Annotated in this window: 45 protein-coding genes and 3 tRNA genes (2 of these 48 cut by a window edge); 31 read left to right on the top strand and 17 right to left on the bottom strand. The window is 57.2% G+C overall.

Annotation, left to right across the window (positions count from 1 at the left end):
- A protein-coding gene (locus tag ABIE60_RS06260; RefSeq protein WP_354468582.1) for a penicillin-binding protein 1A crosses the window boundary here: on the bottom strand, positions 1-2,418 show its 5' portion. Its footprint begins 27 nt before the window's first position; only the first 2,418 of its 2,445 coding nucleotides appear in the window; the start codon lies at positions 2,416-2,418; the stop codon falls past the left edge of the window.
- A 199-nt stretch (positions 2,419-2,617) separates the two neighbouring features.
- On the opposite strand from ABIE60_RS06260, the gene pilM reads away from it, so the two are divergent.
- From pilM to ABIE60_RS06310, 10 genes are all read left to right on the top strand, one after another.
- Positions 2,618-3,634 carry a type IV pilus assembly protein PilM gene (gene pilM, locus ABIE60_RS06265; protein WP_354468646.1) on the top strand — a complete coding sequence of 339 codons (1,017 nt, stop codon included), beginning with the start codon at positions 2,618-2,620 and terminating at the stop codon, positions 3,632-3,634.
- Between the two features lie 18 nt (positions 3,635-3,652).
- Complete coding sequence (locus tag ABIE60_RS06270; RefSeq protein ID WP_354468583.1) at positions 3,653-4,201, top strand: PilN domain-containing protein; 549 nt, start codon at positions 3,653-3,655, stop codon at positions 4,199-4,201.
- Complete coding sequence (locus tag ABIE60_RS06275; protein WP_354468584.1) at positions 4,201-4,806, top strand: type IV pilus inner membrane component PilO; 606 nt, start codon at positions 4,201-4,203, stop codon at positions 4,804-4,806. Before ABIE60_RS06270 ends, ABIE60_RS06275 begins: the two co-directional genes overlap by 1 nt.
- Positions 4,807-4,819: 13 nt before the next feature.
- Positions 4,820-5,350, top strand: a complete 531-nt coding sequence (locus tag ABIE60_RS06280) for a pilus assembly protein PilP (RefSeq protein WP_354468585.1) — start codon at positions 4,820-4,822, stop codon at positions 5,348-5,350.
- 5 nt (positions 5,351-5,355) lie between these two features.
- Entirely contained in the window at positions 5,356-7,524 is a 2,169-nt protein-coding gene (locus ABIE60_RS06285; protein WP_502914943.1) for a type IV pilus secretin PilQ, read from the top strand.
- A gap of 18 nt (positions 7,525-7,542) precedes the next feature.
- On the top strand, positions 7,543-8,067 hold the full coding sequence (aroK, locus tag ABIE60_RS06290; protein ID WP_354468587.1) for a shikimate kinase AroK: 525 nt from the start codon (positions 7,543-7,545) through the stop codon (positions 8,065-8,067).
- Between the two features lie 27 nt (positions 8,068-8,094).
- A complete protein-coding gene (gene aroB / locus ABIE60_RS06295; protein ID WP_354468588.1) occupies positions 8,095-9,186 on the top strand; it encodes a 3-dehydroquinate synthase in 1,092 nt (363 codons plus the stop codon).
- Positions 9,187-9,200: 14 nt separating this feature from the next.
- Positions 9,201-10,685 carry an SPOR domain-containing protein gene (locus ABIE60_RS06300; protein ID WP_354468589.1) on the top strand — a complete coding sequence of 495 codons (1,485 nt, stop codon included), beginning with the start codon at positions 9,201-9,203 and terminating at the stop codon, positions 10,683-10,685.
- 234 nt (positions 10,686-10,919) lie between these two features.
- Positions 10,920-15,374 carry a glutamate synthase large subunit gene (gene gltB, locus ABIE60_RS06305; RefSeq protein ID WP_354468590.1) on the top strand — a complete coding sequence of 1,485 codons (4,455 nt, stop codon included), beginning with the start codon at positions 10,920-10,922 and terminating at the stop codon, positions 15,372-15,374.
- 61 nt (positions 15,375-15,435) lie between these two features.
- Complete coding sequence (locus ABIE60_RS06310) at positions 15,436-16,869, top strand: glutamate synthase small subunit GltD family protein (protein ID WP_354468591.1); 1,434 nt, start codon at positions 15,436-15,438, stop codon at positions 16,867-16,869.
- Between the two features lie 115 nt (positions 16,870-16,984).
- On the opposite strand, the gene putP is transcribed toward ABIE60_RS06310, so the two are convergent.
- From putP to ABIE60_RS06330, 4 genes are all read right to left on the bottom strand, one after another.
- Positions 16,985-18,475, bottom strand: coding sequence for a sodium/proline symporter PutP (gene putP / locus ABIE60_RS06315; protein ID WP_354468592.1), 1,491 nt, complete (start codon positions 18,473-18,475; stop codon positions 16,985-16,987).
- A 133-nt stretch (positions 18,476-18,608) separates the two neighbouring features.
- Positions 18,609-19,310 carry an aldehyde dehydrogenase family protein gene (locus ABIE60_RS06320; protein ID WP_354468593.1) on the bottom strand — a complete coding sequence of 234 codons (702 nt, stop codon included), beginning with the start codon at positions 19,308-19,310 and terminating at the stop codon, positions 18,609-18,611.
- Positions 19,310-22,444 carry a bifunctional proline dehydrogenase/L-glutamate gamma-semialdehyde dehydrogenase PutA gene (gene putA / locus ABIE60_RS06325; RefSeq protein ID WP_354468594.1) on the bottom strand — a complete coding sequence of 1,045 codons (3,135 nt, stop codon included), beginning with the start codon at positions 22,442-22,444 and terminating at the stop codon, positions 19,310-19,312. The genes ABIE60_RS06320 and putA overlap by 1 nt, the downstream gene beginning before the upstream one ends.
- Positions 22,445-22,584: 140 nt before the next feature.
- Positions 22,585-23,385, bottom strand: a complete 801-nt coding sequence (locus ABIE60_RS06330; protein WP_354468595.1) for an AraC family transcriptional regulator — start codon at positions 23,383-23,385, stop codon at positions 22,585-22,587.
- A gap of 160 nt (positions 23,386-23,545) precedes the next feature.
- Between ABIE60_RS06330 and hemE the strand changes: the two genes are divergently transcribed.
- The gene (gene hemE / locus ABIE60_RS06335) at positions 23,546-24,610 is read left to right on the top strand and encodes a uroporphyrinogen decarboxylase (protein WP_354468596.1); all 1,065 of its coding nucleotides are present in this window, start codon (positions 23,546-23,548) and stop codon (positions 24,608-24,610) included.
- 96 nt (positions 24,611-24,706) lie between these two features.
- Positions 24,707-25,369 (top strand): carbonate dehydratase, encoded by a 663-nt coding sequence (gene can / locus ABIE60_RS06340; protein ID WP_354468597.1) that lies wholly within the window; start codon positions 24,707-24,709, stop codon positions 25,367-25,369.
- Here can and ABIE60_RS06345 read toward each other — a convergent pair.
- Positions 25,362-26,390 (bottom strand): YeiH family protein, encoded by a 1,029-nt coding sequence (locus ABIE60_RS06345; RefSeq protein ID WP_354468598.1) that lies wholly within the window; start codon positions 26,388-26,390, stop codon positions 25,362-25,364. The two genes, can and ABIE60_RS06345, sit on opposite strands and share 8 nt — an antisense overlap.
- A 102-nt stretch (positions 26,391-26,492) precedes the next feature.
- Here ABIE60_RS06345 and ABIE60_RS06350 point away from each other — a divergent pair, with 102 nt between their 5' ends.
- A complete protein-coding gene (locus tag ABIE60_RS06350; protein ID WP_354468599.1) occupies positions 26,493-27,341 on the top strand; it encodes a LysR substrate-binding domain-containing protein in 849 nt (282 codons plus the stop codon).
- Between the two features lie 46 nt (positions 27,342-27,387).
- On the opposite strand, the gene ABIE60_RS06355 is transcribed toward ABIE60_RS06350, so the two are convergent.
- Positions 27,388-27,463, bottom strand: a tRNA-Phe gene (locus ABIE60_RS06355).
- 333 nt (positions 27,464-27,796) lie between these two features.
- Here ABIE60_RS06355 and carA point away from each other — a divergent pair.
- The 3 genes from carA to greA are packed head-to-tail and all read left to right on the top strand — an operon-like array spanning position 27,797 to position 32,684.
- Positions 27,797-28,936 carry a glutamine-hydrolyzing carbamoyl-phosphate synthase small subunit gene (carA, locus tag ABIE60_RS06360; RefSeq protein WP_354468600.1) on the top strand — a complete coding sequence of 380 codons (1,140 nt, stop codon included), beginning with the start codon at positions 27,797-27,799 and terminating at the stop codon, positions 28,934-28,936.
- Positions 28,937-28,986: 50 nt separating this feature from the next.
- A complete protein-coding gene (carB, locus tag ABIE60_RS06365) occupies positions 28,987-32,211 on the top strand; it encodes a carbamoyl-phosphate synthase large subunit (protein WP_354468601.1) in 3,225 nt (1,074 codons plus the stop codon).
- On the top strand, positions 32,208-32,684 hold the full coding sequence (greA, locus tag ABIE60_RS06370) for a transcription elongation factor GreA (protein WP_354468602.1): 477 nt from the start codon (positions 32,208-32,210) through the stop codon (positions 32,682-32,684). Before carB ends, greA begins: the two co-directional genes overlap by 4 nt.
- 53 nt (positions 32,685-32,737) lie before the next feature.
- Here the strand turns inward: greA and ABIE60_RS06375 are convergent, their stop codons facing one another.
- Positions 32,738-33,040: a YhbY family RNA-binding protein gene (locus tag ABIE60_RS06375; protein ID WP_091827663.1), complete on the bottom strand. Its 303-nt coding sequence runs from the start codon at positions 33,038-33,040 to the stop codon at positions 32,738-32,740.
- A gap of 316 nt (positions 33,041-33,356) precedes the next feature.
- Between ABIE60_RS06375 and ftsH the strand changes: the two genes are divergently transcribed.
- The 14 genes from ftsH to pnp all read left to right on the top strand — a co-directional run bounded on the left by ftsH (position 33,357) and on the right by pnp (position 47,754).
- Positions 33,357-35,369 (top strand): ATP-dependent zinc metalloprotease FtsH, encoded by a 2,013-nt coding sequence (gene ftsH, locus ABIE60_RS06380; protein WP_354468647.1) that lies wholly within the window; start codon positions 33,357-33,359, stop codon positions 35,367-35,369.
- 76 nt (positions 35,370-35,445) lie between these two features.
- Positions 35,446-36,306 carry a dihydropteroate synthase gene (gene folP / locus ABIE60_RS06385; RefSeq protein WP_354468603.1) on the top strand — a complete coding sequence of 287 codons (861 nt, stop codon included), beginning with the start codon at positions 35,446-35,448 and terminating at the stop codon, positions 36,304-36,306.
- A 3-nt stretch (positions 36,307-36,309) separates the two neighbouring features.
- Positions 36,310-37,662: a phosphoglucosamine mutase gene (gene glmM, locus ABIE60_RS06390; protein WP_354468604.1), complete on the top strand. Its 1,353-nt coding sequence runs from the start codon at positions 36,310-36,312 to the stop codon at positions 37,660-37,662.
- 42 nt (positions 37,663-37,704) lie between these two features.
- Positions 37,705-38,472 (top strand): triose-phosphate isomerase, encoded by a 768-nt coding sequence (gene tpiA, locus ABIE60_RS06395; RefSeq protein ID WP_354468605.1) that lies wholly within the window; start codon positions 37,705-37,707, stop codon positions 38,470-38,472.
- Between the two features lie 13 nt (positions 38,473-38,485).
- A complete protein-coding gene (secG, locus tag ABIE60_RS06400) occupies positions 38,486-38,851 on the top strand; it encodes a preprotein translocase subunit SecG (protein ID WP_354468606.1) in 366 nt (121 codons plus the stop codon).
- A 15-nt stretch (positions 38,852-38,866) separates the two neighbouring features.
- Positions 38,867-38,952, top strand: a tRNA-Leu gene (locus ABIE60_RS06405).
- Positions 38,953-38,998: 46 nt separating this feature from the next.
- A tRNA-Met gene (locus tag ABIE60_RS06410) sits at positions 38,999-39,075 on the top strand.
- A gap of 133 nt (positions 39,076-39,208) precedes the next feature.
- Positions 39,209-39,664, top strand: coding sequence for a ribosome maturation factor RimP (gene rimP / locus ABIE60_RS06415; RefSeq protein ID WP_091827658.1), 456 nt, complete (start codon positions 39,209-39,211; stop codon positions 39,662-39,664).
- A gap of 31 nt (positions 39,665-39,695) precedes the next feature.
- Positions 39,696-41,186 (top strand): transcription termination factor NusA, encoded by a 1,491-nt coding sequence (gene nusA / locus ABIE60_RS06420; RefSeq protein WP_354468607.1) that lies wholly within the window; start codon positions 39,696-39,698, stop codon positions 41,184-41,186.
- A 27-nt stretch (positions 41,187-41,213) separates the two neighbouring features.
- A complete protein-coding gene (infB, locus tag ABIE60_RS06425; RefSeq protein WP_354468608.1) occupies positions 41,214-43,718 on the top strand; it encodes a translation initiation factor IF-2 in 2,505 nt (834 codons plus the stop codon).
- A 10-nt stretch (positions 43,719-43,728) separates the two neighbouring features.
- A complete protein-coding gene (gene rbfA / locus ABIE60_RS06430) occupies positions 43,729-44,133 on the top strand; it encodes a 30S ribosome-binding factor RbfA (protein WP_091827655.1) in 405 nt (134 codons plus the stop codon).
- A gap of 3 nt (positions 44,134-44,136) precedes the next feature.
- Positions 44,137-45,087 (top strand): tRNA pseudouridine(55) synthase TruB, encoded by a 951-nt coding sequence (truB, locus tag ABIE60_RS06435; protein ID WP_354468609.1) that lies wholly within the window; start codon positions 44,137-44,139, stop codon positions 45,085-45,087.
- A gap of 110 nt (positions 45,088-45,197) precedes the next feature.
- Positions 45,198-45,467, top strand: a complete 270-nt coding sequence (rpsO, locus tag ABIE60_RS06440; RefSeq protein ID WP_354409653.1) for a 30S ribosomal protein S15 — start codon at positions 45,198-45,200, stop codon at positions 45,465-45,467.
- Between the two features lie 181 nt (positions 45,468-45,648).
- Positions 45,649-47,754: a polyribonucleotide nucleotidyltransferase gene (gene pnp / locus ABIE60_RS06445; RefSeq protein ID WP_354468610.1), complete on the top strand. Its 2,106-nt coding sequence runs from the start codon at positions 45,649-45,651 to the stop codon at positions 47,752-47,754.
- A 62-nt stretch (positions 47,755-47,816) separates the two neighbouring features.
- On the opposite strand, the gene ABIE60_RS06450 is transcribed toward pnp, so the two are convergent.
- Genes ABIE60_RS06450 through rsuA form a run of 3 tightly spaced genes read right to left on the bottom strand, consistent with a single transcriptional unit; the run spans position 47,817 to position 50,234 of the window.
- Positions 47,817-48,488 (bottom strand): YciC family protein, encoded by a 672-nt coding sequence (locus ABIE60_RS06450; RefSeq protein ID WP_354468611.1) that lies wholly within the window; start codon positions 48,486-48,488, stop codon positions 47,817-47,819.
- Positions 48,485-49,543, bottom strand: a complete 1,059-nt coding sequence (locus ABIE60_RS06455; protein WP_354468612.1) for a methyltransferase — start codon at positions 49,541-49,543, stop codon at positions 48,485-48,487. The genes ABIE60_RS06450 and ABIE60_RS06455 overlap by 4 nt, the downstream gene beginning before the upstream one ends.
- Before the next feature lies 1 nt (position 49,544).
- Positions 49,545-50,234, bottom strand: coding sequence for a 16S rRNA pseudouridine(516) synthase RsuA (rsuA, locus tag ABIE60_RS06460; RefSeq protein ID WP_354468613.1), 690 nt, complete (start codon positions 50,232-50,234; stop codon positions 49,545-49,547).
- A 125-nt stretch (positions 50,235-50,359) separates the two neighbouring features.
- Here rsuA and ABIE60_RS06465 point away from each other — a divergent pair, with 125 nt between their 5' ends.
- On the top strand, positions 50,360-51,196 hold the full coding sequence (locus ABIE60_RS06465) for a 6-carboxytetrahydropterin synthase (protein ID WP_354468614.1): 837 nt from the start codon (positions 50,360-50,362) through the stop codon (positions 51,194-51,196).
- Between the two features lie 83 nt (positions 51,197-51,279).
- Here ABIE60_RS06465 and ABIE60_RS06470 read toward each other — a convergent pair whose 3' ends face one another.
- From ABIE60_RS06470 to ABIE60_RS06495, 6 genes are all read right to left on the bottom strand, one after another.
- Positions 51,280-52,461 (bottom strand): acetyl-CoA C-acetyltransferase, encoded by a 1,182-nt coding sequence (locus ABIE60_RS06470; RefSeq protein ID WP_354468615.1) that lies wholly within the window; start codon positions 52,459-52,461, stop codon positions 51,280-51,282.
- Positions 52,462-52,683: 222 nt separating this feature from the next.
- Positions 52,684-53,529, bottom strand: coding sequence for a pantoate--beta-alanine ligase (panC, locus tag ABIE60_RS06475; protein WP_354468616.1), 846 nt, complete (start codon positions 53,527-53,529; stop codon positions 52,684-52,686).
- A 1-nt stretch (position 53,530) separates the two neighbouring features.
- Positions 53,531-54,325 carry a 3-methyl-2-oxobutanoate hydroxymethyltransferase gene (gene panB / locus ABIE60_RS06480; protein WP_354468617.1) on the bottom strand — a complete coding sequence of 265 codons (795 nt, stop codon included), beginning with the start codon at positions 54,323-54,325 and terminating at the stop codon, positions 53,531-53,533.
- A gap of 36 nt (positions 54,326-54,361) precedes the next feature.
- A complete protein-coding gene (folK, locus tag ABIE60_RS06485) occupies positions 54,362-54,856 on the bottom strand; it encodes a 2-amino-4-hydroxy-6-hydroxymethyldihydropteridine diphosphokinase (protein WP_354468618.1) in 495 nt (164 codons plus the stop codon).
- A complete protein-coding gene (gene pcnB / locus ABIE60_RS06490) occupies positions 54,849-56,321 on the bottom strand; it encodes a polynucleotide adenylyltransferase PcnB (RefSeq protein WP_354468619.1) in 1,473 nt (490 codons plus the stop codon). The genes folK and pcnB overlap by 8 nt, the downstream gene beginning before the upstream one ends.
- A gap of 504 nt (positions 56,322-56,825) precedes the next feature.
- On the bottom strand, positions 56,826-57,671 hold the 3' portion of the coding sequence (locus ABIE60_RS06495) for a sigma-54-dependent transcriptional regulator (RefSeq protein WP_354468620.1). Its footprint extends 552 nt past the window's final position; only the last 846 of its 1,398 coding nucleotides appear in the window; its start codon lies beyond the right edge, outside the window; its stop codon occupies positions 56,826-56,828.

Raw genomic sequence — 57,671 nt, forward strand, 5'->3', positions numbered from 1 at the left:
TGGTGCCTGCATCTGCTGCTCAGGGCTGCGGGCGGTTTCTGAGGGGACATCTTCGGTGCGGAAGTATTCGCTGATGGCATTGTTCTGACCGGGCCAGGCGCGCAGGCCGCTGGCCGGGTCTATGGCGATACGTACCACACCTTCAGGCGCCGCAGGAGGGCGATCGGGCAATCCGGCCAGTGCCTCTTCCATGTAGTCGATCCAGATCGGAAGGGCGGTGCTGCTGCCGTACTCGCCTCGTCCAAGAGGAGAGGGCTGGTCAAAGCCAACCCATACCGTTGTCACCAGATCGGGGCTGAAACCGCTGAACCATGTGTCTTTCTGTTCATTGGTGGTGCCGGTTTTGCCTGCCAGATCCGAGCGTTCCAGGACGCGAGCTCGCGTGCCGGTGCCCCGTGTAATAACGTCGCGCATCACATCGTAGATCAGGAAGGCGTTGCGCTCGCTGATGATGCGAGGAGCGGCCTGTGGCTGTATATCGGTTTCAAGCAGCTGGGCGGTGTCCATCGTGTTGGCGGATGCAGTGCTGATATTCTCTGTCTGTTCATTGGTTTCAGTCATCAGGCAGTCGCGGCATACCTGCAGCGGATTGGCCTGCTCCAGCGTTTCACCCTCCGCATTCTCAATCCGACTGATCAGGTAGGGCTCGACCAGGTAGCCGCCATTGGCAAAGGCTGCATAGCCGCGCGCAATCTGCAGTGGGGTGGCGCTGGCGCTGCCGAGCGAGAGCGACAGGTTGGCCGGCAGTTTGTCGGGCTCGAAGCCGAACCTGAGCATGTATTCGCGTGCCTGCTCGATACCCAGTGATCGCATGATGCGAATGGATACCAGGTTGCGAGACCGATACAGGGCTTCTCGCAGGCGCATGGGGCCATTGAACTGGCCGTTGTCATTTTCGGGGCGCCAGTTACCCTCAAGGCTGACATCGTGGAACACGATGGGGGCGTCATTGATGATGGAAGCCGGCGTGAAGCCGTTCTCGAGCGCGGCTGTATACAGGAAGGGCTTGATGCTGGAACCCGGCTGACGGTAGGCCTGAATCGCGCGATTGAACTTGTTGTGATAGAAGCTGAAGCCGCCAACCAGTGAACGTATGGCGCCATCCTGAGGGTTCAGGGCAACCAGAGCACCCTGCACCTGCGGCATTTGGGTCAGGCGCAACTTGCCGTCGGCATCGGGCATCACGCGGATGATATCTCCCGCCGAAAGCACCTCTGTTGCATTTTTTGGGGCAGGGCCTGTCCAGTGTACGCTGCGGAAAGGACGTGCCCATTTGATGCCGTCCCACTCCAGCTCGGCCGGCTCACCGCTGCGCAACAGCAATTGAGCGGAGTTGTCCGTTACAGATTTGACCAGTGCTGGCTGCAAGCCGGCAAAGGCGGGGTACTGGCGCAGCTGGTTAATCTGGTCGGCTTCGCTGGTCAAGCTTTCCATATCAAGACTGGCTTCAGCGCCATGGTAGCCGTGGCGGTCCGTGTAGGCGAGCAGGCCGCGGCGCAGAGCGTCAATGGCTTCCTGCTGCTGATGGCTGTATACGGTTGTCCAGACACGATATCCATCGGTATAGAGCGCCTCGCCATAACGCTCGAACAGTTGCTGGCGCACCATCTCGGCAATGTAGGGGGCATCCAACTCGATATCGCTGCGGTGGTAGCGCGCATTGTCTACAAAGGCGATGGCTTCGGCATGGCGTATGCTGTCGATATACCCCAGCTCAAGCATTCGTCCAAGAATCCAGTCGCGCCGTGTGGTTGCACGGGAGGGGTTTGTGATCGGGTTGAAGGCTGAGGGCGCCTTGGGCAGGCCGGCAATCATGGCAAGTTGGGCCAGGTTGAGCTGATCAATACTTGAGCCATAGTAAGTGTTGGCGGCCGCTTCGATGCCGTAGGCGCGGTGCCCCAGATAAATCTGGTTTACATAGAGCGCCATGATCTCCTGCTTGCTGAGCTTGGTTTCGATCTGCAGAGCCAGTAGAATCTCGATAAACTTGCGTTTGAATGTCTGTTCGCGAGTGAGGAAGAAGTTTTTCGCCACCTGCATGGTGATGGTCGAACCGCCGCTCTGGATGGAACCGGTTGAGGCCAACTGAAAGGCGGCCCGGCTCAGGCCCTTGATGTCGATGCCGAAGTGCTCAAAAAAGCGTGCGTCTTCAGCGGCCTGCAGTGCGTGAACAAAGTCGGTCGGGATCTGTTCGTAGCTGACCGGTACGCGTTTCTTCTCGCCGAATTCGGCGATCAGCTTGTCGTCGGCTGAGAAGATCCGCAGCGGTGTTTGAAACTTTACGTCGCGTAAAGTTTGCACATCCGGTAATTGCGGGCTGAAATAGTAGTAGACCCCCGCAAGTGCGGCGGCGCCAAGAAAGACGCCGATCAGCGACAGGGTGAGAAACCATTTGAACAGGCGGCTTAAAATTCGCATGCTAACCTTAGAAAAATGCGGTAAAAAAATAGAGCTGGGTCATTATATAGGTGTATGCCAGCTGGTCTACAGTAAACGGACAGTTTAAATTGTGCCCGAATCAGGCTACATTGTGAGCGTTTGCGGGACTTCACCTGATTGATATAAGGAAAATGTCGTGCTCAGCTTCTTAAAGCAAAAATCTGCTGGCTGGGTGGGAGTGGATATCGGGTCCTCTTCTGTCAAGTTGGTAGCACTCACAAAACATGGACAGTCATATCAGATTGAAGGCTATGCTATAGCACCGTTGCCTCCGACGGCGGTCGTAGATGGCAACGTGGAGATCCCTCCCGAGGTTTCGGACGCAATTGAGCGGGGTCTCAAGATGTGCGGCATCAAATTGACCCATGCCGTTACCGCTGTCCCTTCCTCTGCCGTTATTACCAAACGTCTTGAAATCAGCAATGCATTCGCCGGTCTGGATCTTGAAGACCAGGTGCAGGTCGAAGCCGACCAGTTCATTCCCTACCCGCTTGACGAAGTTGCACTGGACTTCGAAGTGCTTGGGCCGGTTGAAAAGGCCCCGGAGCTGAATGAAATCCTTCTGGTGGCCTGTCGCCGTGATGACGTGGACAGCCGCGAAGATGCGATTAACGGCTCGGGCCTGAAGTGCGAAGTGGTTGATATCGACACCTATGCCATTGAACGCACCTTGCCTCTGCTGGAAGGGGAAACAGACCCGAGTGCCGTGATAGGGGTGGTCGATATCGGTGCGGCTACGCTGACGCTCAACGTATTCCGTGGCAACCGCATCATCTACAATCGCGAACAGGCGTTTGGTGGCAATGACCTGACCAATATGATCCACCAGCACAAGGGCATTGAAGTGGCGGAAGTGGAGCGGCTGCTCAGTGGTGGTGATCTGGACAGCGCAACCATGGAAATGCTGGTTTTGCCGTTCCGTCAGAGCGTGGTACAACAGGTGTCACGTGCGCTGCAGTTCTATTACTCTTCCGGCTCTCAGGGTCAGTTGGGTAAGCTTTACCTGGCAGGCGGAACTTCAGGGCTGGATGGTCTGGCCGAAATGATTGAAGAAGAGATCGGTGTGACAACACAGGTTGCCAACCCCTTCGAAACCATGCAAATCGGACCAAGAATCAACACGGCGCGACTGGAAAAGGATGCCCCAACTCTGTTGAAGGCATGTGGGCTGGCTCAACGAAGCTTCGAAATTTAGGGATCACAGGGATTATGTATGGCGCGTATTAACCTAAGACCCTGGCGCGAAGAGCGCAACGAAAGGCTGCAGAAGCGCTTTATCGGCAATATGGTCGGTGCAGCGCTGCTCGGTGTGGTTGTCGTGCTGGGTGTCAGTTACTACTACGATCTTCAGGCTGACCGGCAGGACGCGCGTAACAGCTACCTCCGAGCCGAGATCGTGAAGCTGGACCAGAAAATCAAGGAAATTGAAGAACTTCGTGCCAAGCGTGAGCGCCTGCTGGAACGTCTCAATGCGATTCAGCAATTGCAGGGCAACCGTCCGGTTATTGTACGAAACTTCGATGAAATGGTCCGTGTGCTGCCTGACGGTATCTACTACCAGAGCCTTGTTCGTCGAGGTGAGACAATTACCATCGATGGACTTGCTGATGATAACAATGATGTATCCTCTTTGATGCGTCGTCTGGACGGGTCAATCTGGTTCAGTGAGCCTGACCTGAGCCGAGTCGACAAGTCTGAAGGGTTGAAGCGCTTCAACATGAAAGCGGGTATGACCCGTCCGAAAGCGGAGGAGGCCAACTGATGGAAATGAACGGTCTCAAAAAAGCCTTTCAGGGTTTTGACTTCAACAATGTTGATGTCAATCAGGCCGGTAACTGGCCCATCGGCATCAAGGTGATCGTCTATCTTCTTGTGTTTGCCATTATTGTGGGTGCCGGTGTTCACTTCCTGATCAAGGACAAGCATGCTGCCGTTGAGCGTGAAATCACCAAAGAGCAGGAGCTGAAGCAGGAATACCAGCGCAAGGCGTTTCAGGTTGCCAGTCTTGATGCGCTGCGAAAGCAGATGGCAGATGTGGAAGGTCGGTTTGCCGAGTTGCTGAAGCAGCTTCCGACCGACAAGGAAGTGCCTGGTCTGCTGGAAGACATTACCGAAATCGGGCGTTCAGCGGGCCTGGAATTTGACCTGATCGCTTTACAGCCTGAAAAGCGCGAACAGTTCTACGTCGAGTTGCCCATACGCATCCTGGTGCGTGGCAACTACCATCAGATGGGTGAGTTTGTCAGTGGTGTGGCCGCAATCAAGCGTATTGTGACGCTGCATGACTTCTCGCTCCAGCCCGGCGGAGATAACAGTTTGACCATGGAAATCAGCGCGAAGACTTACCGCTATGATGATACAAAATAAGGAAAGACAGGGAATGCGTCTCGGGCTGGCACTGTTGCTGCTGCTGCCTTTATCAGGTTGTATCTGGGTGGATGACACCGAAGACCTGAAACGCTACACCCGTGAGCAGCAAGCCAAGCCCAGTGGCAAGGTTGAGCCTCTGCCGACCTTCAAGCCCTATGAGAGCTTTGTGTATGAGGGGGCAAGTCTGCGAGATCCCTTCCGGCCTCTCATCCGAAACGATGGCTCTGATCGAGACTTCACCGCTGAAGACAACCTTATTCCTGATACCGAGCGGCCCAAGGAATATCTGGAAGACTTCTCGGTCGATCAGCTGACGATGGTGGGCACCATCACCGCGCCGGGCAGCGAGGCGCTGTGGGCCTTGATCAAGGACCCTAACAATGAGGTTCACCGCGTTGCAACTGGCAACTACCTCGGCAACGACTATGGTGAAATCGTCTCGGTTAACGAGCGCAGGCTGGAAATTGTAGAAATTATCTCCAACGGACGAGGCGGTTGGATGAAACGTCCCCGTACTCTGAATATTGAAGAGCAGGATTGATAAGGATGCAGACCGTGAATACATACAGACGGACCGAAACCCACCGGATGCAGCCCGGACGCCAGACTCGCTTCTGGCTCCTGCTGAGTATGCTGGCGCTGGCCCTTATCGGGCGTACGGCAGCGGCCCAGGATGCAGCGCTGCAGAACGCCTCCTTCGTCTCTCTGCCCGGCAAGAAGGTAGAAGTACGGCTCGACTTTGATGTGCCGCCACCGGTACCCAAGGCCTACATGATCGAAAGCCCGCCTCGTCTGGTGATGGATTTTTGGGGCGCGCGCAATGAGATGGCCAGCAAGACGCTGTCGGTCAAATCCGGTGACGTTGATAGTCTGCATTTTGCCGAAGCCAACGGCCGGCTGCGGATTGTCACAAACCTGACAGGGTCGGCAGGCTATAAAACCTACACCGAAAACAACAGCCTGTTTATCGAGCTGGGTGGTCAGAGTGCAGACACCGTACGTGGAACCAGTGCACCAGCAATTGCTGCCGCGCCTGCAGCTGTGCCGCGTGAAGGTGCGCGCATGCCGGCAGCGGCCGATGATCGTACCCGTGTGCGCGGTATCGACTTTCAGCGTATCGATGGCAACCGTGGCCGGGTAACCATCGATTTGACAGACTCGCAGGCAGGTCTTGATATCGTTGAAGAAGGCAATAACGTTGTTATCAACCTGCTGGGTGCTGGCCTGTCAGATGCGCTTGAGCAGCGCCTGGACGTGCAGGACTTTGCTACCCCGGTGCTGTTCATCGATTCCATGGTACAGGGCGAGAATGCCACGATCCTGATCAAGCCTTCAGCTGAGCCGTACGACTATATGGCCTATCAGAGCGGCAATCAGCTGGTGGTGGACTTTAAGCCTCTGACCCGCCAGGAACGGGAAGATCAGCGGAACCTGTTCCCTTATACCGGTGAAAAGATCGACCTGAATTTCCAGAATGTTGAAATTCGTACCGTGTTGCAGATCATTGCTGAAGTTGCCGAGAAAAACCTGGTGGTCAGCGATAATGTTCAGGGCACCATCACTCTGCGCCTGAAGAACGTACCCTGGGATCAGGCGCTGGATATCGTGCTGAAGACCAAGGGGCTGGACAAGCGCGAGGCGGGTAATGTGCTGCTAGTGGGTACTGCAACAGAAATCTCTGAGCGTGAAGCGCTGGAGATGCAGAGTCAGCAACAGGAGAAGGAGCTTGCGCCGTTGGTGACCGACTTTATTCAGATCGATTACCGCAAGGCGTCTGATATCCGGACGCGGATCGAGGAAGCCAAAATGGTTTCAGAGCGCGGCTTTATCCTCGCTGATGACGAAACCAACACTTTGATGGTACGTGAAACCTCCAGGCAGCTTGAAGAGATCAGAAATACAATCAAACGCTTTGATCTGGAAGTGCCGCAGGTATTGATTCAGGCACGATTGGTGACGGCTACCACTGATTTTGCAAAGAATATCGGTGTGCGGTGGGGCTTTTCTGACAGAAATACAAGAGGAGGGGGCTGGACAGTAGGTTCAGGTGCTTTAAATCCAACGCAAGGGGATGGTGGTATTGTTGACAGTGGAGCAAGGGACTCAGTAGGCCGACAGAATCAGAATTTGCAGGTCGATTTGGGCGTGCCGGATGCAGTTGGTTCCTTGGCCATCGGTTTCATCAGCAACAACTTCCTTCTCAGCGCTGAGTTATCTGCCCTGGAAAGTGATGGACGTGGCGAAATAATATCGCAGCCCAAGGTCATTACGACTAATGGCAAGAAGGCTACTATAAAGTCAGGTCAGGAAATACCGGTTTTGGAGCGTGACGATGACACCAATCAGATTGATGTCGCTGAATGGAAAGAAGTCGTACTCAAGCTGGATGTTACTCCACAGTTGATTCCGGGCGATAAGGTCCAGCTGGAAATTGATATCGCGGATGACAAACTGGGTGAGGTGTACGATGAGCTGGGTAACCGAATCATCAATACGCGTAACTTGATGACCTCTGTAGTCGTTAATGATGGAGAGACGGTTGTGCTGGGTGGGGTTTTTGAACAGCAAACCTTGGACAGCGTTGAAAAAGTGCCCTTCTTTGGTGACTTGCCGCTGATCGGAGCTGCTTTCCGTAACAAGATTAGCAGCAGTGAGAAAACAGAACTCCTGATTTTCATCACTCCACAGATGATCCGTGAGTCGCTCAGACGATAAGAACAGAGCTGTAAAAATTTGAACGTTTTCCTAATTGGCCCTATGGGTGCTGGCAAAAGCACCATAGGGCGTTTGCTTTCTCAGGAGCTTGGACTGGAATTTCACGACTCTGACCGTGAGATCGAAGCGCGCTCCGGAACCAATATTCCGTGGATTTTCGATGTGGAAGGCGAAGAGGGCTTTCGTCAGCGTGAAGAAACGGCTATCGATGAACTAAGTCAGCTGGATAATATCGTCCTTGCTACCGGAGGCGGTGCGGTGCTGCGTGAGGCCAATCGTCGCAACTTGCAGAGCCGGGGGACGGTTGTCTACCTGCAGACCTCAATTGAACAGCAACTGGAGCGCACGGCAAAGGACCGCAACCGTCCTTTGTTACAGACGGAAAATCCGCGAGCCGTACTGGAACAGTTGATCGAACAGCGCGACCCGCTTTACCGGGATTGCTGCGATCTGTTGATTCGTACCGATCGGCGCCACCCGCGTGGCGTGGTAAATGATATTATTCGTTTCCTGAAGCGACAGCAGCCGCTGAAAAAAATCTGATTCAACCTGTTTCCGGAGACTGTTTTCATGCAGACATTGACGGTCGACCTTGGCGTCCGCAGCTACCCCATCTTTATCGGCCAGGGTCTGTTGCAGCAAAACCTGCTGCAGTCATATGTGAAAGGTCGTCAGGTGATGGTGGTCAGCAATGAAACTGTTGCGCCGCTTTACCTTGATGCACTGCTGCAACAGTTTCCTGACAAGCAGGTGGATAGCGTGATTCTGCCGGATGGTGAAGCCTACAAGGACCTGCAGCACGTCAATCTGATCTTCGATGCGTTGCTGGAGAAGCGGCATAACCGCACCACTACGCTGGTTGCGCTGGGTGGTGGTGTCGTTGGCGATATGACCGGTTTTGCGGCGGCCAGTTATCAGCGAGGCGTTAATTTTATCCAGGCACCCACGACACTGCTGTCACAGGTCGACTCATCGGTTGGTGGCAAGACGGGTGTGAATCATCCGCTGGGCAAAAACATGATCGGTGCCTTTCATCAGCCACAGGCGGTGCTTGCGGCAACTGATGTGCTCAACAGTCTGCCTGAGCGTGAGTTGTCTGCCGGTCTGGCTGAGGTGATCAAGTACGGCTTGATTCATGACGCCGCATTTCTTGACTGGCTGGAGTCATCCATGCAGGCGCTGCGAGCACGGGACCCTGAAGCGCTCGCTTATGCCATCTATCGCTCATGTGAAATCAAGGCTGAGATCGTGGCACAGGACGAGCGAGAGTCAGGCGTGAGGGCGTTGTTGAATCTTGGCCATACCTTTGGTCACGCAATCGAGACTGATCAGGGGTATGGCAGTTGGCTGCACGGTGAAGCGGTTGGTGCAGGGATGCTGATGGCAGCCAACCTTTCTGCCCGACTGGGTTGGTTGAATTCGGCCGAGCTGGCACGCATAGAGCGTATTCTGCTGGCGGCAGGGCTGCCTGTTGCGCCGCCTGAAACGATGAGCAGTGCGCGGTTTATGGAACTGATGTCGGTAGACAAGAAGGTTATCGACGGCAGCCTGCGGCTTGTTCTGCTTAAGCGCATTGGGCAGGGCGTTGTTACGGCTGATTTCCCATCGGAAAAACTCGAACACACCCTGATCTGTGGCCAGTCCCTGGGGCAGATCGGATAACAGGACAGGACGTCATGAGTATCCCGACCCATTATTACGAACCGGAATCTCGCCTGCAGCAGAGGGATAAGCTGCAACATCTGGTGCGCTTCTCTGATTTTGTCATGCTGATTATTGGTGAAACAGGTGTCGGCAAGTCGGCCTTGCTGGAACAGCTTGTGCCTGATGACAATGGGAGTTTGGGTCGCGCTGTCAGGCTGCGGCTTGATGAAACAACTGATGTAACAAATTTGCTGCTTCAGCTGACGCAGGCGCTCGATTTTGAGCCGGCGGCTGACAACCGGCAGCGCCTGAAGCAGATGCACATATTGGCCAGGCAGCTGCGTGAAGATGGCCTGCCGTTGATTCTTCTGATTGATGATGCCGATTTTCTGACCAATAACGCGCTTGAACTGCTGGTGAATTTCGCCACGTTCGAAAAGGGCGTGCCGCCACGAGTCTTGCTGACTGGAACTGCCGAGTTTGAAGAGCGCTTCCGCGGACTTGGCTTGGCTGAGCAGCTGGAAAGCCATCTGCATGTTGAAAGGCTTGACCCATTTATGCCGGATGAATCGGCCGATTTTGTAGAGTCTTTGTTGCCTGACGGCATTGAGTTGAGCAAGCGGCAGTTGGCGGCGCTGGTTGAGCGTTCACAGGGGTATCCCGGGCGGTTACGTGATCAGGTGATCGAACTCTTGCGCAGCGGCCGTTTAAAGTCCTCAGGTAGCAGTCGATTACCTTTGCCACCCAAGCATATTAGTGCTGCCATTCTGGTGCTTCTGCTGGTGTTTGGTATTGCACTATGGCAGTACCTGCCGGATGAAGACGCAGCCCCGGTAGTGGCTGAAAGAATTACGTTGCCTTTGTCGGTGAGGCCGGAGCCTGCGCTGCGAATTGAGACTGTTCAGGATTCACCCGCAGTATCAGCGCAAGCATCTGAGGTCACAGAGGCAGAAGCAGAGGTTGAACCTGAAAACCGGGTTGTGGCCAGTGATACAGAGTCGAACTCTGTTGACGTCAGTACCGCCCCCGGTGAGCCGGCTGTATCCGAGCCTCCAGTACTGGCAGAACCTGAAGTTGAACCCAAGCCAGAGCCCAAACCGGAACCCAAACCGGAACCCAAACCAGAGCCCAAACCAGAGCCCAAACCAGAGCCCAAACCGGAGCCCAAACCGGAGCCCAAACCCCAGACTGCTGCTGAGGCAGGGGGTGTGGCGCAGCAATGGCTGAGGGAAGAGGAGCTGCTTGGCTGGCCGGAGCAGGGCTACACCCTTCAGGTCATGGGTGCGCGTTCAGAAACCAGCGTCAGAGACTTTATTCAGGCGCAGGAGCAGCCCCAGCGGTTCTATTATTTCCAGACGGTTTTCAAGGGGGCTCCCTGGCATGTGGTCGTGTATGGTCAGTATGCTGACCGGGCGGCGGCAACCAATGCGGTGGCCGGTTTGCCGGAATCACTGCGTAGACTTCGCCCCTGGGCACGATCAATCGCCGGCGTAAAAGCCGATATCCGTAAAAAATAATTTTGCAGCAAGGGGTTGTATCATGGCCTCAATTATGAATGCACCAACATAGTGCATATATCGCAACTATTTTTGCCTTATTGCACCATTGTGGTGCAATATTGACAACAATTCTCTTGAGTCCGACCTCTTCCATAGGTAGAATTGCTTCCCCTTTTTGCCCACAATTTGATCAGCGGGAGAAAGGAAGTTAGATAACTTCTTGATTTAAAAGAGTTTTAGTGAGGTCGGCGTATGAATAAAGGTCTTTATCGCCACGGGGAGTTCAAGGATAACTGTGGTTTCGGCCTGATGGCCCATATGCAGGGTCAGGCCAGCCATGATCTGTTGGACAAGGCGATCCAGGCACTGGCGTGCATGACACACCGCGGAGGTATTGCTGCTGATGGCAAGACCGGGGACGGCTGTGGATTGCTGATGCAGAAACCAGACGGTTTCCTGCGGACCGTTGCTGCCGAAGAGCTGGGCGTCGAGCTGGGCGAACACTATGCAGTGGGGATGGTATTTCTGTCTCCCGAGGCGCAGCAGGCGTCTGTAGCTCGCGAGCAGCTTGGCTCAGCGCTGCAGGCCGAAGGGTTGCAAGTGTTGAGCTGGAGACAAGTCCCCACCAATGACAGCTGTCTTGGTCCCATCGCTAAAGATACCCTACCCCAGATCGAACAAGTCTTTATTCATCCCAACGGCAAAAGCCCGCGTGAATTCGCAATCAGTCTTTTTACTGCCCGTCGCAAGGCTGAAATTGCGCTTTCCGATGACCCTGATTTTTATATCTGCAGTCTGTCCGACAAGGTGCTTTCCTATAAAGGGCTGATGATGCCGGTGGATCTGCCGGTGTTCTATCAGGACTTGAACGACCCGCGCCTTGAAACGGCCATCTGTACCTATCACCAGCGTTTCTCGACCAACACCGCGCCACGCTGGCCGCTGGCGCAGCCGTTCCGGTTCCTGGCACACAACGGTGAGATCAATACCATTGATGGTAACCGTAACTGGGCCCGTGCGCGCCGCACCAAATTCTCGACCGAAATGCTGCCCAATATTGAAGAGCTGCAGCCGATCGTCAACACCACGGGCTCCGACTCGTCCAGCATGGACAACATGCTGGAGTTTCTGCTGGTTGGGGGTATGGATCTGTACCGTGCCGTGCGCATGATTGTTCCGCCGGCCTGGCAGAATGTTGAAACCATGGACTCCGACCTGCGGGCCTTCTACGACTTCCACTCCATGCACATGGAGCCTTGGGACGGTCCGGCCGGTATGGTCATGACCGACGGTCGCTATGCGGTGTGCATGCTCGATCGCAACGGTCTGCGTCCGTCACGCTGGGTCACGACTCGCGATGGCTACATCTGCACGGCATCTGAAATCGGCGTGTTCGACTACAAGCCGGAAGATATCGTGGCACAGGGCCGTGTCGGGCCGGGTCAGATCCTGTCGATTGATACCCAGACCGGTGAAGTGCTGCACACCAAGGATGTGGATAACAAGCTCAAGTCCGCCCAGCCCTACAAGCAGTGGCTGAAGGACAATGCGATTCGCCTGGAACAGACCATGAGCTTCCAGGAGGAGTCGCAGTCGTTCCGCGAAATGTCGCCGGAAGAAACCAAGCAGCACATGAAGATGTATCAGGTCACCTTTGAAGAGCGTGATCAGATACTGCGTCCGCTGGGTGAGACCGGGATGGAAGCGGTTGGCTCCATGGGCGACGACAAGCCGATGGCAGTGCTGTCCAGCCGTATTCGTTCACCTTATGACTACTTCCGTCAGCAATTTGCTCAGGTAACCAACCCGCCGATCGACCCTCTGCGTGAGGCGATCGTGATGTCGCTGGAAACCTGTATCGGTGCCGAGCAGAACGTATTCGAGGAAACGCCTGAGCATGCGCGTCGCCTGATTTTGACGACGCCGGTTCTGTCCGCGAGCAAGTTCCAGTTCATGCGCAAGTGCCAGCTGGATGGCTTCGACTCGCTTGATCTGGATCTGCAGTATGATCCCGAGATCGGGCTTGAGCAGGCGCTGCGTGATCTGTGTGCCAAGGCCGAGGATGCCGCTCGCAATGGCGTGACGCTGCTGGTACTGACCGACGCCTACCTGCAGCGCGGCCAGCTGCCGATTCATGCCGCGATGGCAACCGGCGCAGTGCATCACCACCTGGTCGAAAAGGGCCTGCGTTGCGAAACCAACCTGATTGTTGAGACCGGCACCGCACGTGATCCGCATCACTTTGCCGTACTGTTCGGTTTCGGTGCGACGGCGGTATATCCGTACCTGGCCTACCGCGTGCTGAACGATCTCTGTCGCACCGGTGAGCTGCCGCTGGAGCCGCTGCAGGCACATGAGAACTACCGCAAGGGCATTAACAAGGGCCTGTTGAAGATCCTGTCCAAGATGGGCATCTCCACCATCGCTTCCTACCGTGGCGCTCAGCTGTTTGAAGCTGTTGGCCTGTCCAGCGAAGTGGTCGATCTCTGTTTCCGTGGTGTGTGCAGCCGAATTGAAGGCGCCCGCTTCACGCATTTCCAGCAGGAGCAGTCTTTGCTGGCGCAGGAAGCCTGGAGTGCCCGCAAGCCGATTCAGCAGGGTGGTCTGCTCAAGTATGTCCATGGTGCCGAGTACCACGCCTACAACCCGGATGTGGTCAAAACCATCCATGAAGCGGTTACCACGGGTGACAAGCATGCTTACGCACGTTACGCCGAACTGGTGAATCAGCGTGGTGTTGCGACCCTGCGTGATCTGCTGGGCCTGAAGAAAGGCCTGAAGCCCATCCCGCTGGATCAGGTTGAGCCGGTCGAGAATATCTTCACGCGCTTTGACAGTGCAGCCATGTCGCTTGGTGCGCTGTCGCCGGAAGCGCATGAAGCGCTGGCAGTGGCGATGAACGAGCTGGGCGGTCGCTCCAACTCCGGTGAAGGTGGTGAAGACCCTGCCCGTCACGGTACCAACAAGCGTTCCAAGATCAAGCAGGTCGCATCCGGCCGTTTCGGTGTTACGCCGGAATATCTGATGAGCGCCGACGTGATGCAGATCAAGGTGGCCCAGGGTGCCAAGCCAGGTGAGGGTGGCCAGTTGCCGGGTGGCAAGGTGAATGCCTTGATCGCGCGCTTGCGCTACTCCGTGCCGGGCGTGACACTGATTTCACCACCTCCGCACCATGATATCTACTCGATCGAGGATCTGGCGCAGCTGATTTTCGATCTGAAGCAGATCAATCCAGAAGGGCTGGTTTCCGTCAAGCTGGTCTCCCGTCCGGGTGTGGGCACCATCGCCTGCGGTGTGGCCAAGGCCTATGCGGATCTGATCACCATCTCCGGTTATGACGGCGGTACGGCGGCATCTCCGCTGACCTCCATCCACTATGCGGGCTCTCCCTGGGAGCTGGGTCTGGCCGATGCACATCAGGCACTGCGTGCCAACCACCTGCGTGGCAAGATTCGTCTGCAGACAGACGGTGGTCTGAAAACCGGCCTGGACGTAATCAAGGCCGCTATTCTGGGTGCGGAGAGCTTCGGTTTCGGTACCATGCCGATGGTCGCGCTGGGCTGTAAATATCTGCGTATCTGTCATTTGAACAACTGCGCGACCGGTGTTGCCACTCAGCGCAAGGACCTGCGGGACGAGCACTTCCGTGGCACCGTCGAGATGGTGAAAAACTTCTTCCGCTTTGTGGCTGAAGAGACTCGCCAGCTGATGGCTCAGGTAGGTGTGCGCAGCTTTGATGAACTGATCGGCCGTGTAGACCTGCTGGAAATTCTGCCGGGTGTGACCGACAAGCAGAATCATCTGGATCTGGAGCCCATCATCGGCACTGCCGGTGTACCGGCAGAGTATCCGCACACCTGTCAGCAGGCGCGTAACGAGCCCTATGATCCGGGTAGCCTGAACACCCACATGCTGGAGCTGGCGCAGCAGGCGATCGAGAGCAAGTCTGGTGGTGAGTGGACACTTGAGATCACCAACTGCGACCGCTCGGTAGGCGCGCGCACCTCTGGCCTGATTGCCCGTCATCACAGCAATCTGGGTATGGAAGACAAACCGGTCGTATTCCGCTTCCGCGGTCATGCCGGCCAGTCCTTTGGTGTCTGGAACGCGGGTGGTCAGCACCTGCTGCTGGAAGGCGATGCCAACGACTATGTCGGCAAGGGTATGGCCGGTGGCAAGGTGGTGGTACGTCCGTTTGCTGAAGCCACGTTCAAGTCCCAGGATACCGCCATTCTCGGCAACACCTGCCTGTATGGCGCAACGGGCGGCAAGCTGTTCGCGGCCGGCCGTGCCGGTGAGCGTTTCGGTGTGCGTAACTCCGGTTGCCATGCCGTAATTGAAGGCGCCGGTGATCACTGCTGTGAGTACATGACCGGGGGTATGGTGACGGTGCTGGGCGAGACCGGTTACAACTTCGGTGCCGGTATGACCGGTGGCTTTGCGTATGTACTGGACCGCGACAACACCTTTGTCGACAAGTACAACCATGAGCTGGTGGATATCCACCGCATTGCGACCGAGCAGATGGAGTCCTACAAGAACCACCTGCGCTCGGTGATTGAGGAGTTCACGGCCGAAACCGGCAGTGCCTGGGGTCAGGAGATTCTGGATAACTTCTATGACTATTGCGGCAAGTTCTGGCTGGTCAAGCCCAAGGCTGCAAGTCTGAATGATCTTCTGAACACAGTGCGTGTGCGTCCCGAGTAAGCACAGAGAAAGACTAACTGCGGTACCTGCCCCTGCGGCAGGTATCGGACGAGGTGGTAAAATGACTGACCGTCTGAAGAACGATTTTCAGTTTATTGACGTTGGCCGTCAGGGGCCGGAAAAAGTGCCGGCCAATATTCGCAAACAGCAGTTTGCAGAAATTTATGAGCCGTTCCAGCCCAAGGATGCATCCTCCCAGGCACACCGCTGCCTGGAATGTGGCAATCCCTACTGTGAATGGAAGTGCCCGGTGCACAACTTTATCCCCAACTGGCTCAAACTGGTGACCGAGGGGAATATCATGGAAGCGGTGGAGCTGAGTCATCAGACCAACTCGCTGCCGGAAGTGTGTGGCCGTGTATGTCCGCAGGACCGCCTGTGTGAAGGTGCCTGTACGCTGAATGACGGTTTTGGCGCCGTCACCATCGGCTCGGTTGAGAAGTACATCACCGACACCGCGTTCGCCATGGGCTGGAAGCCTGACATGTCCAATGTCGAGTGGACCGACAAGAAGGTTGCCGTGATCGGTGCCGGCCCTGCCGGTATCGGCTGTGCCGACGTTCTGGTACGTAACGGCGTTAAGCCGGTGGTGTTCGATCGCTACCCCGAGATCGGCGGCCTGCTGACCTTCGGCATCCCGGAGTTCAAGCTCGAAAAAAGCGTCATGAGCCGTCGCCGCCAGATCTTTGAAGAGATGGGCGTCGAGTTCCGCCTCAACACCGAGGTGGGCAAGGATGTAACCATGCAGCAGCTGATGGACGAGTACGATGCTGTGTTCATGGGTATGGGTACCTACACCTACATGAAAGGCGGCTTCCCCGGAGAAGAGCTGGACGGTGTGTATGATGCACTGCCGTTCCTGATCTCCAACGTGAATCACTGCCTCGGTTATGAGCAGGACCCGTCTGAATACATCAGCGTCAAGGGTCAGAAGGTGGTTGTGCTGGGTGGCGGTGATACCGCCATGGACTGTAACCGTACCTCCATCCGTCAGGGTGCCGAGTCGGTCATCTGTGCCTACCGTCGTGACGAAGAGAACATGCCGGGCTCCAAGCGTGAGGTGGAAAACGCCCGCGAAGAGGGTGTGCAGTTCATGTTCAACCGTCAGCCGGTGGAAGTGGTTGGCGAGAACGGCAAGGTAACCGGTGTTAAGCTGGTGACCACCCGCATGGGTGAGCCGGACGAAAATGGCCGTCGCCGTGCTGAAATTGTGCCCGGCTCTGAAGAGGTTCTGCCGGTTGATACTGTCTTGGTAGCGTTTGGTTTCCGTCCAAGCCCTGCGCCCTGGTTTGCAGACTTTGATATCGAGCTGCATGAAGACGGCCGTATCAAGACAGTGGCTCAGCCGCAGGGAGTGGGTCGCTTCGCGTTTCAGACCAGCAATGCCAAGGTGTTCGCCGGTGGTGACATGGTCCGGGGCTCTGACCTGGTGGTGACCGCAATTGATGAAGGCCGCAAGGCCGCTGAAGGTATTCTGGACTTCCTCGAAGTCTGATTGCCTGGCTTGCCACTCGTTGTCGGGTGGTCAGTGCATAAAAAACCGGATGCTGTGATGGCATCCGGTTTTTTAATGGGCGTCTAAAGCCCCTTGGATGAGGGGGCTCGAATTGTTACAGGTTTTTCAGCATCCGCTGGTGCTGGGCCTGGATCTCTTCGTCAGGCTGGCTGCCCAGTTTCGATACAACAAAGATCGCAACCGTGGCGAACACGATGCCCGGTACAATCTCGTACATGTCGAACAGGCCGCCGCTGAGCTGTTTCCATACAACAACGGTTACAGCACCGATCACGATACCGGCCAATGCGCCGTTCCGGGTCATGTTCTTCCAGTACAGGCTGATCAGCAGTGCAGGGCCGAAGGCTGCACCAAAACCTGCCCATGCATAGGAAACCAGTCCAAGCACAGTGCTGTCTGGATCGAAGGCGAGCATCATGGCAACAAACGACAGGCCGATTACCGCAAGACGGCCGACCATGACGATCTCTTTCTGTGAGGCGTTCTTGCGCAGCAACTGCTTGTAAAAGTCTTCAGCCAGTGCTGAAGAGGACACCAGCAGCTGAGAGTCAGCGGTACTCATGATCGCGGCCAGAATGGCAGCCAGCAGGATGCCGGCGATGATCGGATGGAAGATGGCGTTCACCAGCAGCATGAAAATGGTCTCGCCGTCTTGCAGTACACCGCCGAGCTCGGCTTCAACATAGACCATGCCTGCCAGACCGACCAGAATTGCACCGGCCATAGAGAGACCCGTCCAGCCCACGGCGATGCGGCGAGCTGTATTGATGTCCTTGTTGCTTCGACAGGCCGCGAAACGGGCGAGGATGTGGGGCTGACCAAAATAGCCCAGGCCCCAGGCAGCCAGCGAGATGATTGCAATAAAGCCGAGTGCTTCCCCATCGGTACCGCTGAACAGTGTCAGCAGATCAGGGTTGCGTGCTTCAACGGCACTCCACATGGCGCCAAAGCCGCCATCCGCCTGAATCACCGCGATGGGGACAATCAGCAATGCAGCTGCCATCAAGAGGCCTTGCACCAGGTCGGTCCAGGATACCGCCAGAAAGCCGCCGAACAGGGTGTAGGAGACAATACAGATGGTGCCGACGATCAACGCTGTGCTGTACTCAAGCCCGAATACGGTCTCGAACAGTTTGCCGCCGGCGACCAGGCCTGAACTGGTATAGAACAGGAAAAACAGCAGTACAAAAAAGGCGGATATGATCTGAATCAGGCGGGTGTTGTCACAGAAGCGATTGGCGAAGTATTCGGGTAATGTCAGGGCGTCACCCGCTTCGATGCTGTAGGTGCGCAGGCGCTGTGCGGTAAAGCGCCAGTTGGCCCAGGTTCCAAGCAGCAAGCCGCCCGCAAGCCAAAGTGACTCAAGCCCTGAAGTGAAGGCATAGCCGGGAAGCCCCAACAGCAGCCAGCCACTCATGTCGGAAGCGCCAGCAGAAAGTGCCGCCGGCCAGGGCCCGAGAGAGCGCCCGCCGAGGAAGTAGTCGGATGAACTCGCTGTGCGGCGATAGGCATAAAGGCCAATCCCCAGCATCAGGATAAGATAGACGATAAAGGTGCCGTAAACGGCATAGCTGCTTTCAATCATGCAAAAAGCCTCTCTGCAATCCCCCGGTGGGGGTTCTGTTATTTGCGCCACTCCCGTGCCGGTGGTTCAGAGAAGCCGGGAGTGGTCAGTTAGCTCCACATCCGGTGCCGCATGCACCTCAGTGGATTATACGTCACACGGCGCTGCTCCCCAGTTCGAGCAGGGTAGCGTTGCCGCCGACAGCGGTGGTGTTAATGGTCCGGGTTTTCTCCGTGACCAGTCGCAACAGGAAATCAGGGCTCACAAGCTGGGGGCAGTTGACGGTATCGGTTTCCGCCACCAGTTGAATCAACACACCGTCCTGAGCAGCCAGAGTGCGGTTGAGGGTTCTGGTCTGTTCAGGCGTTCCGCTGCTGATCACCAGTCGGAGGTCTGGCGTTTGCAGCAGATCCTCGGAAGAGGTCGTTTCGCTGAGCATCAATGCGCCCTTGGGCACACCGGCCTGGTGACAGGCATCCACGAGGGCGCTTGACCACTCGGCCTGTTCGGGCCAGTGCAGGGCTACGGCGTTACCGCAGGCCAGTGCTGCGAGCAACTGGCAGGTGATCAGGGAGTGTGTGCTCTGCTGGTTACCCAATACAAGCACTACACCGCGCCCGGTGAGGTACAGTTCATTGGATTCGCCGGTCGGTCCCGGCAGGGCGATAACAGGCTCCAAAGCCGCGGCATCCTGCAGTAATTGCCGAGCCAGACGAGCGGTGGCAGCCGCTTCGGCATGGGCCGGCAGCTGGTCCAGGACCGGTTCCAGCAGTCGGCAGCGGTCGGCAAAGCCACGGCGGTTCCATGCTTCCCAGATGGCGGTTGCCTGAATATCCAGTGTATCAGTGGTGTGCATCATTCTTCCTCCGCCTTGGGCGTGGCTGCCGTAGCCAGTTGAGTAAAGCGTAGCAAATAGTGCGGGCCACCGGCCTTTGGACCCGTACCGGACAGACCTTGCCCGCCGAACGGCTGTACGCCGACGGTGGCGCCGACCTGGTTGCGGTTGATGTAGGTATTGCCAACGCGCGCACGTGACTCGATATGTGCTGCGGTGCCTTCGTTACGACTGTGAATGCCGAGCGTGAGACCATAGCCGCAGTGGTTGATTTGATCGATCAGCCTGTCCAGGTCGCGGGCCTTATAGCGCACTAGGTGCATGATCGGACCGAATTGCTCGCGGCCCAGTCGTTCGATGGAGTCGATCTCAAAGGCAGTGGGCGGTACGAAGGTGCCCTGATCCGCGTCTGCGTGCAGCGGCGTCTGAGCCAGCAGCTTGGCATGACTCTTCATCTGATCGATATAGCTCAGCAAACCCTGCTGTGCTTCGGTGTCAATGACAGGGCCGACATCCGTGCTGTGCAGGCAGGGGTTGCCGGTTTTCAGCTCGGCCATGGCACCCTGCAGCAGGTCGATGATGCGATCGGCGATATCGCTCTGTACACAGAGTACGCGCAGAGCCGAACAGCGCTGACCTGCCGATACGAAAGCGGACTGCACGGCATCCTTCACCACCTGTTCGGGCAATGACGTCGAGTCAATGATCATGGCGTTCTGACCGCCGGTTTCGGCAATCAGGGGAACCGGGTCAGCATCTCGTGCGGCCAGAGCGCGATTGATCAGGCGAGCGGTTTCGGTGGAGCCGGTAAAGGCGACGCCGGCAATGCGTGGATCGCTTGTCAGGGGGGCGCCGACGGTGGCGCCATCGCCGGGCAACAGTTGAATGGCGCTGCCGGGGATGCCGGCTTCCAGCATCAGCTCGATGGCGCGGCCGGCGATCAGACTGGTCTGTTCGGCGGGTTTGGCGATGACCGTGTTGCCGGCTGCCAGTGCGGCCGTAATCTGGCCGAGGAAAATGGCCAGCGGAAAGTTCCAGGGGCTGATACAGACAAACACACCCCGACCCTTGCGGATCATTCGGCAGTGACTGCCGTCTGCGAGGGTGCGCTCAAGCGGAGAGCTGAAGAGCTGGTCGGCCTGCAGGCTGTAATAGCGGCAGAAGTCCACCGCTTCGCGCACTTCATCAATCCCGTCCTGAATGGTTTTGCCCGCTTCCTGATGGCACAGTGCAACCAGCTCGGCCAGATGCTGTTCCAGTAGGTCACCCAGTCGCATCAGTGCCTGTGTGCGCACTCCTACCGGGGTTTGTTGCCATGATGGAGCGCCGTCCTGTGCGGCGGCAATCGCCTGTTCTACACAGGCGCTGTCGGCAAAGTGTACCTGGCCGGCGCTGATACGGTGATCATAGGGTGCCTTTACCTGAATTTCGGTGCCGGTCGTCAGGCGCTGGCCATTGATGATCGGCCCTCCCTGCCACTGGTGGTTGAGCCAGCGTTGAATGTCGGCACTGAACGGTTGCCATTCAGCCGCAATGTCAATGTTCGGGCCGCGCGAGTTCAGACGCTTGTCACCGTAGATATTGCGCGGCAGGGGGATGCGTGGGTTATGCAGTGGATCACGCTTGTTCAGGGTTTGCCAGGGATGCTCTACCAGATCGCTGATCGGGCAGCGTGCATCGACCAGTCGGTGTACGAATGAGCTGTTGGCACCGTTTTCCAACAGGCGACGCACCAGATAGGGCAGCAGATCCTTGTGATTGCCCACCGGGGCGTAGATGCGCACGGCAACACCGGCCTGTTCCAGTACGCGGTCGTACAGAGCATCACCCATGCCGTGCAGGCGCTGGAATTCGAACAGGTTGTGCTGTGCTTCGGTCATGATTGCGGCCACGGTATGCGCATTGTGACTGGCAAACTGTGGCCAGATCAGGCCCTTGACGTGGTCGCTGAGCAGAAAGCGGGCACAGGCCAGATAGGATACATCGGTGGCCTCCTTGCGGGTGTAGACCGGATAGCCATCCAGTCCTTTCTGCTGGCACAGCTTGATTTCAGAGTCCCAGTAGGCGCCCTTGACCAAGCGCAGCGGTATCAGATCTCCCTGCTGTTTTGCCAGTGCGGCCAGCCAGACGAGTACCGGCAGCGCACGCTTGGAGTAAGCCTGCACAACCAGTCCGAAGCCGCCCCAGCCCTGACAGTCAGAGTGCTGATACAGCTTCTGGAACAGTTCCAGTGACAGCTCAAGTCGGTCGGCCTCTTCGGCATCGATGGTGATCGCGACATCCAGTGCCCGTGCCTGACGAATCAGCTTAAGCACGGTCTCGAACAGTTGCTGCATGACCTGTTCTTCCTGGCCGGGCTCGTAGCGAGGGTGCAGGGCGGACAGTTTGATCGATACGCTGGGCTTGGGTCCCTTGGCCTTTTTGTCCTGATAGTTGCCGACAAAGTTTATGGCGTTGCTGTAATCGTTCAGGTATTTGGCTGCATCGGTACGCGTCAGTGCCGCTTCGCCGAGCATGTCGAAGGAGTAGGTATAGCCCTTTTGGCGAAAGTCGCTGCCGCGTTTCATGGCTTCATCGATATTGCGGCCGAGTACGAACTGATGGCCCATGATCTTCATCGCCTGCTGCATGACCTTTCGGATCAGAGGCTCGCCAAGGCGATTGACCAGACGGTTGATGACACCGGACGGTGTGCCGTCTTCGCGTTCGTCCAGGGTTACGACCTTGCCGGTCAGCAGCAGGCCCCAGGTGGAGGCGTTGACCAGTACGGAATCCGAGTGTTTAAGATGGCTTTTCCAGTCGGCCACACTGAGTTTGTCGCGGATCAGGGCGTCGGCCGTCTCGGCGTCAGGTACCCGCATCAGTGCTTCAGCCAGGCACATCAACAGGATCCCCTCGCGGGTGTCCAGGCTGTATTCCAGCAACAGGGCATCGATCATGTGGATGGCGCCATCATCCGCACGCACCTGCTCAATCAGGCGAGTGGCGGTGGCTTCGGTGCTGCTGATCTGATCGCGGGTGGGTTCTGCGAGTGGCATCAGCTCACGCAGCCATTGGCCCTCGTCGATGGCATAAAGCGGGGAAATCTGCGCCTGGAGCGTTTCCAGTGGCTGCTCGATGTATCCCGGATGCAGGGCATCAATCGCTTTGAACATAGACTTTTCCTCAACTCTTCTCCGCAGATGGCGGGCTGCAACACGCAGGCCGTATCGTCGGTCGCGGCCGTTCAAGAGGGCAGGATTGCCCACTCGAACTGCATTTAATAACAGGCTGTGCGGAGAGGTCTTGTCTGAATCTATGCTTGTTTTGCCAAATCCTCCGGCAGAGCCTGGCCGTGTTGGCGCCGATAATGCGCCGGTGAAATCTGGAAGCGCTGGCTAAATGCACGAGTCAACGCGCTCTGGCTGCAAAATCCGAAACGCCCTGCAAGTTGTGCAATGGGCGCCGAGGAGTTTTCCAGTGCGCTGCGCACAGCCCGCAGCCTGTACTCGCTGACGTATTCCTGTGGTGTGCGGCCGGTTTCAGTTTTGAAACGGGCAAAAAACTGGCTGCTGCTGAGGCAAAACAGGCCTGCCAGCTCAGCCACACTGATCCGTCTTTCGATGTGCAGCTCAAGGTAATCATCCAGCAGCTCAAGATTGAGTCGTCCGGCGGTGCCGCGTGTCTGTGGCAAGGGAAGGTATTCCAGCTGGCGCTGCAATGAACACAATAAGGTGTTGCTGCAGGCTTCAAGCAGCAGTGTGTCTTCGGGGCTGCTTTCTACCTCGCGACTGAGGGTGCGCAAGAGCAACTGCAACTGCGGTGGGCAGTTGAAATAGCGGGCACTGCGGAACAACTGCTCTACGCGCTCCTGTTGTTGGCGGTCTTCGCTGTATGCCGGCAGGTTAACCACCAGAATGCGGTTTTCGCCCAGACCACTGAAAACATGCTCGGTCGAGCAGGGTACGAGGCAACCATGGCCGATGCTGACTTCTCGGCTGTGCCCTACCAGCTCAAATGCCGTTTCGCCTTCAAGACCAAAAACCAGCTGGTGGTAATGATGGTCGTGCTGGTCTGCCGAACTGGGCAGGCTGATCAGTTGTGTTGATCGGTTCATGTGAGTGCCGTCATTGCCGCGGTCAATGGAGTATGGGTTAACCATAGACCAGTTATTGTACGGTGCAATTGGATGGATGTGATCAGGCCCATGCGCATTTGTGCCTTTTAGCGGTTACAATAGGCGCCTTGAATCAACTGCGAACAGGATTGAGAGCGCGATGGCTGAACTGAAAAATGATCGCTTCCTGCGGGCGCTGCTGCGTGAGCCGGTCGATGTGACACCGGTCTGGATGATGCGACAGGCAGGGCGATACCTGCCGGAATACCGCGCCACTCGGGCGCAGGCGGGAGACTTTCTGAGTCTGTGCAAAAACCGTGAACTGGCCTGTGAAGTGACGCTGCAGCCGTTGGAACGCTACGATCTGGATGCGGCCATCCTGTTTTCCGATATCCTTACTATCCCCGATGCCATGGGTCTGGGACTCTACTTTGAGCAGGGTGAAGGCCCGCGCTTCAAAAAAATCGTCCGTACCGAGAAGGATGTGGCCGAGCTGCCAGTTCCGGATGCGGCCAATGATCTGGACTATGTCATGGCGGCGGTGAAAGAGATTCGCGGCGCCCTGTCCGGTCGGGTACCGCTGATTGGTTTTTCCGGCAGCCCCTGGACGCTGGCGACTTACATGGTCGAAGGTGGCTCCAGCAAGGACTTCCGCCATATCAAGCAGATGATGTATGCCACCCCGGAGGTGATGCATGCACTGTTGGACAAGCTGGCGCAGTCGGTAACCACTTATCTGAACGAGCAGATCCGCAGTGGCGCTCAGGCGGTACAGATCTTCGATACCTGGGGTGGCGTGCTCAGCGGTCCCATGTATCAGGCATTTTCGCTCAAATACATGAAGCAGATCGTTGATGGCCTGATTCGCGAACACGAAGGCCGCCGCGTACCGGTAATTCTGTTCACCAAGAACGGCGGTCAGTGGCTGGAAGTGATGGCCGAAGCCGGTGCCGATGCGCTGGGTCTGGACTGGACCACCAATATCGATGATGCCCGTCGTCGTGTTGGTGACCGTATTGCGCTGCAGGGCAACATGGACCCGAGCGTGCTGTACGCGCCGGCCGATCGAATTCGTGCCGAGGTGGCGGATATTCTGCAGCGCTTTGGTCCGGGCAATGGTCATGTGTTCAACCTGGGTCACGGCATTCATCAGTTTGTTGATCCGGAAAGCGCCAAGGTGTTTGTAGACGCGGTGCACGAGTTGAGTGCCCAGTATCACCGTTAAACAGTACCCCCGTTAACCCACCTCCTTGTTGTATGAGCCTGACAGGCAGCGGTGTGATCCATCGTTGCCTGTGTTGTATCTGCGGACTGAAAAAACATGAAGAAACTGTCGACGCTTTTCACCAATAACCGCAACTGGTCTGACCGTATCCGCGAGCAGGACCCTCAGTTCTTCCCTACACTGGCAGGCCAGCAGGCTCCCGAGTATCTCTGGATTGGCTGCTCCGACAGTCGTGTGCCCGCGAACGAGATTGTTGACCTGTTGCCCGGCGAGCTGTTTGTTCACCGTAATGTCTCCAATATTGTGGTGCATACCGACATGAACTGTCTGTCGGTGCTGCAGTATGCGGTGGAGGTGTTGAAGGTGAAGCATGTGATGGTGGTAGGGCATTATGGTTGTGGGGGGGTACGTGCCGCGCTGGAGAAGCGCTCCCATGGTCTGATCGACAACTGGCTGCGCAATATTCGTGATGTTTATTTCAAGCATCGCGCGCTGGTCGGCCCCTGGAGGGATACACCTGCCCAAGTGGACATGATGTGCGAGCTGAATGCAGTGGAGCAGGCCTATAATGTCTGCAACACCACCATCGTGCAGGATGCTTGGCACCGCGGGCAGGAGCTGAGTGTACATGGCTGGGTTTACAGCCTGAAAAATGGCCGTCTGACCGATCTGGAGTTCTGTGCCGGTCAGGCCACTGAAGTGGATGCCGAGCTGGAGCAGGCGATCGGACGTATAGAATCGACACGGGCCTTCAGCTGATCAACAGTGTCAGCAGGGTACCCCCTGTCAGCAGCAACACAAACAGCAAGGCGCCCAGCGCCAGTGGGCGCCAGCCTGCTGCGCGAACCGCGCTGATCCGGGTCGCAAATCCCAGGGCGGCCATCGCCATCCCCAGCAGCAGCTGGTCCAGATGGTGGAGCCACGTCAGCACGGCGGCTGGTATCAGCTCAAGACTGTTCACCAGCGGCAGCAACATGAACGCCAGCGCAAACCAGGGGATGGTCAGCCTCGGTGTTTCGCTGTTCTCTGTCCTGTGCTGAAACAAACGACTCAGAACCAGCAGAACCGGTACCAGCAGCATCACGCGCATCAGCTTGGTGACCACGGCCGTGTGAGCGCCTTCCGTCGGTAATGTGGCGGCTATGGCGGTTACCTGAGCCACCTCATGTGTAGTGGCGCCGACAAGGCGGCCAAAGTCCCGTGCTGAACCATCAAACAGCGTCATTACCCAGGTTTGTGTAAACAGCCAGGGGTACAGCAGCATGGCCGCTGATCCGAACAGTACAACCGTTGCAATGGCGACCGGTACGGCCTGGTTGCGCGCGCGCAGGGTTGGCGCCGTTGCCAGAACGGCAGCGGCACCGCAAATGGCGCTGCCGGCACCGATCAACAGGGCTGTCGGTACGTCGAGTCGAAACCAGCGCACCCCGGCCCAGACTGCCGCGAGCAGGATGGTCGTGACCACAATGGCATCAATCAGCAGAGCGCCCCAGCCGGCAGTGCTGAGGTCATCCAGGCTGATGCGCAGTCCATAGAGGATAATGCCGGCTCGCAGCAGGTAGTGACGGGTAAACTGCAGTCCACGTTCGGCCTGCTGGGTGAAAGCCGAACGACTGCAGTGGCCTGCTGCCATACCCAGTAACATGGCCAGTGTCAGCGGGCCCAGCAGGGGGAATATTGGCAGCGGCATTTGAACCAGCGACAGGGCGGTCAGTGTCAGACAGAAGGTCAGTGCCAGACCGGTAAACAGGTAATGTCGACTTAGCAGAGTAACGAACATGGCAGCGAGACCTCTTGGCTGGGCTGGCTACCTTATAGGGCTGCAATATATTAGTAAAAAGGGTAATTTATATAATATCTATCATAAAAATAGGTATTAAAAATGATCTCTCTGCGTCAGCTGGAAATTTTCCTGGCCATTGCTGCCAAGGGTTCGACAACGCGAGCAGCGGTGCAGGTGGCGTTGTCACAGTCAGCCATCAGTAATGCGCTGGCCGAACTGGAGCAGCGCCTGGGGGTGCAGTTGTTTGATCGTGTTGGCAAGCGATTGGTGCTGAATGAAGCGGGCCGGCGACTGCAGCCAAGGGCGCAGTTGCTGATGGCGCAGGCAGTTGAGCTGGATGAGCTGTTTATCAGTACCCAGGGGCGTTTGGCAGTGGGCGCCAGTACCACTATCGGTAACTACCTGCTGCCGCAGTTGCTGGGGCATGCAAGTGCCACTCAGCCCTGCTGTCGGGTTGAAATTGCCAATACTGAAGTGATTGCGGGTCTGGTGGCGCGCTGTGAACTGGATATTGGTCTGGTGGAGGGGCATGCACAGCACCCGGATCTGACGCTGACTCACTGGCGTGACGATGAGATGGTAGTGGTCGCGTCAGCGGATCATTGTCAGAGTGGAAGCGTGTCAGATCTGGGTCAGATGCCCTGGATCATGCGAGAAAAGGGCTCGGGTACACGCAGTGTGGTGGAGCGGGAGTTTCCCGAACTCACGGCAGGCAGTGTCCGGCTGGAGATGGGCAGTTCCGAGGCGATTCATCACGCTGTGTTGGCCGGGCTGGGTATCAGTTGCCTGTCGCTGCAGGTAGTGGGGCGCTCGCTTCAGAATGGAGAGCTGGTGCGCTTGGTGCCGCAGCGGAGTATCCGTCGGCCGCTGTACATTCTGCGCCATCGGCAGCGGCCGGATACGGCCACCACTGCTGCATTCATGCAGCTGATCGGTCAGAAGGAATAGACATGAACGAAAAAGGCCTGCATTCTCATGCAGGCCTTCGGAATCTTGGTGCCCAGAGACGGAATCGAACCGCCGACACGGGGATTTTCAATCCCCTGCTCTACCGACTGAGCTATCTGGGCTGGAAGAGGCGCCTATTCAACCAGCCTGTAGTGGAAGCGTCAAGTATCCTGCTGATTTTTATTCACAAAAAGTGTCTGCTGCCAGGTGAGCCTGAACAGGGATTTGGCCCTGATGGTTGTGGTTCCGGCCCGCAGTGCAAGCCCCATAAGGGGCTTTTCGCGTGGACTCCCGGGGTCTGATCGTCTAGAATACCGGCGTTTAACCTGCTACGAATGCAGGCAGAACACAGCCAGACATATGAAAGCGAGGTAAACATCGTGTTTTGCCTCGCTTTTTTGCACGTATTCTATCCAACTGTCCAGATTATGCAGCGCATGCGCGGGGAGGTTCAATTGACGCGACCAGCCATTCTAGCCCTTGAAGACGGCAGCATTTTCAGGGGAATAGCAATTGGCGCCGATGGTGAGTCCAGTGGTGAGGTGGTGTTCAACACCTCCATGACCGGATATCAGGAGATCCTGACCGATCCTTCCTACTGCCGCCAGATTGTGACCCTGACCTACCCTCACATCGGTAATACCGGTGCCAACGCGGAAGATGTCGAGTCCGATCGCACCTGGGCCGCAGGCCTGGTGATCCGTGATCTGCCGTTGGCGGCGAGCAACTTCCGTTCGGAACAGTCGCTGGATCAGTACCTCAAGGCCAATAACATTGTCGGCATTGCCGATATCGACACCCGTCGCCTGACGCGCATCCTGCGTGAGAAAGGTGCTCAGAACGGCTGCATCATGGCCGGTGATAGCCTGAGTGAAGAGAAGGCGCTTGCTGCTGCGCGCGAATTCCCGGGACTCAAGGGGATGGATCTGGCCAAGGAAGTCAGCGCCAGCGAACGCTACGACTGGCGCTCGAACACCTGGAAGCTGGGTGTGGGCCACGAAGACCGCGCGGACAGCGAACTGCCGTTCCATGTGGTGGCCTATGACTTTGGTGTAAAACACAACATTCTTCGGATGCTGGTCGAGCGTGGCTGTCGCCTGACCGTGGTTCCGGCACAGACTCCCGCTGCAGAGGTGCTGGCGCTGAATCCGGATGGTGTGTTCCTGTCCAACGGTCCCGGCGACCCCGAGCCCTGTGACTATGCCATCACTGCAATCCGCGAAATTCTGACCAGCGGTGTACCGGTGTTTGGTATCTGTCTGGGGCATCAGCTGCTGGCGCTGGCATCTGGTGCGCGCACCGAAAAGATGAAGTTTGGTCACCACGGTGCCAACCATCCGGTGCAGGACCTGGACAGCTCCCGCGTGATGATTACCAGCCAGAACCATGGCTTTGCCGTAGATGAGGCCTCGCTGCCGGCCAGCCTGCGCGCAACCCATAAATCCCTGTTTGATGGCTCACTGCAGGGGATCGAGCGCACGGACGTGCCTGCGTTCAGCTTCCAGGGGCACCCGGAAGCCAGTCCCGGCCCGCACGATGTCGCGCCCCTGTTCGATCGTTTTATCGAACAGATGCAAGCGCGCCAGCAGGCCTGAATTCGCCCTGACAAGTCAGTGACAGCAACAGAGACGACCGGTTAAGACAGATGCCAAAACGTACGGACATAAACAGTATTCTCATCCTTGGTGCGGGCCCGATCGTGATCGGACAGGCCTGCGAATTTGACTATTCCGGAGCCCAGGCGTGCAAGGCGCTGCGTGAAGAGGGCTACCGTGTCATCCTGGTGAACTCCAACCCGGCGACCATCATGACCGATCCGGCCATGGCGGATGCGACCTATATCGAGCCGATCAACTGGAAAACTGTCGCCAAAATCATCGAAAAAGAGCGTCCGGATGCGCTGCTGCCGACCATGGGCGGTCAGACCGCACTGAACTGTGCGCTGGATCTGGACCGCGAAGGCGTGCTGGCCGAATTCGGCGTCGAGATGATCGGTGCAACCCAGGATGCCATCGACAAGGCGGAAGACCGTGAGCGCTTTGACAAGGCGATGAAGAACATCGGCCTTGAGTGCCCGCGCTCAGCCATCGCGCACAGCATGGAAGAGGCACTGCAGGTGCTGGACTCCATCGGCTTCCCGGCCATCATTCGTCCCTCTTTCACCATGGGCGGTTCCGGTGGCGGTATCGCCTACAACCGTGAAGAGTACATCGAGATCTGTGAGCGCGGTCTGGATCTGTCGCCGACCAAAGAGCTGCTGATCGACGAGTCCCTGATCGGCTGGAAAGAGTACGAGATGGAAGTTGTTCGCGACAAGAACGACAACTGCATCATAGTCTGCTCGATCGAGAACTTTGACGCCATGGGTGTGCATACAGGTGACTCCATCACCGTTGCGCCCGCTCAGACCCTCACTGACAAGGAGTACCAGATCATGCGTAACGCATCGATCGCGGTACTGCGTGAGATCGGTGTGGAAACCGGTGGCTCCAATGTTCAGTTCGGTGTGGATCCGGAAACCGGCCGCGTGGTGGTCATCGAGATGAACCCCCGTGTGTCGCGCTCTTCCGCGCTGGCGTCCAAGGCAACCGGCTTCCCGATCGCCAAGATCGCGGCCAAACTGGCGGTAGGCTATACCCTGGATGAGCTGCAGAACGACATTACCGGTGGACGTACTCCGGCATCGTTCGAGCCGTCCATCGACTATGTTGTCACCAAGATTCCGCGCTTCACCTTTGAAAAGTTCCCGCAGGCCAACAGCCGTCTGACCACTCAGATGAAGTCCGTGGGCGAGGTGATGGCGATCGGTCGTACTCAGCAGGAGTCGTTGCAGAAAGCACTGCGCGGCCTTGAAGTGGGCGCGAACGGGTTTGATCCGATCGTGGATCTGAATGCTGAAGATGCCCGTGATGATATCGTGCGCGAGCTGACCCAGCCGGGTGCCGAGCGCATCTGGTACATCGGTGACGCTTTCCGCCTCGGCATGAGCGTGGATGAAATCTACAAGCTGAGCGGCGTGGACCCCTGGTTCCTGGTGCAGATCGAAGACATCATCAAGGATGAGCAGCGTGTGTCCGAAACAGCGCTGAGTGATCTCGACAAGGATCAGATCTTCAGTCTCAAGCGCAAGGGCTTCTCCGATGCGCGCCTGGCGCAACTGCTGGGTGTGAGCGAAAAGTCGTTCCGCAAGCAGCGTCATAGCCTGGGTGTGCGTCCGGTGTTCAAGCGCGTGGATACCTGCGCGGCCGAATTTGCGACCGATACCGCCTACATGTACTCCACCTACGAGGAGGAGTGCGAGGCCAATCCGTCTGACCGTGAAAAGATCATGGTGATTGGCGGTGGTCCGAACCGCATCGGTCAGGGTATCGAGTTTGACTACTGCTGTGTGCATGCTGCACTGGCGGCCCGTGAGGACGGGTACGAGACCATCATGGTCAACTGTAACCCGGAAACCGTGTCCACTGACTATGACACCTCCGATCGCCTGTTCTTTGAGCCGATCACGCTGGAAGATGTGCTCGAAATCGTGCACGTCGAAAAGCCCAAGGGTGTGATTGTACAGTACGGTGGTCAGACGCCGCTGAAGCTGGCGGTGGCGCTGGAGCAGGCGGGTGTGCCGATTATCGGTACCAGCCCTGAAGCGATCGACCGTGCCGAGGATCGTGAACAGTTCCAGCAGATGCTGAAACGCCTGGGCCTGAAGCAGCCTGAAAACGCCACTGTACGCAGTCTGGAAGAGGCAATTGTGGAAGCCGGCAAGATTGGCTATCCGCTCGTTGTTCGTCCCTCCTATGTACTGGGTGGCCGGGCGATGGAGATCGTATACAAGGAAGATGAGCTGCGCCGTTACATGAACTCTGCAGTACAGGTCTCTAACGATGCACCGGTGCTGCTGGACCACTTCCTCAATGCAGCGGTCGAGGTCGATATCGATGCGGTCAGCGACGGCAAGACCGTGGTGATTGGCGCGATCATGCAGCACATTGAGCAGGCGGGTGTTCACTCCGGTGACTCGGCCTGTTCTCTGCCGCCGTACAGTCTGGCGGCCGATGTGCAGGACGATATGCGCGAAATGGTGCGCAAAATGGCACTGGAACTGGGTGTTGTTGGCCTTATGAACGTGCAGCTGGCCTATCAGGATGGCGAAATTTATGTCATCGAAGTGAACCCGCGCGCCTCGCGTACCGTACCTTTTGTATCCAAGTGCATCGGCGTGTCCCTGGCCAAGGTTGCGGCGCTGGTGATGACCGGCAGAACCCTGCAGGAGCTCGGTTTTACCGAAGAGATCGTACCGAAGTTCTTCAACGTTAAGGAAGCGGTATTCCCGTTCAACAAGTTCCCGGGTGTTGATCCGATTCTTGGCCCGGAGATGAAATCCACCGGCGAAGTGATGGGTACGGGTGCCACCTTCGGCGAGGCATTCATGAAGGCGCAGATCGGCGCCGGTGAAAAAATGCCTTCGGCCAGTGGCAAGGCGTTCATTTCCGTACGTGACGTGGACAAGACTGCCGTTGTTCCGGTGGCGAAGGACCTGTCTGCGCTGGGCTTCTCGCTGGTGGCAACGGCAGGTACCGCTGCACTGCTTGAAGAGGCCGGGCTGAGTGTGGCACGGGTGAACAAGGTTGCGGAAGGTCGTCCCAATATCGTGGATATGATCAAGAACGGCGAAATCGTGTATGTGATCAATACCACCGAGGGCCGCAAGGCGATTGCCGATTCCGCTGAAATTCGCCGTTCGGCGCTGCAGCACAAGGTTCCCTATACCACAACACTGGCAGGGGCCGCAGCGACTGCGGAAGCGCTCAAGTATGGTGAGGAAAAAACCGTGCGTCGTCTGCAGGACGTGCATGCAGGAGTGGCAGAATGAAACGGGTTCCGATGACCGTTGCCGGTGAAAAGAAACTGCGTGAAGAGCTGGCCGACCTCAAGTCGGTCCAGCGTCCCGCAGTGATAGCGGCTATCGCTGAGGCGCGTGAGCATGGTGACTTGAAAGAAAACGCCGAGTATCACGCCGCCCGTGAGCAGCAGGGCTTCATTGAAGGCCGCATCCGTGAGCTTGAGTACAAATTGTCTCAGGCTCAGGTGATTGATGTTACGGCCATTCCGCATACAGGTAAGGTGATTTTCGGCACCACCGTGGAGCTGATTAACATCGAAACCGAAGAGGAAGTGCGTTACCAGATTGTAGGTGACGACGAGGCCAGCATCAGGGATGGCAAGATTTCGGTCAACTCACCCATCGCGCGAGCGCTGGTGGGCAAAATGGAGGGGGATATTGCAGCTGTGCAGACGCCTTCCAGCATGATCGAGTATGAAATTGCAGCGGTAGAGCATATCTAGTCAGCTGAAATAAAAAAAACCGCCGGGTGTCGGCGGTTTTTTTTGGCTGCGGTTCAGCGCAGCAAATTGGACAGTTTGGGGTTGGGGTCGCGTGAAGGTCGATACAGCAGGGCAATGTTGCCGATCTGCTGTACCAGCTCAGCTTCCACGATATCGCACAGCTCGCGCACCAGTTGGCGCTTGATGTCGCGATCTCCAACGGAGAACTTCACCTTGATCAGTTCGTGGTCTTCAAGGGCGCGATCCACTTCAAGCTGAATGTTTTCGGACAGCCCCTTGCCTGCCACCATAACGATCGGGTTCAGGTTATGACCCAGGGTGCGGAAGTGCTTCTTTTGCTCAGGCGTCAAGCTCATACTAGAATATGGTGCCTCTTGATTCGGGGATGGATCCCGTTTGATCAGATAAAGAGGTATTTTACCTGAGTCATGCCGGCCTGAGTAGCGCTTCGGTCTCGTCTGCCGGTGATGCTGCAGAGAGAGTCGAAAAGGAACATTTTTCGATTTGGCGAATCGAAGGGGTGGGTAAGCGGATTTCATGTTGCTGCCTGCTCGGAACAGGGTTTGCATGCGTACAACGATAAACAGGTTGCAGGGCGATGCCGATTGGTTGAAAGTGACAATCAGTGTGGCCGACAGAATCGAGTGAACAGAGGGTGATCCATTGAACGATATGGCAAAAAATCTGGTGTTGTGGCTGGTGATAGCAGCAGTCCTGCTCACCGTCTTCAACAATTTCAGTGCCGAGAGTGATGCCGGAAAGCTGAGTTATTCAGACTTTGTTGCTGAAGTTCAGGCCGACCGTGTATCCAAGGTCACCATCGATGGCTATACCATCATTGGGCAGCGCAGTAATGGTGAGCGCTTCGAGACCGTGCGTCCGGCGGTACAGGATCCCAAGCTTATCGATGACTTGCTGCAGCATAATGTGGTAATCGAAGGCAAGCAGCCGGAGCGTCAGAGCATCTGGACCCAGCTGTTGGTCGCCTCTTTCCCGATTCTGGTGATTATTGCCGTGTTCATGTTTTTCATGCGCCAGATGCAGGGCGGCGGTGGCGGCAAGGGTGGTCCCATGTCGTTCGGCAAGTCAAAGGCCCGCATGATGAGCGAAGATCAGGTCAAGACCACCTTTGATGATGTCGCCGGTGTTGAAGAAGCCAAGGAAGAAGTGAAAGAACTGGTGGATTACCTGCGTGACCCCGGCAAATTCCAGCGCTTGGGTGGGCATATCCCGCGCGGTGTTCTGATGGCGGGCTCTCCGGGTACCGGTAAGACTCTGCTGGCCAAGGCGATAGCCGGTGAGGCGCGAGTACCCTTCTTCAGTATTTCCGGTTCTGACTTCGTGGAAATGTTTGTGGGTGTGGGTGCCTCCCGTGTGCGTGACATGTTCGAACAGGCCAAAAAGCATGCCCCCTGCATCATCTTTATTGATGAAATTGATGCCGTAGGTCGCCACCGTGGTGTCGGCATGGGCGGTGGCAACGATGAGCGCGAGCAGACATTGAACCAGCTGTTGGTCGAGATGGACGGCTTTGAGGGGACTGAAGGGGTTATCGTGATTGCAGCGACCAACCGTCCCGATGTGCTTGACCCTGCGCTGTTGCGCCCAGGTCGCTTCGACCGTCAGGTGCATGTGGGTCTGCCTGATATTCGTGGTCGTGAACAGATTCTGAAAGTGCATATGCGCAAGGTGCCGCTGGGTGATGACGTGAAGCCTGAGCTGATCGCGCGTGGTACACCGGGCTTCTCGGGTGCCGATCTGGCTAACCTGGTGAATGAGGCAGCGCTGTTTGCCGCTCGTAACAACCGCCGTACGGTTGGCATGGAGCAGTTTGAGCAGGCCAAGGACAAGATCATGATGGGCGCTGAGCGCAAGTCCATGGTGATGTCATACAAGGAACGTCTGAACACGGCCTACCACGAGTCCGGGCACGCGATTATTGGTCGTCTGATGCCGGAACATGACCCGGTGTACAAGGTGTCGATCATCCCGCGTGGGCGTGCATTGGGTGTCACCATGTTTCTGCCGGAAGAGGACCGTTACAGCCACAGCCGTCAGTGGATTATCTCCCAGATCTGTTCATTGTACGGTGGCCGTCTGGCAGAAGAGATGACACTGGGCAAGGAGGGTGTGACAACAGGTGCCTCCAACGATATTCAGAAAGCGACCTCGCTGGCGCGCAATATGGTAACGCGCTGGGGGCTGAGCGAAGATCTTGGGCCACTGTTGTACGGCGATGAAGACGATGACCCGTTTGGTCGTGGCATGGGGCAGGGCGCAAAGCCGATGTCGGAAGATACTCAGCGTCGTATTGATGCTGAAGTGAAAAAGATAATCGACGAGTGCTATGCCCGTGCGAAAAAAACACTGGACGACAATCGCGATATTCTGGATGCCATGGCTCAGGCGCTGATGAAATATGAAACCATCGGTGCAGTGCAGCTTGACCAGCTGATGTCGCGCCAGGAAGTGACACCTCCGGATGGCTGGGTTGAAGCTCAGGAGCGAGCCGATCAGGCCGAGCGTGACATGGAAGAGCGCAAGAGTCGTGAGCAGTCGCAACCTGAAGGGGTCGGTGACGAGGTGGAGTCTGATACCGAGGCCGGTGATAGCGGTAACGATGATGACGACCAGACTCCACGTCAGGATGATCAGGAAGGGCCGCGTCGCGAGGAAGATCGCTGAGGTCGAGGCTCTGGTATTATATAAAGGCTGGCGTGCGCGCTGGCCTTTTTTGTTTCAGTTGCAGGATTTTACAGCTATGGCGGTTTTGAAGTGTGCCGGTCGCACGCTGGATCTGGCGCGGGCGCAGGTAATGGGGATTCTCAATGTCACGCCGGATTCATTTTCGGATGGTGGCAGCGTCTACGAGGCACAGCAGCTCTCGGTTGAGCGTGCGTTACAGAAGGCTACGCAGATGGTGGATCAGGGGGCAACCTTGATCGATATCGGGGGGGAATCGACCCGCCCCGGTGCCGAGCCGGTACCGGTTCAGGAAGAGCTGGAACGAGTCGTGCCGGTGGTGGAGAGGCTGTCGCAGGAGCTGGATGTGGTGCTTTCCGTCGATACCAGTGCTCCTGAAGTCATGCAGGCTGCCGCGAATGCCGGTGCGCATCTGCTGAATGATGTGCGCTCCTTCTCGCGACCGGGAGCCTTTGAAGTGGCTGCTGCATCTGACCTGGCGCTTTGTGTCATGCATATGCAGGGCAGCAGCCCGGCTACCATGCAGCTGAAGCCCCATTACCGTGATGTGACGGAGGAGGTGGAGCATTTTTTGCAGTTTCAGCTCCAGCGTTGTCGAGAGGCGGGCATCGCGGATGATCGGATAGTGCTGGACCCCGGATTTGGTTTTGGCAAAACACTTGAGCATAATCTTGAGCTGTTGAACCGGATGCAGCGGCTGCAGGCGCTCGGTGCTCCGCTGCTGGTGGGGACCTCGCGCAAGTCGATGGTAGGGCTGGCGCTTGGCAGGCCGGTGGATCAGCGTCTCTATGGCAGTCTGGCCACAGTCGCGCTGGCGGTCGGCAAAGGGGCAAAAATTATCCGCGTTCATGATGTGGCGCCTACGGTAGATGTGGTGCGGATGACCGAAGCGGTACTTAACGAAACGGCAGGAGTGTGACCGGTGAGCAGGAAGTATTTTGGAACCGATGGTATTCGTGGTGAGGTAGGTCAGTTCCCGATCACGCCAGACTTTGTTCTCAAACTGGGTTGGGCGGCAGGCTGTGTTTTCGCCCGTGAAGGACGCAGCAAAATCCTGATCGGGAAGGATACGCGAATTTCCGGTTACATGTTCGAGTCGGCTCTGGAAGCGGGGCTGTCAGCCGCGGGTGTGGATGTGCTGTTGACCGGGCCGATGCCAACGCCGGCGATTGCCTATCTTACCCGGACGTTCAGGGCGAACGCGGGCATCGTGATCAGTGCTTCGCACAATGTCTATTCCGACAACGGCATCAAGTTCTTTTCCGGCGATGGTACCAAGCTTCCGGACAGTATCGAGCGTGCCATTGAGGCGCAGATGGATCTGTCCATGACAACGGTGCCCTCAGTCGACTTGGGCAAGGTTCGCCGTGTTGATGATGCCGCCGGGCGCTACATCGAGTTCTGCAAGGGTACCGTCAGTGGCAACCTGAATCTCAAGGGATTGAGGATTGTGCTGGATTGTGCCAACGGTGCAACCTATCACGTTGCGCCGAAGGTGCTGGCGGAACTCGGTGCCGAGGTGATCGAAATTGCGTCCTCACCAGACGGGGTGAACATCAATGAAGCCTGTGGTGCCACCGACACAACCCGACTGCAAAAAGTGGTCATGGCCGAAGAGGCTGATCTGGGGGTTGCACTGGATGGCGATGGTGACCGCCTGATGCTGGTTGATCATCGCGGGGAGTTGGTTGATGGTGATGAGATCCTGTTCATTATTGCCCGAAGCCTGCTGCAACAGAAAGCCCTCGGCGGAGGTGTGGTTGGCACGCTGATGTCGAACTTCGGTCTGGAGCAGGCGCTTGGGCAACTGGATGTGCCTTTTGTCAGAGCAAAGGTCGGTGACCGCTACGTGATTGAGCAGATGCAACAGCGTGGCTGGTTGCTCGGTGGCGAGAGCTCGGGCCATATCGTGTGCGGCAATCTGACCACTACCGGCGATGGCCTGGTTGCGGCGCTTCAGGTCCTGAAAGCGATACAGGAGCATGGCCAGTCGCTGCATGAATTAAAGGCTGGCATGCACAAAATGCCGCAAGTCATGATCAATGTTGCCATGCCGGGTCGGCCCGATCTGAGCCAGATCGCGCCGGTACAGGATGCTGTGGCAGCCACTGAGTCCGAGTTGGGCTGTCGTGGGCGTGTACTGCTGCGCCCATCGGGTACCGAGCCGGTGGTGAGGGTTATGGTTGAAGGTGAGGACGGGGCTGAAGTGGATCGTCTATGTCGGAAGTTGGCTGCGAGGGTGGAAAAAGAACTGGCTGCTCTTGCCAGCCAGTGAGTGCTCGGATAACATATGCGCCTCTTTCGTAAGGGGATATCAATGCGAAACGCGCTGGTAATCGGAAACTGGAAGATGAACGGTGAGACTGCGGCCAACCATGCACTGGTTGCCTCACTTGTCGAGTCGCTTGAAGTCAGTCCGGTCGGTGGTGTTGAGGTTGGTATCTGTCCGCCTGCAGTGTATCTGCACTCGGTTGGCCTTCAGCTGGAAGGTTCAGCGGTCTCGCTTGGTGCTCAAAATCTGAGCGAGCATGATGCCGGTGCCTATACGGGAGAGGTCTCTGCTGCGATGTTGCGTGATGTTGGCTGCAATATGGTGATTGTGGGCCACTCGGAACGTCGCTCGCTGTATCATGAAAATGATCAGCAGGTGTCGGCAAAGACACTGGCTGCCTTGCGAGCGGGCCTGAAACCGGTCCTTTGTGTGGGTGAAACTCTGGCGCAGCGTGAGTCTGGTGAGGCACTTGATGTGGTTGCCCGTCAGTTGTGTGCCGCAGTATCCGGAATTGAAGCGGACGAGTTTGAGCGTCTTGTGGTGGCGTATGAGCCGGTATGGGCCATCGGTACCGGCAAAACGGCTTCGCCCGAGCAGGCTCAGGAAGTGCACGCCCATATTCGGGCGGTATTGGCCAGGGTGGCGGGTGCTGCCGGTCAAAATGTTCAAGTGCTTTACGGTGGTAGTGTTAATGCTGCCAATGCCGCAGAGCTGTTCGCCAAGCCTGATATCGATGGCGGCCTCATAGGGGGCGCTTCATTGAAGGCCAATGATTTTATCGCGATCTGCCGTGCCGCGGCAGTCGCCGGCTGATACGGTATAGATGATGGAAAGTCTGGTTCTGATCGTTCATGTACTGCTGGCTGCTGCAATTATTGCGCTGGTGCTGCTGCAGCAGGGTAAGGGTGCAGAAGCGGGTGCTGCCTTCGGTGGTGGTGCATCCCAGACCGTGTTTGGCAGTCAGGGGTCAAAAAGTTTTCTTGGGCGATTGACTGCAGTGCTTGCTGCAGGTATCTTCGCCACCAGTTTTGCACTGGCCGTTTACGCCAAGCAGCGTGCGGAAAGTGTTAATGACGCGGGTATCCCTTCTGCAGAGCTGATTGAATCGGCAGCAGACCCCCAGCGTGATCTGCCTGAGCTGGATGCGGCGGCGGGCAAGGCAGCGGAATCTGATATTCCGGTTGCCGAGTAAGATCAAACGGTTAAAGCCGAAGTGGTGAAATTGGTAGACACGCCATCTTGAGGGGGTGGTGAGCTATGCTCGTGCCGGTTCGAGTCCGGCCTTCGGCACCATTTGTAAGACAGGCAGGTGTTGTGTATAATGTGCACCTGTTTCTGATGCGGGGTGGAGCAGTCTGGTAGCTCGTCGGGCTCATAACCCGAAGGTCGTTGGTTCAAATCCAGCCCCCGCTACCACTTTCTTTACGTTTAAGCCCCTTTTCAGGGGCTTTTTCGTAGGTGAACAAAAGGGCACCAGGTGCCGCGTCAGAAATGGGTCCTCAGAGACCCATTTTTTGTTTCAGGTACATGCAGAACGAGGTCGTCCTCTGTGTCAGCCAGATTGAAAACGTTGCAGGAATTGATTGAGCCGGTCGTGACCGCTCTGGGGCTTGAGCTCTGGGGGCTGGATTTTCACTCCGCCGGTCGTAACAGTACGTTGCGGATCTATATTGACGGTCCGAACGGGGTAAGTGTGGATGACTGCGCCCGCGTCAGTCATCAGGTAAGCGGTATCCTGGATGTGGAAGATCCCATCCCCGAACAGTACATGCTGGAGGTGTCTTCACCCGGCATGGATCGTCCCCTGTATACGCTGGAACAGTTTCAGGCGTATGCCGGTCATCAGGTGCAACTGCGGTTGCGGGTGCCCTTTGAGGGACGCAGAAAATTCAAGGGCCTGCTGAACGGCGTCGAAGGTGACGAAGTTCTGCTGGTTGTCGATGACGAAGAGTATCTGTTGCCGATCGACTATATCGATCGTGCCAATGTGATTCCCCAGTTTTAACACCGGTTTAAAGGTTTGGCGAGGCAGTCGTATGAATAAAGAGATTCTACTGGTTGCAGAAGCTGTTTCTAATGAAAAGGATGTGCCCAAGGCCGTCATTTTTGAAGCGATAGAAGTGGCTCTGGCCACGGCTACAAAGAAACGCTATGACGAAGACGCGGATATCCGCGTTGTAATTGATCGTGCAACTGGCGGTTACGAAACCTGGCGCCGCTGGCTGGTGGTCAGCAATGATGAAGTGCCTGCACTGGGTACTGAGCTGACCCTGGAAGAAGCGCTGGAGATCGACCCTAACCTCAAGCCCGGTGATATCTGGGAGGAGCAGGTTGAGTCTGTTGCCTTTGGTCGTATCGCGGCACAGACCGCGAAGCAGGTTATCGTGCAGAAAGTGCGTGAAGCCGAGCGTGCCAAAGTGGTTGAACAGTACCAGGATCGCAAGGGTGAACTGGTCGCCGGTACGGTCAAGAAAGTAACCCGCGACAATATCATTGTGGACCTGGGTAACAATGCTGAAGCGCTGTTGCCGCGTGAAAACCTGATCCCGCGTGAAAGTTTCCGCATGGGAGATCGTGTCCGTGCGGTGCTGCAGGAAGTCCGCAGCGAAGGCCGTGGTCCGCAGTTGGTACTCAGCCGTACTTCCAACGCCATGCTGATCGAGCTGTTCAGCATAGAGGTGCCGGAAGTTGCGGAAGAGGTGATCGAAATCCGTGCGGCAGCCCGTGATCCGGGTGCCCGTGCCAAGATTGCGGTCAAGACCAATGACGGTCGCATTGACCCGGTCGGTGCCTGTGTCGGCATGCGCGGCTCTCGTGTTCAGGCTGTATCCAATGAACTGGGTGGCGAGCGTGTTGATATCATCCTGTGGGATGATAATCCGGCCCAACTGGTCATCAATGCAATGGCCCCCGCTGAAGTGGCGTCCATCGTGATGGACGAAGAAAGTCACTCCATGGATGTGGCCGTGGCTGAAGAGGCACTGGCCATGGCGATCGGTCGCAGTGGGCAAAACGTGCGTCTGGCGAGTGAACTCACCGGCTGGACATTGAACGTCATGTCCGAAGATGAAGCGGCCGAGAAGCAGCAGACCGAAGTGGGTGCCGTGGTGGATATGTTCATCAAACACCTGGATATTGATGAAGAGCTGGCTGAAATACTGGTGGCTGAAGGCTTTACCTCCATTGAAGAGGTAGCCTATGTCCCGGAAGAAGAGATGCTCGAAATCGAAGAATTTGACGAAGAGCTGGTTGAAGCCCTTCGTAGCCGTGCCAAGGATGCCCTGATCAATCTGGCGATCGCCAGTGAGGAGCAGCTTGGTGATGCGGAACCGGCAGAAGACCTGCTGAACATGGATGGCATGGAACGTACGCTGGCATTCCAGCTGGCATCCCGGGGCATCGTCACCATGGAAGATCTCGCCGAACAAGCGGTTGAAGATCTGCTGGAAGTGGAAGGTCTGACTGAAGAAAAGGCAGCCGAGCTGATCATGACAGCCCGTGCGCCCTGGTTTGCGCAAGAGCAGTAAACGCCAGCGGAAGAGGAGAACACATATATGGCAGAAGTAACCGTCAAGCAACTTGCCGATGTGGTTGGTGTATCCGCTGAGCGTCTGTTGACGCAAATGCAGGAAGCCGGCATCGGTGCAAAGAAAATTGAATCGAGTGTGACCGAAGAGGAGCGTCTGAAGCTTCTGAGTCATCTTAAGCGCAGTCACGGCGAGAATGTGGATGCAGCTGAACCCAGCAAAATCACGCTCAAGCGCAAGACCAAGTCTGAGCTGAAAGTCTCTGGTGCTTCAGGCAAGCGCAAGACAGTCAGTGTTGAGGTGCGCAAGAAGCGTACCTACGTTAAGCGTTCGCTGTTGGAAGAGGACAATGCTCCGGCAACGGTAGTTGAAGAAGTGGCGGCTGTGGCAGAGCCTGTTGTTGAAGCGGTACCCGCCGTTGAAGCTCAGGCTGAAGCCGTTACAGAAGCGAACAAGGTTGATGCTGAAGCGCCGCGTGCTGAAGAAAAGTCAGCGCCGTCAGCTGAAGTGGCAACCAAGGCCAAACCGGCTGCCGCGGCTGCACCTGAACCCGAAGTGCTGGCCGAGCCGGTCACTGAAAACCCGCGTCGCAAGGACAAGGAAAAATCCCGTCGCAGTGATGATGACGACCGCCCGCGTCGTGGCAAGGGCGGCAAAACTGCACGTCAGGATGATACCCGCGGTCGTCGTGGCAAGGGTGGCAAGCGTGCAGGTGCTGCCCGTGGCCGCAGCTCTGGTCCGAACCAGCATGGCTTCGAAAAGCCGACTGCACCGGTGGTGCATGAAGTAAATATCCCTGAGAGCATCACCGTGGCCGAGCTGGCCAAGAAGATGTCGATCAAGGCGGCTGAAGTCATCAAGGTGATGTTCAAGATGGGCGCCATGGCGACCATCAACCAAGTGCTGGATCAGGACACCGCCGTACTGGTGGTGGAAGAGATGGGCCACAAAGCCATTCCGATGCAGGAAAATGCCATTGAAGACGCGCTGATCGAAAGCGTTCAGGCGGCTCAGGGCGAGCAGGTTGGCCGTGCACCGGTGGTAACTGTCATGGGTCATGTTGACCACGGCAAAACCTCGCTGCTTGACTACATCCGTCGCACCAAGGTGGCGACTGGTGAAGCGGGTGGCATTACCCAGCACATCGGTGCCTACCACGTTGAAACTGACAATGGCATGGTGACTTTCCTGGATACCCCGGGGCATGCGGCCTTTACCGCCATGCGTGCACGCGGTGCTCAGCTGACCGACATTGTGGTACTGGTTGTTGCCGCTGACGACGGCGTGATGCCGCAGACCGAAGAGGCGATCCAGCATGCGAAAGCGGCCGGTGTACCTCTGGTAGTGGCCGTGAACAAGATCGACAAGGAAGATGCCGATCTGGACCGCGTCAAGAACGAGCTGGCTCAGCGTGACGTACTGCCTGAGGAATGGGGTGGAGATGTTCAGTTCGCGCATGTTTCGGCCAAGAGTGGCGAAGGCATCGATTCGCTGCTGGATGCGATCCTGCTGCAGGCCGAACTGCTTGAACTGACTGCCGTGAAAGATGCACCGGGTCAGGGTGTGGTGGTCGAGTCCCGTGTCGACAAGGGCCGTGGTTCCGTATCCACTCTGCTGGTACAGAACGGCACCCTGCGCAAGGGCGATATCGTGCTGGCCGGTCTGCATTACGGTCGTGTACGTGCGATGCTGGACGAAAATGGCACGCCGATCGACGAAGCAGGTCCGTCCATTCCAGTGGAAATTCTGGGTCTGGATGGTACCCCGGGTGCAGGTGACGAGTTCACCGTTGTGTCCAGCGAGAAGAAAGCCCGTGAAGTGGCGCTTTTCCGTCAGGGCAAATACCGCGAGGTTAAGCTGGCGCGTCAGCAGAAGGCAAAGCTGGAGAACCTGTTCGAGAACATGCAGGCTGGCGAAGTCAAGTCACTGAACATCGTCCTCAAGGCGGATGTACGCGGTTCTCTGGAAGCGATCATCCAGTCACTGGAAGATCTGTCCACAGACGAAGTGAAGGTCAACATCGTCTCCAGTGGTGTGGGCGGTATCGCCGAAACCGATGCCAACCTGGCACTGGCCTCCTCGGCCATCCTGATCGGCTTCAACGTACGTGCCGACAACCAGGCCAAGGCCGTGGTTGAACGGGAAGAGCTTGAGCTGCGCTACTACAGCGTTATTTACGACATCATTGATGACGTAAAACAGGCGATGACCGGTCTGCTGTCACCGGAATACCGTGAAGAGATCGTCGGTATTGCTCAGGTGCGTGATGTGTTCCGTTCACCGAAGCTGGGCGCCATCGCCGGTTGTATGGTGACCGAGGGTACGGTTTACCGTAACAAGCGTATCCGTGTACTGCGCGACAACGTGGTGATCTACGAGGGCGAGCTGGAATCTCTGCGTCGCTTCAAGGATGCCGTGGCAGAAGTGCGTCAGGGTATGGAATGTGGTATCGGGGTGAAGAACTACAACGACGTGAAGGTCGGTGACCAGATCGAAGTGTTCGACACCATTGAAGTACAGCGTACGCTGTAAGCGGAGCATCATGGCACGCGATTTCAAACGTACCGACCGGGTAGGGGACCAGATCCAGCGTGATCTGGCCACCCTGATCCAGCGTGAAATAAAGGATCCGCGGCTGGGTATGGTGACCATCAGCCACGTCAAGGTGAGCAAGGATCTCGGCTATGCCGATATCTACTTCACCGTGCTGGCGATTGGTGATCAGACTGAAGCCGAGGTGATCAAGAGTTCCCGTACGGTGCTCAATAACGCCGCTGGATTCCTGCGCACGGAATTGTCTCGCGGAATCAAGTTGCGGGTCATGCCGCAGCTTCGATTCCATTTTGACGAAACCGTTGAGCGGGGGCGCCACCTGCATGGCCTGATTGAAAAGGCCTGGCAGCAGGAGAGCAGCCGCCCGGATAATGAAGACGATAACGGGAACTGAAGCATGGCCCGTAAACCAAAAGGTCGCCCAATCAGCGGCCTTTTTCTGTTGGACAAGCCTCAGGGGCTGTCCTCCAATTCTGCCCTGCAAAGGGTCAAGCGAATCTATGGCGCCGCCAAGGCCGGTCACACAGGAGCGCTGGACCCGCTGGCGACTGGCCTGCTGCCGATCTGTCTGGGTGAGGCAACCAAGTTTTCCCAATACCTGCTGGATTCGGACAAGCGTTACCTGACCACGGCAAAACTGGGGCAACGTACCGATACCTGTGATGCCGAGGGGGAGATCACCGAAGAAAAGCCGGTTCCCGCCAACCTCAGCCGAGAGCGGATTGAAGCACTGCTGGTCGAGCATTTCAGTGGCGAGATCGAGCAGGTACCGCCGGTGTATTCGGCACTCAAACTCAACGGCCAGCCGTTGTACAAGCTGGCACGTCAGGGTGTCGAGGTTGAAGTGAAACCCCGCCGTGTGCGGATTCACGAGATCAAGTTGCTGGCGTTGCGCGGGGATGAGGTGGATTTGGAGGTGTTCTGCTCCAAAGGTACCTATATCCGCAGTATCGTTGAGGACCTTGGCGTGCTGCTGGGCTGTGGTGCGCATGTCAGTGTGTTGCGCAGGCTGCAGACCGGGCCTTTCCATGCCGACCAGATGATGACGCTGGAGCAGCTGCAAAACCTGGCGCAACCTCAGGCTGAGGAGGCGCAAAACAGCATACAACAACGGCTGGATGCGCTATTATTACCGGCCTGGGCGCCGGTGGCCGATTTGCCACGGGTTCAGCTGGAAGCGGCTGAAGCCGAGCGGCTGCAGATGGGGCAAAGGCTGCGTGTTGACGACCGATTGCCGGAGGCAGATGAGTTTCTGGTATTCAACCGTGCAACCGACGAATTTCTCGGTATCGCAGAGCGCGATGCCAGGGGGGCGCTGAAGGGCAAACGCCTGGTCAGCACCGCCTGAACCGATTTGGCTGAAGCCAAACTGACGCTGTACTGAAAATATGCTCGGTGCAGCGCGTCTATCAATCCGCAGTGCAGGTCACTGTGTGCATATTAACGAGGAGATATACAATGGCACTCTCTATTGAGAAAAAAGCGGAAATCGTTGCTGAATTCGGTCGTGGCGCTGGTGATACCGGTTCTACCGAAGTACAGGTTGCGCTGCTGACTGCGAACATCGAAGGCCTGCAGGGTCACTTCAAGTCGCACAAGCAGGATCACCACTCTCGCCGTGGTCTGATCCGCATGGTAAACCAGCGTCGTAAGCTGCTGGACTACCTGAAAGGCAAAGACGCTGACCGCTATCTGGCGCTGATCGGCCGTCTTGGACTGCGTCGCTAAGCAGTTCCATCCTGAGGCCATACTGTGTATGGCCTCAGCTTTATCTACAGCCCGTTAAAGCGACACAATCATCCAGCCTGTACTCACTTGACGACTGTCGCAGTCGGCAACTGAGTACTGGCTTGAAAAGAGGGTTGGTTGGTCCGCTGACGGGAATACACAAACCCGAGGAGTTTCTATCGTGCAAGCGATCAGTAAATCATTTCAGTTCGGCAAACATACCATCACCATCGAAACCGGCAAGGTAGCCCGTCAGGCCACCGGTGCCGTCATGGTTACCATGGACGGTGTTCAGGTACTCTGTACCGTAGTCGGCTCCAAAGAGATGCGTGAAGGTCAGGACTTCTTCCCGCTGTCGGTTCATTACCAGGAAAAATACTACGCCGTCGGCCGTATTCCGGGTGGCTTCTTCAAGCGTGAAGCGCGTCCTTCCGAGAAGGAAACGCTGACTTCGCGCCTGATCGACCGTCCGATCCGTCCGCTGTTCCCGAAAGGCTTCATGAACGAAGTCCAGGTGGTTTGCACCGTGATGTCGGCCGACAAGGTCAATGATCCGGATATCGCGGCCATGATCGGTACCTCTGCGGCACTGGCGATCTCCGGTCTGCCGTTCATGGGGCCGATCGGTGGTGCCCGTGTCGGTTTCACCGAGGCTGACGGCTACATCCTGAACCCGACCTATGCCGAGCTGGCAACCTCCGAGCTGGACATGGTTGTAGCCGGTACTGCCGATGCGGTACTGATGGTTGAGTCTGAAGCCAAAGAGCTGACCGAAGACGAAATGCTCGGCGCCGTGCTGTTTGCACACCAGGAAATGCAGGTGGTGATCAACGCCATCAACGAACTGGTGGCTGAAGCCGGCAAACCGAAGTGGGACTGGCAGCCTGCGGCCAAGAACGAAGCCCTGATCGCTCAGGTGCGTGAACTGGTCGGTGCCGGCATTGCATCTGCCTATCAGGTTGCTGACAAGATGCAGCGTCAGTCCAGCCTGTCTGAACTGCGTGCGCAGGCGGTTGAAGCCCTGTCTGGCAGTGAAGAGGGTCAGCCCTCCGGCAAGGAAGTGTCCGCGATTTTCAGCTCGCTGGAAAAAGAGATTGTGCGTAACCGCATTATCGATGGCGAGCCGCGTATCGATGGCCGTGATACCAAAACCGTACGTCCGATCAATGTCGAGATCGACCTGCTCAAGGGTGTGCACGGCTCAGCGCTGTTTACCCGCGGTGAAACTCAGGCGATCGCGACCTGTACCCTGGGCACCAGCCGTGATCAGCAGATCATCGATGCGCTGGAAGGTGAGCGCAAGGATCCGTTCATGCTGCACTACAACTTCCCTCCGTACTCCGTGGGTGAAGCGGGCCGCATGATGGGTGCAGGCCGTCGCGAAATTGGTCATGGTCGTCTGGCTCGTCGTGGTGTTGCGGCTGTGTTGCCGACTCAGGAAGAGTTCCCGTACACCATCCGCATTGTGTCCGAAATTACCGAGTCCAACGGCTCCAGCTCCATGGCGTCCGTTTGTGGCGCCTCTCTGGCGATGATGGATGCGGGTGTGCCGCTGAAAGCGCCTGTGGCCGGTATTGCCATGGGGCTGGTGAAGGAGAATGATCGCTTTGCCGTCCTGACCGATATCCTGGGTGACGAAGACCACCTTGGTGACATGGACTTCAAAGTCGCCGGTACTGAAGCGGGTGTTACGGCCCTGCAGATGGATATCAAGATCACCGGCATCACCGAAGAGATCATGGAGATCGCGCTGGAGCAGGCGCACGAAGCGCGCAAGCACATCCTGAAAGAGATGGCACTGGTCATCGGCTATGCTCGTCCGGAACTGCCGGATAACGCACCGGCCATGCAGCTGCTGAAGATCAACCCGGAGAAAATCCGTGACCTGATCGGTAAGGGTGGCGCCACCATTCGCGGTCTGACCGAAGAAACCGGCGCCATGATCGATATCGAAGATGACGGTACTGTCCGCATCTACGCTGATGACAAGGCCAAGGGCAAAGCGGCGCTGGATCGCGTCATGGCGATCACGGCTGAAGCTGAAGTGGGCAAGATCTACGAAGGCAAGGTGGTGCGTATCGAAGAGTTCGGTGCATTCGTCAATATCCTGCCGGGCAAGGATGGTCTGGTACACATCTCCCAGATCGCCAAGGAACGCGTTCAGGCCGTGACTGACTACATCAAGATGGATGACATGGTGAAGGTCAAGGTGCTGGATGTGGATATGCGTGGTCGCATCAAGCTGTCCATGAAGGACCTGATCGAAGACGAGTCTGTTTCCAGCTAAGCAGCGTTGTATCGACTTTGAAAAACCCCTGCCGATTTGCGTCGGCAGGGGTTTTTTTATGGTCAGAGCGGTTTGTGTTCCTCTTTCATCACACAGTAGATGCGATAGGCGTAGATGCTCGACATGACGCCCAGAAACTGCACCAGCAGTGACAGCGCCAGCATCAGTATTCGGGTATCGCTCAACATCTGCCCGATCATCACTTCAGCCAGCATCAATACACCGAAAATCAGTGCCAGTCCCTGCAGAAGCGGCCAGAAAAATTCACTGCTGCTGCCCCAGCTGGCACGGATGGACTCCACCGGTCCCTTGCCTTCCATCACGCAGTAGAACTCGGCAAAGGCCAGCCTGATGCCAATGTAGATCCCGGGCAGGATAAGTAACAACAGACCGGTCGAAACCGCCAGAGCTGTCAGAATATACGTCAGCAGCAGGCGTCCCCAGCAGGTCAGGCTGAGGCTGATCGCCTGGCTTGTGGACAGTGTTTGTCCCTGCAGCACCGACTGCATATACAGCAGGGTAGCCCCCCAGTAGATTGGCATCAGCGCCAGGTCCAGTGCCGAGCTGATGAAGACGCTGCTGGTCGTGCGCGCAGCCTCGGCAGACTCGGCTCCCTGCAGCAGCTGGTACTGTACCACTGTGATCAGCAGCAGAAAGGGAATCTGAATCAGTGCCAGCCGGCTGAGATGGGTACGGAAAAAGAACAGGCTCTGGCGAAGGTAGTCGAAGGTCATGAGTGTCCCTGAACAGTTGGATTAATCGGTTTGCGCAATCGAACCAGCTTGAAGCTGCCATTATCGGCCCACAGGCTGATGTCAGCAAAGCGTCCGACCGCCTTGCGCTCAAGCGGGATGTGCTGATTGACGACAAAACAGGCGGTACCCTGTGATGTAAGCAGGTGCTGTGCGGCTGCCAGAAAACGGTCGGTGAGGTCACCATCGACACTGAAACCGCTGTGGAAGGGTGGGTTGCACAGCAGGGTATCAAACTGTTGCCGGATGCTGTCCCCCGCATTGCTGGCCAGAACCTCGCCACTGATTCTGGCGCGCCGAAGATTGTGCTGGCAGGCCAGAAGAGCCGCGGCATTATTGTCAGTGCACACCAGCCGGGTTTCAGGACCTGCTGCATTGAGCGCAAGGTAGCCGAAGCCGCAGCCCAGATCCAGCACTGAACCGGACAGTGGCAGCTGTGTTTCCAGCATGGCGGGCAGCTGCTCGATCAGAAAGGCGCTGCCACGGTCGATCTTGTTCCAGCCAAACAGGCCGGGTTTGGCCCAGTACTCAAATCGCTGATCGGAGCAGGCCGGGCGCAGTTCAGCATAATCCTGGCTGTCGGGGCATTGACCCCCTTCTTCACTGCGTACTATGTGAGCACACCAGCTGTTGCCGCCAAGTTTGGTTTCACTGCGGCTGCCCCCAAGACAAAGTTCGGCCTTGCGCACGTAGGTACGAATGCCCTCGCCCTTGTCACCCAACAGAATGAGCTCGCCGTTCGGTTTGAGCAGGCGTTTTGCCGCGCCGATCAGATGGTGTACTACGGCCTTTTCCTTGGAGACACGGTACAGGATGGTATTGAAGCCGGCGCTTGGCAGTGCATCGAGCTCAAAGTCATTGAACCGGGCTTGCCAGCCCTGCTGCCGAAGCTGCTCAATCACATCGAAGCGGTTGCCGACCACCTCAATCAAGGGGTTTGGACGACAGCGTGGTTGCGGGTTTTCATCCACCAGCCAAAGGGCCTGATCGCTCAGGTGGCTGAGTTGCTGTTCCAGTTCGCGGGCAATTGGATCCATATCAGACACTGGCGATCTCGGCAGGGGTGAGTTCGCGGTATTCACCGGGTTCGAGCATTTCATCAAGGATAATATCGCCGATCCGCTCGCGATGCAGGGCTTCAACCCGGTTGCCGAGGGCGGCAAACATGCGCTTGACCTGATGGTAGCGCCCTTCATGCAGGCAGACACGGGCTTCACGCGCTGACAGCAGTTCAAGTTCTGCCGGCTTGGTCCGTCGGTGCTCCCCGTTCAGCATGATGCCATCGGCAAAGATGCGGATGGTGTCGGGAGGGATCGGATCCGAGGTAGTCACGTGATAGATCTTGCCGGTGTGGCGGTTGGGCGATGTGATACGGTGAGCCCACTGGCCGTCATCGGTCAGCAGTACCAGCCCGGTTGTATCAACATCGAGTCGGCCGCAGATGTGCAGGCGCTCGACACGCGGCATCTCAAGAAGCGCCGTTACGGTCGGGTGTGTCGGGTCGTCGTTTGAGCAGACCACACCCTCGGGCTTGTAGAGCATGATATAGCGAGTACTGGGCGGATCGAGGGGCATTCCCTGCAGGCATACGTCATCGGCGTCACTGACCTTGCGCCCGGCGTCACGCTCATGCTCCCCGTTGACGGTCACTTCGTCCGCGTGCAGCATGCGCTTGACCTCCTTGCGGGAAAAGTCGGTGACGCTGGCTATGTATTTGTCGAGTCGCATGGTTAACCTGCAAAGTATTCAAAGGGTACTAGTATATAGTAGCGGGCAAGATCACCGACAGGGGCTCATGAAAGCTGTCGGTGAATCCGCTAGAATAGCGCTCCCAAACTTGTTGCGAGGCCACCGTGAAGCTCTTCGTCGATAATCTGACCCATGTGGATTTTTCCTACCTTCATCCCAAGCGCGGGCTGGTAGGTGAGTCTTGGGCGGTGCAGCTGGTACTGGATGGCAGTCTTGATCCTCAGGGGATGATCTGTGATTTCGGTGTGGTCAAGCGCCGGGTCAAGCAGTGGCTGGATGCACACCTTGATCATATGCTGGCCGTACCGGCGCAGCTGCCCGGCTTGCAGCTTGAGCAGCAGGGCGGCATGACCGAAGTACGCTGGCACTACCCGGGGGGTGGCCTTTTCCGCTGCCGTTCACCCGAACAGGCCATCGCTGCTCTGCCCTGTACTGAAATTGACGAACTCAGTGTTGCCCACTGGTGCCGAGACCAGCTGCGTCAGCTGTTTCCAGAGCAGGTGCAGGGGGTTGAGCTGGCATTCACGACCGAGTCCATTGACGGGCACTACTACCATTACAGTCACGGCCTGCAGCAGCATGATGGCAACTGCCAGCGCATCGCTCATGGCCACCGCTCGCGTATCATGATCTACCGTAACGGTCATCGTGATGAGGTGCTGGAAGGGCGCTGGGCCGAGTGTTTCCGTGATATCTATATTGGTACCCGTGCTCACTTGAAGAGCCAGCCGGACGGTGTGCACCATTATGCCTATACGGCGCCTCAGGGTGCGTTCGAGCTGGAGCTGCCGGCCCGCTGCTGCTATCTGATCGACACCGAGAGTACCGTGGAGCAAATTGCGGCACACCTTGCGGCGCAGATCAAAATCGACCACCCGCAGGATGAGGTGGTTGTGCGGGCATTTGAGGGCATCGGCAAGGGCGCCATTGCCACGGCGTGATCGCCTGCGGTATTCAGGCGTCAGTGTCTTTCCGAAACAAAACAGCCGCCCTCGGGCGGCTGTTTGCGTTGATGCGGTGCGAATCAGTCGCGTTCGATCGCCAGTGCTGTACCCATGCCGCCACCGATGCAGAGGGTCGCTAGACCTTTTTTGGCGTCACGCTTGATCATCTCATGTACCAGTGACACGAGAATGCGGCAACCGGAAGCGCCAATCGGGTGGCCCAGCGCAATCGCGCCACCGTTCACGTTGACGATATCGGTGTTCCAGCCCAGATCCTTGTTGACGGACATGGCTTGAGCCGCGAAGGCTTCGTTGGCTTCGACCAGTTCCAGATCGTTGATGCCCCAACCCGCCTTCTCCAGCGCCTTGGTGGTGGCGCAGATCGGGCCTGTACCCATGATGGCGGGATCAACACCGGCAGAGGCGTACGCCTTGATACGAGCCAGTACCGGCAGACCCAGCGCTTCCGCCTTTTCGGCCGAACACAGAATCACGGCAGCTGCACCATCATTGATGGTGGAGCTGTTGCCGGCGGTCACGGTGCCGTCTTTCTTGAAGGCCGGGCGCAGTTTGCCCAGTGCTTCCGGGGTGCAGCCAAAGCGGGGCTGTTCATCGGTGTCGAACACCACTGGATCGCCCTTGCGCTGTGGAATGCTGACCGGAATGATTTCGTCCTTGAAGCGGCCAGAGGTGACGGCCGCTTCAGCCTTGTTCTGAGAGGCAGAAGCGAAAGCGTCCTGCTCTTCACGGCTGAAACCGTATTTCTCGACAATGTTCTCGGTGGTGATACCCATGTGGTAGTTGTTGAACGCATCCCACAGGCCATCGGTAATCATGGAGTCGATCATCTTCCAGTCGCCCATGCGTGCGCCATTACGCGAGTTGGGCAGCAGGTGGGGTGACTGGGACATGTTTTCCTGGCCGCCGGCGATGATCACGTCAGCATCACCGCAGCGGATCGCCTGGGTCGCCAGTTGCAGGGCCTTGAGGCCGGAGCCGCACACCTTGTTGATGGTCATGGCGGGCACTTCCTGAGGGATGCCAGCGTGGATCAGAGCCTGACGCGCCGGGTTCTGGCCACAGCCGGCCGTGAGTACCTGGCCCAGAATCACTTCGTCTACCTCTGCCGGGTTGAGTCCGGTCTTCTGCAACAGGCCCTTGAGTACTTCAGCGCCCAGAGTAGCCGCGGTCAGTGAGGAGAGGGAGCCGTTGAAAGTACCCACCGCTGTACGGCCAGCGGCAACGATAACAACATCACGCATAATGGAAGTGCCTCTTTGGTTCATATCATTATTGATCCCGGGCTCAGGGTAATGCACGCCGGTGAAAGGGATGTTTCAGTCGGCATCAGCTCGGGCAGGCGTACGGGTATCCATACCGCCATGAGGTCCTTCGAGTCTGCGCGAAGGGCTCAGGCGGTGTCAAGTAGACCAAGGCAAAACTGTGTGCGCTGCACAACGGGAGTACAGGGCCCCCTGGGAGTGTCAGATCTCGAGGTTGTCGATCAGACGGGCAGGGCCGAGTCGCGCGGCGACCAGAATGACCAGAGGGCGAACATCTCCGGCTTCAGGCGGCTGGAGTGTATCCCGGCACAGGATGCGGTAGTAATCGCGCTGGAAGCCACCCGCTTCAAGTTGTTGCTGCGCCTGCTGTTCCAGTGCGCTGAAATCCGTGGCGCCGTTGCGCACCGCCTCGGCGGTCTGTTGCAGGATCTGTTGCAGCAGGGGGGCAATGGCCAGTTCATCCGCATTGAGATAGCCGTTGCGTGAACTGAGCGCCAGTCCGCTGCCGGCTCGCTCCGTCGCAACACCCACAATATCAACGGGGATGCAGAGGTCGCGTACCATCTTGCGGATCACGGCAACCTGCTGATAATCCTTGAGCCCGAACACGGCCAGATCCGGCTGTACAATGTTGAACAGCTTGCATACCACGGTGGTTACACCACGGAAGTGCCCCGGCCGGCTGGCGCCGCAGTGCAGATCGGACAGGCCCGGGACCTCAACCAGTGTCTGGTTGTCCTGGCCTTCCGGGTAGACTTCGCTGACACCGGGTGCAAACAGCAGGTCACAACCGGCTGCCATCAGCTTCTCCTGATCGGCGGCCAGGGTGCGAGGGTAGCTGTCGAGATCTTCGTTGGCACCAAACTGCAGCGGGTTGACGAAGATGCTGGCCACCACGATATCGGCTTGCCGGCGTGCTGTTTCCACCAGTTTGATGTGGCCCTGGTGCAGGTTGCCCATGGTGGGTACCAGTGCAATTTTCCGGCCGGACAGTCGTGCCGGCTTCAGGGCGGTACGCAGATCCGCAATGGTGTTGATCGTCTGCATGTTACTCGAACCCGTGTTCCGGTCCGGGAAACGTACCGGCTCTTACCTGATCGCCATACAGGCGGAAAGCCTGCTCAATGCTGTCGGCTTCGGCCATGAAGTCCTTGACGAACTTGGGCCGACGTCCAGGTGTAATGCCAAGCATGTCATGCATCACCAGTACCTGGGCATCCGTGTGATGGCCTGCACCGATACCGATAACCGGAATCTCTACGTTGCGGGTAATCTCTTCGGCCAGCAGTGTGGGGACACACTCCAGCAGGAGCATGCTGGCGCCGGCATCTTCAAGCTTCTTCGCATCTTCAATCATTTTCAGGGCGGACTGGCGGTCACGCCCCTGCACTCGATAACCGCCAAGCTTGTTGACGGCCTGAGGTGTCAAGCCAAGGTGCGGGCACACGGGCACGCCGCGCTCGGCCAGCATGCGCACGCTTTCACACAGCCAGTCGCCGCCTTCCAGCTTGACGATGTGTGCGCCTGCCTGCATCAGCTTGGCCGAGTTGTCCATCGCCTGCTCCGGTGTGGAATAGCTCATGAACGGCAGGTCCGACATGATCATGGCACCCTGATTGCCGCGGGCAACGCTGGCGGTGTGGTAAGCCATCTCATCAACGGTAACCGGCAGGGTGCTGCTCTGTCCCTGCAGTACCATACCGAGTGAGTCACCGACCAGAATCATCTCGATACCGGCGCTGCTCACCAGGTGGGCAAAGGTCGCATCATAAGCGGTCAGTACGGCAAACTTTTCACCGGCCTGTTTGCGGGCGGTCAGGGTATGCAGCGTAAAGTTGGACATAGCAATCTCTTCATCATTGTCTGAGCTTGTGCGCGATTATAACGATATCTTTTCCAGCGTGCCCAGAGGGCAGTGCTGAAGAAGCGTATTCAGCGGGCGGCCATCGGGCAGGATCAGCTCCGGCGCCAGTTCCGCCAATGGCCAGAGGACAAAATTGCGCTCGGTCATGCAGGCATGGGGAACGGTCAGGCGCGGCGTCGATATCACCTGATCGCCATACAGCAGCAGGTCCAGGTCCAGGGTGCGGGGCCCCCAGTGGATCTTGCGCACGCGCTGGTGTACCTGCTCGATCGCCTGCAGCGCATCGAGCAGGGCTTCCGGCTCCAGACGGGTATCCAGTGCAGCAACCGCGTTGATGTAATCGGGCTGGCCGGGAGGTCCGACGGGATCGGAACGGTAGAGCGACGAGTGTGCAACCAGAGTGGTGTCAGGCAGTTGCTTCAGCTCTTGCAGCGCGGTGCTGACCTGCAGCAGCGGGTCCTCAAGGTTGCTGCCCAGACCAATCCAGGCGCGTAACTGAGCCTTACTCATCGCTGGGGCGGCTGTCCTGCGCCGGACGGTTGCGTGGGCGACGACGACGTTTGCGGCGCGGCTTGTCATCCTGATCCGCGGGGACCATGTCGCGTCGTGTAACCGGATTGGAGGACTGGTAGTCGGTCCACCACTGGCTCAGGCCCTGCAGCGGCTCACCACTGTTCTCACGCAGTACCAGAAGATCGTATGCAGCTCTGAAACGCGGATGCTCCATCAGCTGATCGGCTTTCTTGCCCTGTCGACGCGGCAGGCGAAGCTGCAGTTCCCAGATTTCACGCACCGGAGTGGAGAATCGGCGCGGAATGGCAGTTGAGCGGACCTGCTCGGCCAGAACCTGATTGGCGGCCTCATGCAGCAGCGGGATCGGTGGCAGATCTGAGCTCTGCTCCAGCTGTTTGATTCTCAGCTGCAACGGATACCAGAGCAAGGCCGCAAACAGAAAGGCAGGGGTGACGCTCTTGCCCTGAGACAGACGTCGATCCGTGTTGCACAGGGCGTTGATCAGCAGGGTTTCCACCGGATACTCGTCATGTTCCAGCGCCGCATCAGTTTGCGGGAAAAGGAAGGCAAACAGACCGAAGCGTTGCAGCTGTCGGTAGGACGCTTCACCGTGTCCGCTCTGCAGCAGTTTGAGCACTTCATCAAACAGGCGTGCGGGGGATACATTGCCAAGCAGCGCTGCCAGTTCTCGAATCGGAGCTGCGGTACCGGGTTCCACTTCAAAGCCGAGTTTGGCCGCAAAGCGTGCAGCCCTGAGCATGCGCACCGGGTCTTCACGGTAGCGTTCGCGTGCATCACCGATCATGCGCAGCTGGCGCTGTTTGAGGTCAGGATAGCCATTGGCAAAATCGAGTACGGTATGGTCACGCACATCGTAGTAAAGCGCGTTGATGGTGAAATCGCGGCGCAGGGCATCTTCTTCGATGGTGCCGTAGACATTGTCGCGCAGGATCATGCCGGTGGCGGCCGTACGGGCCTGGTCCTGGGTCGTTTCTTCCTGATCGTGCGATGCTCTGAAGGTGGCGACCTCGATCACTTCGCGACCGAAGCGGACATGCAGCAGCTTGAAGCGGCGCCCAATCAGGCGACCACGTCGAAACAGCTCTTCGGCCTCTTCGGGGTGAGCTGAGGTGGCGATGTCAAAGTCTTTGGGGGTGTGTCCCAGCAGCAGGTCACGTATGCAGCCGCCGACAAGGTAGCCCTCGAAGCCGGCATCCTGCAGTCGATAGACAACCTTCATCGCATTGTCGTCCAGGTGGCGGCGAGGAATCTGGTGCTCGGACTCATTGACGATGCGACGCTGTCCCAGCGGAAGTGGCTGCTCGGCAGCTGTCGCCGGTGGCGAGCTTTCCTGGGGAGGTGTGGCTGCGGGATTGACGGTGCGGCGACGACTGAACATGACAAGGGCGATCAGGGCTGCTGCAGCGAGTGCGAGCAGAATGATGAGCAGAGTATTAGACATCGGTTACTGGGGGTCCCTGTAATGGCTGATCACGGATGGGGCATCATAACACCTGCGAAAGCTTAGTATAAGGCTCGGAGCGGGCATGGTTGCGTGGTGTGGCAAAGCGTGATGCGTGAATCAGGAGGGTGGGGGGTGTCGGTCGTAAAGTGACACCATGAAGCTTAGCTTGTTGTTGTTCTTCCTAAGAGCACTGATTGGGGAGCGCTGCAGTGCCACTCTATCGACCGACTAAGCCTCATTTTTATTTTTATTCGAGGCAGGTCACTCATCCACAGGGCCATTTTTATTTTTATTACCGGCGCTGCTTCAGCGTGTACGTTGTTGTTGTTCTGTCAGTAATAAAGCAGGACGCGTGCCAAAAATCATAACCCTTTGTTTTATATGATTAAGGCTATATTGGTCCTGATTATTCTCTCGTTTCTGGCAACAGAGTGTTACCGAATGTCACGGTTTGTGGGCGACGATGGGTAGTAAGGTAACACTTTTGAGTGTTACCGATTGTTACCCCTTGGGTTTGCGGGGGATACCCAGTTTCTGGCGTCGCTCCCACAGGCTTTTGCGGCTGATTCCGAGCGTTTTAGCCAGTTCGGTTTCACTCATCTGGTCCTGGTTTTCAAGGACGAAGCGCTGGAAGTAGTCGTCCAGGGACAGGTCGGTGCGGGCATGGGTGGTGGCTTCACTGTCAAGGCTCGGTGTAGGCCTGTGCCGCTGGGCATACTGGCTTTCGATGTCGGCCAGGCTCTGCTGTTCCAGCTCAAGGCCCAGCAGATCAGGAGTGATCTGCCGACCATCGGCCAGAATGACGGCGCGCTCAATCGCATTCTCCAGCTCGCGCACATTGCCGGGCCAGTGATAGCTGCGCAGAAGCTCCAGTGCTTCGGGGCTGAAGTTGAGAGACTCACATCCCATCTTTTCGGCCTGCTTGGACAGGAAGGCTTCGGCCAGCTCCAGAATGTCGTCCTCTCGTGCCCGCAGGGGGGGCATGCGCAGCTCCATCACGTACAGGCGATAATACAGATCTTCACGGAACTGGCCGGAGCGGGCGCGGGTCTTGAGATCGCGATGGGTAGCAGCGATCAGACGTACATCCACCTTGAGCGGTTGCACCGCCCCAACTCGGCGAATTTCACCCTCCTGCAGGAAGCGCAGCAGGCGGGCCTGGGCTTCCAGGGGCAGTTCACCGATCTCGTCCAGAAACAGGGTGCCGCCATCGGCGGCTTCAATCAGGCCACTGCGGCCGCTGGTTGCACCGGTGAAGGCGCCTTTCTCATGCCCGAACAGTTCGGACTCGATCAGCGTCTCCGGTATGGCGGCGCAGTTGACGCACACCATGGGTCGGTTGGCCCT

Origin of the sequence: Marinobacterium sp. MBR-109 (assembly GCF_040547565.1) — a bacterium.
Classification (GTDB): Bacteria; Pseudomonadota; Gammaproteobacteria; order Pseudomonadales; family Balneatricaceae; genus Marinobacterium.

What these genes read in the sequence shown, in the direction of transcription:
- rbfA (WP_091827655.1), top strand. Translation starts at nt 43,729, where the DNA reads ATGGCACGCGATTTCAAACGTACCGACCGGGTAGGGGACCAGATCCAG.
- rpsO (WP_354409653.1), top strand. Translation starts at nt 45,198, where the DNA reads ATGGCACTCTCTATTGAGAAAAAAGCGGAAATCGTTGCTGAATTCGGT.
- ABIE60_RS06285 (WP_502914943.1), top strand. Translation starts at nt 5,356, where the DNA reads ATGCAGACCGTGAATACATACAGACGGACCGAAACCCACCGGATGCAG.
- ABIE60_RS06345 (WP_354468598.1), bottom strand. Translation starts at nt 26,390, where the DNA reads ATGTTCGTTACTCTGCTAAGTCGACATTACCTGTTTACCGGTCTGGCA.
- ABIE60_RS06320 (WP_354468593.1), bottom strand. Translation starts at nt 19,310, where the DNA reads ATGCACACCACTGATACACTGGATATTCAGGCAACCGCCATCTGGGAA.
- ABIE60_RS06275 (WP_354468584.1), top strand. Translation starts at nt 4,201, where the DNA reads ATGGAAATGAACGGTCTCAAAAAAGCCTTTCAGGGTTTTGACTTCAAC.
- putA (WP_354468594.1), bottom strand. Translation starts at nt 22,444, where the DNA reads ATGTTCAAAGCGATTGATGCCCTGCATCCGGGATACATCGAGCAGCCA.
- ftsH (WP_354468647.1), top strand. Translation starts at nt 33,357, where the DNA reads ATGGCAAAAAATCTGGTGTTGTGGCTGGTGATAGCAGCAGTCCTGCTC.
- nusA (WP_354468607.1), top strand. Translation starts at nt 39,696, where the DNA reads ATGAATAAAGAGATTCTACTGGTTGCAGAAGCTGTTTCTAATGAAAAG.
- tpiA (WP_354468605.1), top strand. Translation starts at nt 37,705, where the DNA reads ATGCGAAACGCGCTGGTAATCGGAAACTGGAAGATGAACGGTGAGACT.
- ABIE60_RS06470 (WP_354468615.1), bottom strand. Translation starts at nt 52,461, where the DNA reads ATGCGTGATGTTGTTATCGTTGCCGCTGGCCGTACAGCGGTGGGTACT.
- can (WP_354468597.1), top strand. Translation starts at nt 24,707, where the DNA reads ATGAAGAAACTGTCGACGCTTTTCACCAATAACCGCAACTGGTCTGAC.
- ABIE60_RS06350 (WP_354468599.1), top strand. Translation starts at nt 26,493, where the DNA reads ATGATCTCTCTGCGTCAGCTGGAAATTTTCCTGGCCATTGCTGCCAAG.
- ABIE60_RS06310 (WP_354468591.1), top strand. Translation starts at nt 15,436, where the DNA reads ATGACTGACCGTCTGAAGAACGATTTTCAGTTTATTGACGTTGGCCGT.
- ABIE60_RS06300 (WP_354468589.1), top strand. Translation starts at nt 9,201, where the DNA reads ATGAGTATCCCGACCCATTATTACGAACCGGAATCTCGCCTGCAGCAG.
- truB (WP_354468609.1), top strand. Translation starts at nt 44,137, where the DNA reads ATGGCCCGTAAACCAAAAGGTCGCCCAATCAGCGGCCTTTTTCTGTTG.
- gltB (WP_354468590.1), top strand. Translation starts at nt 10,920, where the DNA reads ATGAATAAAGGTCTTTATCGCCACGGGGAGTTCAAGGATAACTGTGGT.
- carB (WP_354468601.1), top strand. Translation starts at nt 28,987, where the DNA reads ATGCCAAAACGTACGGACATAAACAGTATTCTCATCCTTGGTGCGGGC.
- infB (WP_354468608.1), top strand. Translation starts at nt 41,214, where the DNA reads ATGGCAGAAGTAACCGTCAAGCAACTTGCCGATGTGGTTGGTGTATCC.
- ABIE60_RS06270 (WP_354468583.1), top strand. Translation starts at nt 3,653, where the DNA reads ATGGCGCGTATTAACCTAAGACCCTGGCGCGAAGAGCGCAACGAAAGG.
- folP (WP_354468603.1), top strand. Translation starts at nt 35,446, where the DNA reads ATGGCGGTTTTGAAGTGTGCCGGTCGCACGCTGGATCTGGCGCGGGCG.
- folK (WP_354468618.1), bottom strand. Translation starts at nt 54,856, where the DNA reads ATGAGTAAGGCTCAGTTACGCGCCTGGATTGGTCTGGGCAGCAACCTT.
- ABIE60_RS06455 (WP_354468612.1), bottom strand. Translation starts at nt 49,543, where the DNA reads ATGGATCCAATTGCCCGCGAACTGGAACAGCAACTCAGCCACCTGAGC.
- secG (WP_354468606.1), top strand. Translation starts at nt 38,486, where the DNA reads ATGGAAAGTCTGGTTCTGATCGTTCATGTACTGCTGGCTGCTGCAATT.
- hemE (WP_354468596.1), top strand. Translation starts at nt 23,546, where the DNA reads ATGGCTGAACTGAAAAATGATCGCTTCCTGCGGGCGCTGCTGCGTGAG.
- pcnB (WP_354468619.1), bottom strand. Translation starts at nt 56,321, where the DNA reads ATGTCTAATACTCTGCTCATCATTCTGCTCGCACTCGCTGCAGCAGCC.
- ABIE60_RS06280 (WP_354468585.1), top strand. Translation starts at nt 4,820, where the DNA reads ATGCGTCTCGGGCTGGCACTGTTGCTGCTGCTGCCTTTATCAGGTTGT.
- ABIE60_RS06375 (WP_091827663.1), bottom strand. Translation starts at nt 33,040, where the DNA reads ATGAGCTTGACGCCTGAGCAAAAGAAGCACTTCCGCACCCTGGGTCAT.
- rsuA (WP_354468613.1), bottom strand. Translation starts at nt 50,234, where the DNA reads ATGCGACTCGACAAATACATAGCCAGCGTCACCGACTTTTCCCGCAAG.
- ABIE60_RS06450 (WP_354468611.1), bottom strand. Translation starts at nt 48,488, where the DNA reads ATGACCTTCGACTACCTTCGCCAGAGCCTGTTCTTTTTCCGTACCCAT.
- ABIE60_RS06330 (WP_354468595.1), bottom strand. Translation starts at nt 23,385, where the DNA reads ATGAACCGATCAACACAACTGATCAGCCTGCCCAGTTCGGCAGACCAG.
- greA (WP_354468602.1), top strand. Translation starts at nt 32,208, where the DNA reads ATGAAACGGGTTCCGATGACCGTTGCCGGTGAAAAGAAACTGCGTGAA.
- panC (WP_354468616.1), bottom strand. Translation starts at nt 53,529, where the DNA reads ATGCAGACGATCAACACCATTGCGGATCTGCGTACCGCCCTGAAGCCG.
- putP (WP_354468592.1), bottom strand. Translation starts at nt 18,475, where the DNA reads ATGATTGAAAGCAGCTATGCCGTTTACGGCACCTTTATCGTCTATCTT.
- aroB (WP_354468588.1), top strand. Translation starts at nt 8,095, where the DNA reads ATGCAGACATTGACGGTCGACCTTGGCGTCCGCAGCTACCCCATCTTT.
- panB (WP_354468617.1), bottom strand. Translation starts at nt 54,325, where the DNA reads ATGTCCAACTTTACGCTGCATACCCTGACCGCCCGCAAACAGGCCGGT.